Genomic DNA, 55411 nt, shown 5'->3' with positions numbered 1-55411 from the left:
GGGCCGGCACCGCGCTCAGATGTTCGGGCGCCACGGCGAAATCATGGTTGCCGAGCAGGAAATGCCTGGGATGACGCAGCGCCTCGTAGACGGGCAAAATAGCGTCGAAGCTCTTCCATTCGCGATCGATGATGTCGCCGAGCGTGACGACGAAGGCGAGATCGTGCCGATTGAACTCATCTATCGCCTCGCGAAGCTTGACGAGGCTACCCGCGGGATAGCGATTAAGGGGCAGATTGGGCTCCAGATCGGCATATTGCGGATCGGCGATGACACCGAAGCGGAAGAGCGGTGCTGATGGCATTCAGTCTCCTTGGGCGGAAGAGCGACGTGCGGATGCATCATTGACAGCTGGCGGACATGAAAACACCCGACGCCTGGGAGGCGCCGGGTGCGAAAGCCAGCCTCTGCGACAGACCTTACTTCGTAGCAGCTTCGTAACGCTCCAGGACGTAGTCCCAGTTGATCAGGCTATCGATGAAGGCTTCGAGGTACTTCGGACGCAGGTTGCGATAGTCGATGTAGTAGGAGTGTTCCCAAACGTCGACGCCGAGGATCGGGTTGGCGCCATGAACGAGCGGGTTTTCGCCGTTCGGGGTCTTGGAGATTTCGAGCTTGCCGTTCTTGACGGAAACCCATGCCCAGCCCGAGCCGAACTGGGTGGCGCCGGCAGCGGCGAAATCGGCCTTGAACTTGTCGTAGCCGCCGAGATCGGAAGCAAACGCTGCTTCGAGCTTACCCGGCAGCTTGTTGCCGCCGCCGCCCTTCTTCATCCACTTCCAGAAATGAATGTGGTTGTAGTGCTGGGCTGCATTGTTGAAGAGGCCTGCATTGGTGCCGAAGGACTTCTTCACGATCTCTTCGAGCGACAGATCGGCAAGACCTGCTTCCGCAGCGAGCTTGTTACCGTTGTCGACGTAAGCCTTGTGGTGCTTGTCGTGGTGATACTCGAGCGTCTCACGCGACATGAAGGGCGAAAGTGCATCGTAATCATAAGGAAGTTCAGGCAATTCGAAAGCCATGGTCATATCTCCTCTTGGCAAAAAATTGCGTCGGCAGGTGAACCGGAACATAGGAGCGGTCGCCTGGAAGAGCAACCGGCGACATGCCAAAAAAGTTGCGCACGCGAGCAAAAATTGCCCTATTTTTCAATCATGTATAGCATCGACTTAGAAATTTACCTCATTGCATATAATGACGCATCGATGCATGGCGAAAGGCAATGCCGAAACGTCGACAAAGCGCATGGTCGAGGCTAGGTTCGCGGATCTTCCGCCACTTGCGAGACATCCGATGACGATCGCTTGCCTGCACACCGCCGAAAGCAACATTGCCGTCTATGAGACGGCGGCAAAGGCGCTCGGATTGCCTGATGGCATGCTGCGTCATCATGTCCGCGCCGATCTTCTTCTCGCCGCCGAAAAGGTGGGGCGCCTGACCGAGGAGATTTCAGCGGAAACGGCGGCACTCCTCTGGCATCTGGCCGAGGATGCCGATGCCGTCGTGCTCAACTGCTCGACGCTCGGCCCGGCCGTGTCGAAGGTCGCGGCCGGTGCTGGAGCGCCGATCATCAGGGCGGATGCGGTGCTGGCCGAACAGGCGGCCAAGGCCGGCGGCAAGGTCATCGTTCTCTGCACGGTCGAAACGACCATCGTCCCGACGACAGCGCTCTTCAAGGCTGCGGCAAAAGCAAGGGATGCGGAGATCGAGGTTCGGCTGGTTCCGGGCGCATGGACACACTTCCGGGCGGGCGATCTGCAAGCCTATCTTGCCGCCATCGCCGATGCGGTGAAAGCGGCCCATGGCGAAGGTACCGTCACGATCGCTTTCGCACAGGCGTCCATGACGGATGCTGCCGACCTTCTTTCGGAAGACGTCGAACGACCGATGACCGGCCCGGCGACCGCCCTTGCAGCGGCGATAGCGAAAATGGCGACGGCTTGCTCGTTATAAGTTCCGCCCAAAATAGACGTTTACTTCGGCGATGCGGTCGCCGGCGAAGCGGATCATCTCGACATTGCGGAAGCTGCCGCCATCCATCTTCTCGGCGCGATAGCTGACAATGACATCATCGCCGTCGGCGACCAGATGTTCGATATGGATGTCGCGGAAGATTTTCTCCTTCGGCCAGCAATGCTCGAAATAACGCTTCCGGTCGATATGATCGTCGCGCGGGCTGGAAAAGGTGAAATTCCGGGTCAGCATCGGATCGACGATATCGGGATGCTGCGCCACATAGGCGGCAAACAGGCGTCGGACGATATCGCAGCGGACATTTTCGAGAGAGTTCATGACGTGCCTCCTCCTTTCATCAGGCCGATTTTTGCTCGTCGGACTACAAGTCGTTGATTGTAACTGATTGCAAATCGCAATCGGTTTATAACATGCGACGAGCGAACTAACAAGGCAGTTTGCGGGCTTGGCATAGTCATCCGCGTGGTCCAAACTCCGCAACACCCCAACAGCAGGAAGCCGTCGCCGTGTCCGAGGCTCATCACCCCATATTGGAAAAGTTGCGCCGCCTGGCGGCAAAGGATAACCGTCCGACGGTCGCGCCGAGCGGCACGGGCAGCTATTCGACGCTTTTTACCTTCGTCACGCGCGAACGCGAGCGCATTGCCGGCTCGGCCTTTTCTCAGGTTTCAATCGTCGCCATCCTCGAAGGTTCCAAGGAAATCGTCAGCATGGGGCGGCAGCGGCACTTTGCGGCCGGTACGGTGCTCGTGTTGCCGGCCGGCTGGAGCGGCGATGTCGTCAACGATCCCGACCCACAGACTGGCGTCTATCGGGCAATCTTCATTACCTTTCCCGAAGAGTTGACGCGACGGGCCGCAAAAGCCTTTCCACCTGCGCAAACCGCGTCGCAGATCGACCTGCCGCTCGATCCGTTGCTCGCCGCCGCCATCGGCCATGCCGGCGAAGGGATTGCCGCTGGCGGTTTGCCGACCCCGTTGATCGAACACAGGCTGCTCGAAATCCTCATGGTGCTCGGCATGCGCGGCGCGCTGCCCGGCACACCGGAAACGACAGCCGAGGCAGTGCGTGCGATGGTGCGCTGGCAGCCGGATCGCCCCTGGACCGCCGACCTCATCGCCGCCGAACTCGGCACGAGCAACGCCACGCTGCGCCGACGGTTGTCACGCGAGGGTGCTTCCCTGCGGGACGTATTGGCAAGCGAGCGCGTGGCGCTGGCAACCACCCTTCTCTCAGAAGACGGGCTTTCGCTGCGCGAAGCCGCCCTTGCCACCGGCTATCGCTCCCCGCGCCGCTTTGCCGATCGACTTCGCAGCGCGTGAGCGTTTCAGACCGCATTTTGAGCGTTTTTGTACGCCGCCGCTCGCTGCGAATTTGTTAGAGCCAACCCTCGAAAGCTCACGGGAGCGAAGCGCGAAAGGGTAACATCATGAAAACCATGCTCAAAGTTCTGAGCGCCAGCGTCATCGCAGCAGCCGTCGCCTCGCCCGCGCTATCGGCCGATCTCAAGGTGACGTTTGCCAAGAGCAACGGCCGGATGCTGCTGCCGGAAAACGCCTCCTGCATTTCGACAGAATCCGACAAGTCGGCGCCCGGACCGAACAAGAGCCTGGCCGTATCCTGGTCGAAGGGACCGAAGGGAACGCGATCCTATGCACTGACCATGGTCGATCCCGACGTGCCCACGGATTTCTCGCTGTTCAACAGGGCCGACAAGAGCATTCCAAAGGATTTCAAGCGGATGGAGTTCGTCCACTGGGTGCTGGCCGATATCCCGGCGTCACGCACCGGCCTTGCCGAAGGTACGGACGGAAACGGTCCCTCAGCCAGTGGCCTGCCACTTGAGCGCACCGCCTATGGACGGCGCGGCCAGAATGGCGCCGGCGGCGGCAACTTGAAGGACGGGCCGCATGGCGGTTATATGGGCGCCTGCCCGCCCTGGAACGACGAGCGCGTCCACAGCTACCACGTCACCGTTTATGCGCTCGATGTCGACCGACTGAACCTACCAGACCTCTTCACCCGCGCCGACCTCATCGCCGCCGCGAAAGGTCATATCCTGGCCTCGGGCAGCCGGGAACTGTTTTACACATTGAATGCAAAGGCCGAGAAATGACCGAGACGAGATGGGATGCAGCAGCACCGGCCGCGCCGGAAACCGCTCATTGGATGCGCAACCTGATCATCTGCCTCGTCGGATCGTTCACGACGATCGTGGCGATGACGCTGCTGCTTCCCTTCCTGCCGCTCTATGTCGAGGAACTCGGCATCAGCGATAAAGCCGCGATCGTGCAATGGTCCGGCATCGCCTATGGCGCCACCTTTTTTGCCGCCGCCTTCGTCGCCCCGCTCTGGGGGCGGCTCGGCGATATCTACGGCCGCAAGCTGATGCTGATCCGCGCCAGCCTCGGCATGACGATCGCCATTTCGCTGATGGGCATGGCCGGCAATGTCTGGCAGCTGGTGGCGCTGCGCCTGTTTACCGGCCTTGCCGGCGGCTATTCCTCGGGATCGATGGTGCTGGTGGCCGCGCAAACGCCGAAGCATCGCTCGGCCTGGGCACTCGGCACTCTGTCCTCCGGCATCATGGCGGGCAATCTTGTCGGACCGTTGATCGGCGGCGCGCTGCCGCCGCTGATCGGCATCCGCGGCACCTTCCTGCTTGCTGGCGGCGTGATCTTCTTCACCTTCCTTGCCACGACTTTTCTCATCAAGGAGGAGAAATCCACGGCCCGGAAGAAGGCTGCGAAGGCCAGCGGCGGCTGGGCCTCCATTCCTGACAAGCGCCCCGTCTTCGCCATGTTGTCGCTCGGCCTGCTGCTGATGCTCGCCAATATGTCGATCGAGCCGATCATAACCGTCTATGTCGCGCAGTTCGTCAGCGATGCACAGGTGACGATGGTCTCCGGCGTCGTCATGGCCGCGGCGGCACTCGGCAGCATCCTGTCGGCCTCCTGGCTCGGCAAGCTTGCCGACCGTATCGGCCACTGGAACGTCATCATGGCGGCCCTTGCCCTCGCGGCACTGCTGTTGATCCCACAGGCTTTCGTGACCTCGGCCTGGCAATTGATCGCGCTACGCTTCCTGATGGGCGTCGCGCTCGGCGGTCTCTTGCCCTGCATCACGGCCGTCATCCGGCACAACGTGCCTGACGCAGCCACCGGCAGCATTCTCGGCCTTTCCATCTCCTCGCAATATGTCGGTCAGGTGGCGGGTCCCATCATCGGCGGCTTCGTCGGCGGCCATATCGGCATGCGCGCCGTCTTCCTCGGAACCTGCGTGCTGCTGGCGATCGGCGCCGTCTATTGCTGGTGGATCAACCCGAAGAAGGAAGCGAAGCCCGAGGGCTGACAGGGTAACGGCGACATGCTTTGTCCCACGCGATCAATTCTACATGATCGATCGCGTGGAACCGCAAATTCACTCCTCGCTGGCGCTGCGGCCGTGAGCCCAATCCATGTAGAGTTCCAATGCCTTGCGAGCCACCGGCCCTTCCTGGAATTCACGATCATCGAGGCGGTTGACGCTGACGACCTTGGAATAGTTGCCGGTCGTGAAAATCTCGTCGGCTGCCATGAACTGCTCGACGGACAGGGTTTCCTCGCGAACGTCGAAACCTTCCTGGCGCAACAGGCCCATGACGCGGGCGCGCGTGATGCCGGCAAGGAAGGTGCGATTGGCAACCGGCGTATAGACGATGCCGTCCTTGACCATGAAGACGTTGGAGGATGCCGTCTCGACGACGTTGCCGTTCATGTCGCGCACCAGCGCGTTGTTGAAGCCGCGGCCCCTCGCTTCCAGGATCATACGGCCGCTGTTCGGGTAAAGCGAACCGGCCTTGGCGTCGGTCATTGCCGTTTCCGGTGACGGGCGGCGGAACGGCGAGACCGTGAGCGTGATGCCGCCGGTGCCGCCGAGCGGCGCCTCGAACAGGCAGAGTGCAAAACGCGTCGATTCCGCATCAACGGCGACGACGCTGCCCGGAGAACCGTGCTCGCCCCAATACATGGGCTTGATATAGATCGGCGTCCCGCCGTCGAACTTCTTGATGCCTTCCCAGGCAAGCGCTTCGATCTCTTCGGCCGTCTTGAGCGGCTTCAATCCCATGGCCACAGCCGAACGATTGATGCGCTGGCAATGGAGATCGAGATCCGGCGCGATGCCATCGAACCAGCGCGCGCCGTCGAACACGGTCGACCCCAGCCACATGGCGTGCGAGGTCGGCCCGATCAGCGGCGGATTGCCGGAAAGCCATTCTCCTTCGACATAGGTCCAGGTGGTGGTGCGGGGTGACGTATCGACTGCCATAACGGTTTCCTCCCTTAGAGTGGTTCAGCTTTTCACGGAATCTCTGAACCGCCCTATCTCTTTGTTGCTTCGCAATTCCGGACGGAAAATCGCTCAGCACTTTCCTGGAATTGCTCTAGGTGGCGAAGAACAAATAACCGCACAATCCTAGGGTCAAGCGGAAACTGCATGGCAAAATTCATTTGCAACAAAGCGCCCGATACCGCATTCATAGCGCAATTTTCATGCGCCGAAACAACAGCTTGACGAATGGGTCCATCAGGAAAAATGATTGATCGGACCGATGTCAGGAAACAGCGAGAACTCCCATGAAAGCCATGTATTACGAGTCCTTCGAGGCAACGCCGGAGATACGCACCGTGCCGGACCCGACGCCGGGCGAGGACGGCGTGGTCATCGCGGTCGGCGCAAGCGGGCTTTGCCGCAGCGACTGGCATGGCTGGATGGGACATGACTCGGATATCAAGCTGCCGCATGTGCCTGGCCACGAGCTCGCCGGCAAGGTTGTCGCCACCGGCCGCGGCGTCGTCCGCTTCAAGGTCGGCGATCGCGTCACCGTCCCCTTCGTATCGGGCTGCGGCCGTTGCGCCGAGTGCCATTCCGGCAACCAGCAGGTCTGCCCCAGCCAGTTCCAGCCCGGCTTCACCCATTGGGGTTCCTTCGCCGAATTTGTCGCCATCGACTATGCCGACACCAATCTCGTCCACCTGCCCGATACGGTCGACGACGCGACGGCGGCAAGCCTCGGCTGCCGTTTCGCTACCTCTTTCCGCGCTGTTGCCGACCAGGCGAAAACCCGTCCCGGTGAATGGATCGCCGTGCATGGCTGCGGCGGCGTCGGCCTGTCGGCGATCATGATCGCCAGCGCAATCGGCGCCAATGCCATCGCCATCGACATTTCCGACGAGAAGCTGGCTTTCGCTCGCGAATGCGGCGCGGTGGCAACCATCAATGCCGCTGGCGTTGCCGACGTAGCAGAGGCGGTGCGCGAGATCACCAAGGGCGGCGCCCATGTCTCGATCGATGCGCTGGGTCATCCCGTCACTTGCTTCAACTCCATCAAGAACCTGCGCCGGCGCGGCCGGCATGTGCAGGTTGGCCTCATGCTCGGCGACGATGCGACGCCGCAGATACCGATGGCGCAGGTCATCGGCCATGAGCTCGAAATCTACGGCAGTCATGGCATGCAGGCCTGGCGCTACGATGCCATGCTCGACATGCTCGCCGCCGGCAAAATCGCGCCGCAGAAGCTCATCGGCCGCAGGATCAGCCTGGAAGAGGCCGTTCCCGCGCTCATGTCGCTGGACAAGGCCGAGGGCACGGGCATCAGCGTCATTACACGCTTCTGATATATCCCGATGCTATGCGCAGCGGGGGAAACGACAATCCACGAAGAGGATATGCCCATGGCATGGTCTGCCGGCCAATATGTTAAATTCGAGGATGAACGCACGCGCCCGGCGCGAGACCTCTTGGCGCAAGTGCCGCTGGAGCGCATCGAGCGCGCCGTCGACCTCGGTTGCGGCCCGGGCAATTCAACCGAGCTGATCGCCGAACGATATGGCGCCGCCGGCGTCTCCGGCCTCGACAGCGACGACAACATGCTGGAGGCTGCCCGCAAGCGCATGCCAGGCACGAGCTTCGTCAAGGCCGATCTCGCCACATGGCGGCCGCAAGAACCCGTGGACCTGCTTTTCGCCAACGCCGTGTTTCAGTGGCTGCCCGATCATCTCGATATTCTCGATCATCTGATGGACGGCCTGAAACCCGGTGGCGTGCTTGCCGTTCAGATGCCTGATAATCTGACCGAGCAGAGCCATGTGATGATGGAAGAGACCGGCAAGCATGGCCCCTGGAGCGATTCTTTTGCGGCCAAGAGTGTCCGACGCAATCCGCTGCCAGAACCTTCGGTCTACTACAACAGGCTGATCGGCAAATCGGCCCGGGTCGATATCTGGCACACCAACTACAATCACGTGCTGGAGAATGCAGCCGCCATCGTCGAATGGGTGAAGGGCACGGGCCTGCGCCCTTACCTCGACCATGCCGGCGCAGAGCATCGCGATGCCTTCACCGCCGAATATCTGAAGCACATCGAGAGGGCCTATCCGCCGCTTGTCGACGGCAAGGTGCTGTTGCGATTCCCGCGGCTCTTCCTGATTGCCGTGAAAAGCTAGGCAACCGATCCATATCGAAAACAGGCTGGCGGCGGCGCGTCGATCACATCGACAACCGGCGCCGGCCCGCGCTGCAGCGCCGCGCGCCACATGTGGCGCGCAAAGGTCGCTGTAACACTTTAAATCTGCTGCATAATTTTATCCTTAAATCGATTCCGATTTAAGGAATTATGCAGTAGAACACCAGCTGCCAGAGCTGAAACAGCAACCGGCCCGAGGAGATAGCCGATGCCGCCCAGAGGCCTGGTCTATGTCCGCCAGAAGGAGATGCGCTTATGACCACACCCGACGTCGCACCCGCCCCGCCCCTGACATTCGTGATTTTCGGCGCTGCCGGCGATCTCACCCGGCGCCTGCTGATCCCGACGCTGATCAACATGACCCGTAGCGGGCTTGTGGGAGAGGATTTGCACATTCTCGGCATCGGCATAGAGACCGGTGGCGTCGACATGCTTCTGGACCGCCTGGAATCGTTCCTGAAGACTTCCGGAGAGATGGATGATGCGGAACGGCAGGCGGCCTGGCAAAGCCTGCGCAAGCGCATCAGCTACATCTCCGGCGACTTCACCCAGAATGGCGTCTACAAGGAGATCACGGATCATCTCTCGCATTCGCCGAGCGCCAATGCGGCCTTCTATTTTGCCGTGCCGCCGCGCTTCTTCGGCGACATCGCCGAAAAGCTCTCCGAAAACGGGCTGATGAACGAGGCGACCGGCGCCTTCCGCCGCATCGCGATCGAGAAGCCCTTCGGCAACGATCTTGCCTCCGCACAGGCGCTGAATGCGCGGCTTCTCAATCATGTCGCGGAAAGCCAGATCTATCGCATCGACCATTTCCTCGGCAAGGAAACCGTGCAGAACATCATGACGACGCGCTTCGCCAACATGATGATCGAGGCCTTGTGGAACAACAACTATATCGACCACGTGCAGATCACGGCGGCCGAGCTGGTCGATGTCGGCACGCGCGGCAAGTTCTACGATGCGACCGGCGCCCTGCGCGACATGGTGCCCAACCATCTCTTCCAGCTTCTCGCGATGGTGGCGATGGAACCACCCAACAGCTTCGACGCCGAATCGATCCGCAACGAAAAGGGCAAGGTGCTGAAAGCGCTGCGTCTCTACTCGCGCGAGGAAGCGGCCAAGAACGGCGTGCGCGGCGCCTATGCCGCCGGCCCTATTGCCGGCAGGGATTTGCCTGCCTTTACCGAGACCGCGGATGTCGCACCGGACAGCAATACCGAAACCTTTGTGGCGCTGAAGCTATTCGTCGACACCTGGCGCTGGGCCGGCGTGCCCTTCTATCTGCGCACCGGCAAGGCGATGAAGGCACGCGATACGGAAGTGGTCATCACCTTCCGGCAGGTGCCCTTCGCGCAATTCCCGCGCCACGGCTCCCGGCCCGAGCTGCCGCCGAACAGGCTCATCATCCAGGTGCAGCCCGACGAGGGGCTCGACATGGAAATCTCCATCAAGTCGCCAGGGCTGGTGCTGAAAACGGCGCCGGTCTCGCTCGACTTCCGCTATGCCGATAGTTTCGACATCGGCAAGCAGACCGGCTACGAAAGCCTGTTCTACGAACTCTTCGTCGGCGACCAGACCCTGTTCCAGCGCGCCGACGGCATCGAAGCCGGCTGGGCGGCCGTGCAGCCCTTCCTCGATCTCTGGGCGGAAGGCGGCAAGCCCGACCTCTATGCCCCCGGCAGCACAGGTCCTGCCTGCGCCGACGAACTCATCGAACGCGACGGCCGCAAATGGCATCAGATCGACGGGGCGACGCCAAGCGGCAGAAGGGTTTGAAACGGAAAAACTTCGGCGGCAGCAGGAGCGATCACGCCGATACTGCAAGTTGGATAGCCAAATCCTTGCCTGTGAAGGGGCGGTCCGGAGCGCCGCCCTGACCATGGCCGACACTCCATTGTTTCGGCCAGACGGTGCGCTCAAGACCGGTTGCAGAGGCGCCCTTGAGCGAACTCCATCCACGGTCGCTGGGCGTGCGATAGAGCATACCGCCTGGCCCCATGCCCGCATGCAGAGCGACATCGATATCGAACGGACGACCGGGTGCAAGATCCGGCCCGAACCAATAATGCGGGCTGCGGCCGGGGTCGCGACCGAGGATCAAGGTCAGCGTTTGGCACGGGCCACGCAAACCAAGCCACACCGGGGCGATGCTTGCGGGATCGAAGGCGGAGAATAGGGTTTGCGCAGGCGCAGACGCTTCGTCCGCCGTGTGCCCCGTGATCTTGAGGTGAACGATGGAGTTGGCGCCCTTGAGACCGCCAAACTCGGCATCATGCAATCCGGGCGACAGCTCCCGCCAAGTTTCAGCCGATTTGAAAGGCCATTGCAGCTTTTCACGGACGGCACCATCGGTATCCAGTACCTGGTAGCGAAATCCCTCGGCATCCAGCGCCGCCTGGATGCAGTGGAGGTATTCCACGCCTTCAGGCATCCTATGGGCGGTCCCCGCCCCGGCCGTACAAAGCTGCAGCACGCCGCGATGAACCTGCACGTCGAAGGCCAGCATATGGCTGCAGACATAGGCGAGAACATCGGCCTCAACGAGGAGGTCCCAGAACGGCTTGGCATATTCGTGGCCGATTTCGCGCTGGTATGCGCCGGAATAGCCATTGACCGGAAAAACCGGATGATGGCCGAGAACGATCTTGTACCTGGCATCGGAGTGCGCCCTCAACGTCGCCTCCAGCCACTCCGTTTCGACATGCCCTTCGCCGCCGAGACCGGTCCAAAGCGTATGCACGAAGACCAGCAGCAGATCGCCGCGGCGAACCCAGTAGGACAGCCCCTCTTGCCCCGGCGGCCCATTTTCCGGCAGCTGCAGCACCTCGCGGAAGATCCGCTCGCTCATTTCGCTGTAGGTCGTGTGATTGCCGGTCGTATGCCAGAGCGGCGTATTGCTTCGATCGAGCCATGCCATTTCCTGATCGAGCCAATGCCGCCATTGCGCCCGCAATGCTTCCGGATCCGCCGTTAACCCGATAATCTCGTCTCCCGGAAACAGAATGAATTCCGGCGGTGGATCGAGGCGGCGCACGACCGCATTCACCGCCGCAAACGTCCCTTCATGCAGCGCGCCGGGGATGCCTGAACAGGAATCGCCATAGAGAACGAATTGATGGCCTTGTCCCATGGGCACAAGCGAAGAGATGGAACCAACCGGCATGAAGCGATTTCCCCAAAAAAGCGACGGCCCTCGCCCATGTCAGGGCGAAGGCCGGAAGATTGAAGGAACGAGCGCCGATGCGGCAGGCTCCGTCCGCACATTTTCGGGGCCGAAACTCGATCGAACCGTTGGCGGCTCTCAGCTCCCGAAAGAACGTTTCCCAGACCTCAGATAAACTGGTGCAGGCCTGGGACGGAATTGACGACCTGGTCGACCACCTCGTCGCCGGCATGCTGGCGCGCGGTTGCGATCGTCTCCTTGGCAAGCGAGCTGATTTCGCCCATGCTGAGACCGCTGCTCATCAGCTGCTGGCCGAGCGCCATCAAGCCGCCGCCACCACCGACGGCGCTGAGCAGGCCACCCAGCAGGCCGCCGCCGGTTTCCTCGCCGTTATATTGCGCGACGAGATCGGTGGCACCGGGAATGGATTCGATCATCTTGGTGACGGGACCATCCGGAGCTTCGCGCTGCAGGAAGCCGAGAATCATGCCGACGGCCTTTTCCGCGAGGTCGGGAGCGATGCCGGCTTTGGTCGCGATCTGATCAATAACTTCGTTCACTGTGGCCTCCTGCCTTTTACGACGTTAACGTCAACGTAACTGAATGGCGCAACCGGCACAAGCCGCGCCAGAGGTCATTACGCTACCAGAAGCATAACCACGACGCGAATGGTTGTCCCCATTCAAGTCAGTTCTTATAACGGTGTCAGGACAAATCGATGAATGGCCCTGGCAGCCCGAAAAAGGCTGCTGTGCCGCCGCCCTAGTACCGGATGATTTTGGATCGAATCGATCCAAAATCATCCGGTACTAGAATCAGATAGGTAGAGCATGATGTCGTCCGAAAACCGGTGACACTTTTCGGCATCATGCTCTAAGGGAGACGACACCATGCCGCAGCAGGATGGACAGATTTTCGTCGGCGCGAGCCGCAATCCGGATGACAGCATCAACAAGGACGAGTTCCTGACGCTGAAATTCGGCAACCGCCACGGCCTCGTCACCGGCGCGACCGGCACGGGCAAGACGGTGACATTGCAGGTGCTGGCGGAAGGGTTTTCCAAGGCCGGCGTGCCTGTATTCTGCGCCGATATCAAGGGCGACCTCTCCGGCATCGCCGCCAAGGGCGAGGCCAAGGATTTCCTGATGAAGCGGGCCGAAGAGATCGGCCTGTCGCCCTATGAGTTCGATCGGTTTCCGGTCATCTTCTGGGATCTTTACGGCGAAAAGGGCCATCGCGTGCGCACGACCATCGCCGAGATGGGACCGCTGCTGCTGGCCCGATTGATGGATGCCTCCGAGCCGCAGGAAGGCGTGCTCAACATTGCCTTCAAGATCGCCGATGAAAACGGGCTGGCGCTGCTCGATCTCAAGGACCTGCAGGCGCTGCTGAACTATATGGGCGAGAATGCCACCGAGCTTTCCAGCAAGTTCGGCCTGATCTCGAAATCCTCCGTCGGCTCGATCCAGCGGGCCTTGCTGGTGCTGGAGCAGCAGGGTGCCGAAAACTTCTTCGGCGAGCCGGCGCTGAAAATCTCCGACATCATGCGGGTCAGCAACGACGGCTACGGCCAGGTTTCGGTGCTGGCAGCCGACAAGCTGATGATGAACCCGCGCCTCTATGCCACCTTCCTGCTATGGCTGCTCTCCGAATTGTTCGAGGAACTGCCCGAGGTGGGCGATCCGGAAAAGCCGAAGCTGGTCTTCTTCTTCGATGAGGCGCACCTGCTCTTCAACGACGCGCCGAAGGTGCTGATCGAGCGCGTCGAGCAGGTGGTGCGCCTCATCCGCTCCAAGGGCGTCGGCGTCTATTTCGTCACGCAGAACCCGCTCGATGTGCCCGAGACGGTGCTGGCGCAGCTCGGCAACCGCGTGCAGCACGCCCTGCGCGCCTATTCGCCGCGCGAGCAGAAGGCCGTGCAGACGGCCGCCTCGACATTCCGGCCCAATCCCGCTTTCGATTGCGCCACGGTCATTACCACGCTCGGCACCGGCGAAGCGCTCGTGTCGATGCTGGAGGGCAAGGGTGCGCCGTCGATCGTCGAGCGCACGCTGATCCGTCCGCCGTCCGGCCGTATCGGGCCGGTCAGCGACGCCGAGCGCCAGGCCATCATCAATGCCAGCCCGGTCGCCGGCGTCTACGACCAGACGATCGACCGCGAATCCGCCTATGAAATCCTGGCGGAACGTGCGAGCAAGGCAGCCGCGCCCCAGAACGAGAGCGCGGGCGATGGCTGGACGCTGCCCGGATTCGGCGGAGACAGCAACAAGCCCGCGGGTCGCGGCCGTTCCGGCTATCAGCGCGAAACCATCATGGAAGCGGCGTTGAAGAGCGTGGCGCGCACGGTCGCCACGCAGGTCGGGCGTGCCCTGGTTCGAGGCATCCTCGGCAGCCTCAAGCGGTAGAAGCTTACCCTCCCCCTCAAGGGAGGGTAAAGATCAGCGCGCCGGAGCGACCAGAGAGAAGAACGCGCCTTGCGGGTCGGTGGCCTGGACGATCCAGCTGCCGCCGGGAACCTCCATCGGGCCGTTGGCGATCTTGCCGCCGCCTTCGGTGATGCGGGTGATCGCCGCATCGATCGCCGGGACGTTGATGTAGAAATTCCAGGTCGGCATCGGCATTTCCGCCGGCTTTGTCATGATGCCGCCGAAGTCCCGGTCGCCGATCTTGAAGATCTTGTATTTGCCCATCGGCCCCATGTCGAAATCGGAACTCAATTCCCAGCCGAACATCTCGCTGTAGAAATCGAATGCCTTCGGGCCGTCGCCGGCATAGAGCTCGTGCCAGCCAAAATAACCCGGGGTAGCGGGCGCCGCGGGCTCCCAATCCTGGCCCGGCAGCGGCGTGAAGAGGCAGAAGGCGGCGCCGTAGGGATCTGAGACGACGGCGAACCGGCCGACGCTTGGAATATCCGTCGGCTCGCGATAGATCTTGCCACCCTTGGCAGCGACCGTCTTTGCCGCCTCATCGACATTGGGAACGCCAATATAGCCGGTCCAGCAAGGCGGCGTGCCCATGGCCTTTGCCCCCTCCGGCAAGATCATCAAACCGGCGACAGGGCCTGCGCCGGCACTGAACAGCGTATAATCCATGCCGACTTCCGGCATGCCGGCATCCGCGGCATCCCAGCCGACAACCTTGGTATAGAAAGCTTCGGCCGCCTTCATATCGGTGGTCATCAGCTCGTACCAGACAAAATATCCCTTCTCAGCCATGGTATCGCTCTCCCTATTGTGATTGTTGCGGTCATCCGTCTCGTCCTGAGCCCGATGTCGGCACAAGCGCATCATGGCCGATGAAAATGACGACCGCACGATGGTCAATCGGTCGATCCGTCGTTCCTCGGCAAGCGGGCTCCAGATGTTAACTAGGCACCAAGCGCAATAATTCGACCCCTGGCGCCGCACGGCATGAATTCGGCAGCCTCACACGCCTCAATCGCAGCAGGAATCCGCCTTCGCCACATCCTCATATTCGTCATGGCGACGAACGAAGTTCATCGTGCTGTCCTCGTTGCGTCCCTTGGGAGCGCGGTCGAGGATCATCAGCGTGCCGATCAGCTCCTCGGGGCCGCGGGCATAGCTCGAATAGGTGTGGAAGACATTGCCGGCTTCATCCTTGTAAAAGGCACTGAGGCCAGGAAGCTCATCAAAGCCTTCAGCCGAATCCATCGGCGTAAAATTATAGAAGACCTTCTCGCCGGCGAGCTGCTCCTTCGTGAAGGAGACGTGGTAGTCGAAATTGAAGTCGTTGGCGAAGGACGACACCCAGGGGAAATTCCAGCCCATGCGCTTCTTGTAGGCTTCCACCTTCTCCAGCGGCGCACGCGACACGGCGACCAGCGTGACGTCATGATGATTGAGATGCGGAAGCGCTCCATCGAAATGATCGGCGAGAAAGGAGCAACCCGGGCAGCCGGCATCCCAATCCGGGCCGAGCATGAAGTGATAGATGATCAGCTGGCTGCGGCCATCGAAGAGATCCGCAAGCGTCCTCTTGCCTGCCGACGTGTCAAAAACATAATCTTTATCGACCTTTACCCAAGGCAAGGCCATGCGCTCCGCATTGATGCGGTCGCGAAGATGCGTGGCCTCCTTCTCCCTGGCGAGCAGCTGTCGGCGGGCTTCGAGCCATACTTCCCTGGAAACGACCTGGTTCATTGTCAGCGCCCTCCTCCGGCGTTTTTATCCCCAAATCTTGACAAATATATTGATATCAATATTATTTAATCATGTCAAACGCAGTCGAAATCCCCTTTGAAACCACACTGTTAGTGCGCGATACCTGCCTTTGCCTGCATGTGCAGCGGGCGGCGCGCGCTCTTGCCCGTCGTTTTGACGAAGCGCTGAGGCCTTTTGGGCTGACCAACGGCCAATTCTCTCTGATGATGTCCCTGAACCGGCCGGCGCCGGCATCCATGGGATCGGTCACAGCATTGCTCGCAATAGATCAGACGACGCTGACGGCGGCCTTAAAGCCGCTGGAACGGCGCGGATGGATCAACATCGTGCCCAATCCCCAAGACCGAAGAGCCCGTCTTCTCAGCCTCACGCCGTCCGGAAAGGCAGCGCTTGCCGCCGCCGTGCCGGTCTGGAAGACAACGCATGCGGCCCTCGAAGAGCGGCTGCCCGACGGCAATGGCGACCGTTTGCGCCGCGACCTTGCTAGTCTGCTCTGAACGGCAGCGCCGGCAGCCGGGGATCGCGATCGAAATCCTGCCTTTCGAAGCCGATGCGACGCCGGGGGAATTCGCAGAGCGCTTGCACGCCGACGCGCGACAGCCGGATGCGCCAGGTCTGACGCTCCACCGGCTCACGCACAGAGAAGGCCCTGGCGGTCAGGAGTGCGATATTCCTGCCGCCCCCAGGATCCCTAACGGATCGATAGAGGATCGCTTCGATGCCCCCGGCGCGCGCCGCCTCGCCGAGCGACTGGCATGCCTCGTAGTTGACCGGATCGGCCCAGTGCTGCCGGTCGCGATCCAGGGGAGGCATGGTCAGGTCGATCGCTGTCTTCGTGGCGATCACCGCGGCAAAAGCAGTGTATTCCGCGGCATTGGCCGGCAGCGGCGTGTCGGGGGAGTCCCGGAAAAACAGCAGCCTGTAGAAACTCATTTCCGCCAAGGCCGTCTCCACCCGCTCAGAGGCGTAAAAAACGCCGAGCGTGCGGCCGGCGCGACGGAAACGAGAGCCGTGCGGATAGACCGCGCCATAGCGAAAGGGTGTGGCGAGCAGATAGTCGAGACCGGCGCATTCCGGCGGCAAGACCGGCTTGCTCTCCTCCAACAGACTTTCGAGAAGCACCTGCTCCTCAAGCGTATCCACCAGCTTCAGCGTCGAGACCTGATGCTGCGCTTCCACCAGCCGCCAATAACGGCCGGAAATGGCCCTTGCCTCAGATGAGAGCGCGGCGGGCGTCCAGATAGGCAAGGACATCGGTCAAACCAGAAATCGAAATGATCTTGTCGATGGGCGCTGCGCCGAAGGCGAGATTGCCGTTGCGCAGCCATTGGCGGGCCACAGCCTCGTCGCCCCCCACGATGGCGTCAAGCGAACGGAAGAGACGAACGAAAAGCACGGCGAGCTCGAACGGCTTGCTGTTGCGCTCCAGCAAATGATCCTGCCGCTTCATCCGTGACACCGTCGCTTCCGAGACGCCGATGACGGCGGCCAATATGCGGGCATTCAGTCCCAGCCGCTCGGCAGCATTGACAACCGCCTTGGTGATGACGAGTGCTTCGCCGGGCTTTGCCTGGCCTATTGCCTGTGCCATTGTCATAGCCACATCCTTTCCTAGGAAAAAATATAGCATATTTCTTGCAAAAGAAAAGGAGCAAAGACAAAGTCCCTGCTCCTGAAGCTTTCAATGGCGTAAGCGGTGATCCGCCTCAGACAACCGCAACCGGCACTTCGGTCGAGGTACGCATGGCGTGGCTGTAGGGGCATACGATATGCGCTGCGGCAGCAAGCTTTTCAGCCTCGGCCTTATCCATGCCGGGGATATGGACCGCCAGGGACACTTCGATGCCGAAGCCGCCGCCATCCTCGCGCGGGCCGATGCCGACAGTCGCGGTCACCTTTGCGTCTTCCGGAATCTTGACCTTCTGCTGGCCCGCGACAAATTTCAGTGCGCCGAGGAAGCAGGCGGAATAGCCGGCTGCAAAGAGCTGCTCCGGATTGGTGCCCGTTGCGCCGTCACCGCCGAGTTCCTTCGGCACGGTTAGCGTGACGTCGAGGACGCCGTTTTCGGAAACTGCATGGCCGGCGCGGCCACCAGTGGCGGAAGCTTTGGTGGTGTAAAGAATTGGCATGTCATGTGTCCTTTTCGTGTTGGATGGCAATTATATACATCACGATTTAATCGTGCACAATATGTATTTTTTGCAATTTGATTTTGCAAGGTGAATTTGTGACAATGCCTGCAACAAGAAAAACGGCGGGAGCAGCAATGACGGACAAGGCGGATGGGCAGACCATGATATCTGACGAGGAAAAGCGGCTGGAAAGTCAGCTTTGTTTTGCCGTCTACAGCGCCGCACACGCCTTTAACCGGGCCTACAAGCCAATTCTCGATCGCGTCGGCCTCACCTATCCGCAATATCTCGTCATGCTCGTGCTATGGGAAAAGGGTTGCCTGTCGGTCAAGACCATCGGCGAGAAGCTGGATCTCGATTCCGGAACGCTGTCGCCACTGCTGAAGCGGCTCGAGCAGGCCGGCCTGATCGGCCGAGCACGCGATCCGAAGGACGAGCGGCAGGTGATTATTTCGCTCACGGAAAAGGGTGCGGGCATGAAGTGCCAGGTTGGCGTGATCATGGACGCCATCGGCCAGGCGACCGGCTGCGATATGGCTGAAATGGCCAATCTGCGCGATCAGTTGCAAAAGCTGAAGGTCAATCTGGCGGCGGAATGACGCCTGCGACGCAGGGAGCCGCCTCATTCTTCAGAAGTCGGGCTTCAGAAGTCGGGGAAATCAAAAGGGCGCCGAATGGGCGCCCTTTTCAATGATATTCGATCAGCTCGTAACGAGGATCGGCGCCCGCTCCGGCACGCGATCATAAAGATCGATGACATCCTGATTCAGCAAACGGACACAGCCGGAGGACACGGCCTTGCCGATGGAGCGCCAGTCGGGATTGCCGTGCAGACGGTAAAGCGAATCCTGCTTGTCTTCGAAAATATAGAGCGCACGCGCGCCGAGCGGATTCTTCAGGCCCGGATCCATGCCGCCATTGGCAATGGAAAACTTCACAAGCTCCGGCTGACGGGCGACCATTTCGTCCGGCGGGTTCCAGCGCGGCCACTTCTTGCGCCACTGAATGACGCCGCGGCCCTGCCAGGCAAAGCCCTCGCGGCCGACACCGATACCATAGCGCATTGCCGTGCCACCTTGTTCGGTGACGTAAAGCATGCGCTCCGTCGTGTTGACGATCACGCTGCCCGGCGCCTCGCCGGTCGGATCCACGACACGCTGACGATAAAACCGCCGGTCGATCTGCTGGTAGGGAACCGGGGGGATATGGAAACCGCCGTCGTCCATGGCCGCATAGATGACGGCCGGATCCGGCTGCTCACCATCATAGCTGGAGAACCAAGTGCGGAACGGCCTTGGCGAGCCGGTATATTGTACCGGGCTGACAACGGGGCCGTTGTCGATGGTGGAAGCGCAGCCGGCAAGCGTCGAAACGGCGCCGATGCCTGCAAAGGCGAGAAAATTACGTCGGGATAAGGATGAAGGAATGCTCATGTCGACAGCATAGTTCCTTTTGAGGGGGAAGCGAGAATCCGCAACATATAAGCTGATTCGGCTCCCCGAGAGGTTTGCAGAGACAGGAGCAAAATTAAAGAGCCTAGACCACCCCGGCTATCGCACTTATGCAACATCACGAAAATTTGTGGTAAAATACCACTACAAAACGACAATTTCCGTTTTATCGGGTACCCGATTATAGAGATCGATCACGTCCTGGTTAAGCATGCGCACGCAGCCGGAGGATGCCGCCTTGCCGATCGACTGCCAATCCGGCGTGCCGTGGACGCGATAAAGCGTATCGCGGCCATTCTGATAGATATAGAGCGCCCGCGCTCCAAGCGGGTTGGTCGGCCCGGGATTCATGCCGCCACGCTCGGCTGACAGCGACTTCATCTGCGGGTCGCGCGCAACCATCTCGGCGGGCGGCGTCCAGCGCGGCCACTTCTGCTTCCACTGGATCATCCCCCTGCCGTGCCAGGCATATCCCGCGGCGCCGAGGCCGACGCCATAGCGCATCGCCTTGCCGCCCGGCTCGACGAAATAGAGGAAGTGGTCGCGTGTATCGACGACGATGGTGCCGGGGCGCTCCTTGGTCTGGTAATCCACCTCCTGCCGCAGGAAGCGCGGATCGATGCGCTTGTAAGGAATGGCCGGCAAAGTGAAGTCGTCTTCGCTTCGCTGCGCATACATTGCCTGATGCACTGGATTAAAGGTCGGCAAACCATAGGTTTGATGGAATTGCGTCTGGAAGAGATCGCGCGCCTGCGGCACGGGCTGAACCGGTAGGCGCTTTACCCTATTCGGATCGATGCCCTCCGGCCGATAGAAGACCGGCGTGGTCTCCTGCACGAACCGATCCGGGTCCGTGGCGCCCGTATCGGGAATGATGCTGCAGGCGGACAATGCCATCAGAGCGGCAGCGGCGAGCAGGTGACGGGAAACGGGCAGAAGATCGGCCATCATCGGAAACCAGTTGGGACATATCGGGTCAGCCGCATGATGACCGTCGCGGCTGGAGCGAGGCTGGCGTCATCGGCGAGATATTGCACCGATTGACCAAACTCCTGTTTTCCCTCGCGGCATCATGAGCTAGACCATTGCGGGACGGAGGATCGCATGAATATCGACAGTCTCGACCCGGCCATCTTCGACCAAACCGACCGCAAGGGCTGGCTGAAACTGGTGGAACGGGCGCTGAAGGGCCAGGATTTCCAAAAGACGCTGGTGTCGCAGACCGATGACGGCATTGCCATCGAGCCGCTTTACGAGCGTCGGCCCGATTGCACGCCGCTTTCGCGCCAGCGAGCCGATATGCCCTGGACGGTGGCCCAGCGCATGGACGATCCGAATATAGAGCGGGCGCTGGTGCAACTCGGCGACGATCTTGCCAATGGCGCAAGCGGCATTCATCTCATCTCCAAAACCTCCGTCTCCGCCTTTGGCACCGGTACCGACGCGCAGGCCACGCCCCTTTCCGACAGGCTGGCGGCTGCAATCTCCGGCAGAATTGTTGCAATCCGCCTCGACGGCTTTGCACCCCGCTTCCTGGACGCCCTGATCGCATCGATCGCGGATAAGGCTGCCCAGACATTGCATCTCGGCCTCGATGCTTTTTCGACGGGGGGAGAACAGGCTGCGACCGCAAACGATATCAAGCACTTCGCCGAACGCGGATTCACGGGCACGATCGTCAATGCAGACGGTCGGGCCGCGCATAATGCCGGCGGAACGGAGGCGCAGGAACTTGCTGTCATAGCCGCAAGCCTCGTGGGTCATTTGCGATTACTGGATAAGGCCGGCCTTTCGCCGGAAGCAGCGCTTCGGGCAACCAGCCTCTGCCTTTCGGCCGATCAGAACCAGTTCACGGCGATGGCAAAGACGCGCGCGGCGCGGCTGATCTTCACCCGGATCGCCGAGGCTTGCGGCGTGCCCGATCCAGAGCCGCCGCATCTCCTGGCGGAAACAAGCTATCGGATGCTCACCCACCGCGATCCCGAGACGAATATTCTGCGCAATACGATCGCGGTTTTTTCAGCCGGCGTCGGCGGCGCCGGCGAGATTTCCGTCCTGCCGCACAGCCTGACGCACGGCATTCCCGATCCGCTGGCGCGGCGCCTGGCGCGCAACACGCAGACGATCCTAATCGCTGAGAGCCATCTCGATCATGTCGTCGACCCAGCCGCCGGAGCCGGCGGCATCGAGGCGCTGACCGACGCACTGGCCGAGCGGGCATGGGATATTTTCACCGAGATCGAAGGCAAAGGCGGATTGGCAAAAGTAATCGCGGGCGGTCGGCTTGCGGCGATGATTGCCGAGGCACGTGCAGGTCGTGCCTCCAGGCCAATCGTGGGGACGACGCTGTTTGCGATGAAGACGGAGCGGCCTGTGGCTGTTTTGGGGGCTTTGGGGCCGGTTGCTGACGGCATGGGGTTGATGCCGGTGCGGCTGGATGAGGGGGTGGAGGGATGAAAATGAGTATCGCGTTCGAGGCAAGTGCGCACCCCCCTTTGTCACTTCGTGACATCTCCCCCACAAGGGGGGAGATCGTTCCGAAACAGCTGCTTCATGCCACAGGAGCATCAAACTTAGCTCCCGCGGATTCGATATCGATTTGGTGCGAAAAGGGTTCGCGAGTCTCCAATCTCCCCCCTTGTGGGGGAGATGTCGCGACAGCGACAGAGGGGGGTACTGTACACTCCGCATCCACGGAGGCTTCCGCTCCATGACCAAAATCCCCAACTTCACAAACGTCCCCTGGGCGAAACCGCAAGCAACCGCGCTAACAACCGCCGCCCCAACCTGGGAGACCCCCGAAGGCATCGCCGTCAAGCGCGCCTATGGCGAACGCGAACTCTCCGGACTGAACTTCCTTGAGACCCATCCCGGCGCAGCACCTTTCGTGCGCGGCCCTTATCCGACAATGTATGTCCAGCAACCCTGGACCATCCGGCAATATGCGGGGTTCTCGACAGCCGAGGAATCCAATGCCTTCTATCGCCGCAATCTTGCGGCCGGGCAGAAGGGCCTTTCCGTCGCCTTCGATCTGGCCACCCATCGCGGCTATGACAGCGATCATCCGCGCGTCGCCGGCGATGTCGGCATGGCGGGCGTGGCGATCGATTCCATCCTCGACATGCGCCAGCTCTTCGACGGCATTCCGCTCGACAAGATGAGCGTATCGATGACCATGAATGGCGCGGTGTTGCCAATCATGGCGCTCTACATCGTCGCGGCGGAGGAACAGGGGGTCTCCGAGGACAAGCTTTCCGGCACGATCCAGAACGACATCCTCAAGGAGTTCATGGTCCGCAACACCTATATCTATCCGCCGCAACCCTCGATGCGGATCGTTTCGGATATTTTCAGCTATACCAGCGAGCGGATGCCGAAGTTCAACTCCATCTCGATCTCCGGCTACCACATGCAGGAGGCCGGCGCGACGGCAGACCTGGAGCTGGCCTATACGATCGCCGACGGCATCGAATATGCCCGCGCCGGGGTTGCCGCAGGGCTCGATATCGACAGCTTCGCCCCTCGCCTCTCCTTCTTCTGGGCCGTCGGCATGAACTTCTTCATGGAGGTCGCCAAGATGCGCGCCGGACGGCTGATCTGGGCCGCGCTGATGCAGAAGAATTTCGCGCCGAAGGACCAGAAATCCCTGGCGCTCAGGACCCATAGCCAAACCTCCGGCTGGTCGCTGACGGCGCAGGACCCGATGAACAACATCATCCGCACCATGGTCGAGGCGATGGCGGCCACACAGGGACATACGCAATCGCTCCATACCAACTCCTTCGACGAGGCCCTGGCCCTGCCGACGGATCATTCCGCCCGCATTGCCCGCAACACGCAGATCCTCTTGCAGAAGGAATCGGGCACGACAGGGATCATCGACCCCTGGGGAGGCTCGGCCTATGTCGAACGGCTGACCCATGATCTTGCCGCGCGCGCCCTTGCCCATATCGAAGAAGTGGAAGCGCTCGGCGGCATGGCGAAGGCGATCGAGAAGGGCATCCCCAAACTTCGGATCGAGGAAGCGGCGGCCCGCACACAGGCGCGCATCGACAGCGGCCATCAGACCGTCGTCGGCGTCAATTTTTCCAAGCCGGAAAAGGATATCGAAGTCGATGTCCTGAAGGTCGAAAATTCCGAGGTGCGGGCACGCCAGCTTTCCAAGCTGCAGCAGCTGAAGGGCACGCGCGAGACCGCTGCGGTGGAAAGCGCATTGGATGCGCTGACGGAGGCCGCTCGAAAAGGCACGGGCAATCTGCTCGATTTTGCCGTCAAGGCAGCAAGGGCGAGAGCCACCGTCGGCGAAATCTCGCTGGCGCTCGAAAAAGCCTATGGCCGCCATGTCGCGGAGATCAGAACCATCTCCGGCGTCTACCGCAAGGAAGTCGGCGCCGAAAATCCGCTCTTCAATGCGGCGGTGGCCAAGGTCGAGGCGTTCCGCAGGGCGCGGGGCGAGAAGCCGCGCATCCTCATCGCCAAGATGGGCCAGGATGGGCACGATCGCGGCCAGAAGGTGATCGCCACGGCCTTTGCCGATCTCGGTTTCGATGTCGTCGTCGGCGCCATGTTCCAGACCCCGGAGGAAGTGGCCGACGTCGCCGTGCGCGAAGGCGTCGACATCGTCGGCGCATCGTCGCTTGCCGCCGGCCATCTGACACTGGTGCCGGAATTGAAGGCTGCGCTCGCGCGCCGCCATGCGGGTAAGGTGCTGATCGCCGTCGGCGGCGTCATTCCGCCACAGGATTTCGCGGCCCTCGAAGCGGCGGGCGCGGACTCGATCTTTCCACCCGGAACCGTGATCGCGGAGGCGGCGGCAGCGCTGATAGATCGGTTGACACCGTAAATAGCCGGTATTTAGACAGCGACGCTCCTGAAGAACTCGATGCTCTGCTCGATCTCGCCCGGCAGGGCTGAATTATGGCTACCCGGAACCGTCGCCATCTCCATCTTCACGCCGGCGGCCATCGCCCGCTTCGAGAGCAGCGTCAGGCGCGAGTCGAAGTGGGCTTCTTCGGTGCCATGGAACAGCTTTACCGGGCTCTTGAAGCTGTGCGCATAGCAGAGCGGCGAGCGCATCTGGAATTCGCGCGGGTTCTTGGTGTTGAAGCGGATGTCCTGCGGATAGCGGCCGAAGAAGGCATAGGCATCCGGATTGCCTGATATCGGCGCGACCGCGCGGAACCGTTTCGTCGACATGGCAGTCAGCATGGCCAGCGTGCCGCCGATGCTGTGGCCCGCCAGGAACAGGCGATGCGGATCGACACCCGGCAGGTGCCGCAGCCGGTTGGAAGCGGCCAGCACATCGGCAACTTCGTCGTAAAAGCCCGAGAAATTGCCCCTCTGCCCGTTCTCGCCGCGCATCGAAGGGATCATGACGACATAGCCGGCATCGATATACGGCTTCATCAGCTGCCAGTGCCCCTGGCCGATGGCATTGCCGCCATGCAGGAAAAGCACGGCCGGCTTCGGCTTCGCCGAGCGCGTGTAGCGGGAAACCCAGGCGACGAGCTCCAACTCGTCGCCAACGCCGCTGCGATAGAAAAGCCGATCGGCCGTCGATGGCGTGACCAGAGGCTCATAGATGTCGGGAGCCGCGCCTTTGCTCAGGAGGTCGGTCCGGAACAGATGGCGCTCCTTGGCGTAATCGCCCGCGAGCTGCGGCGGCGCATCCGAAGCCTTTTCGTCGCTCCGGGCAATCTCACCCTTGTTCTCGGTGGGCTTGCTTCCGATCGTACTGTCATCGGCCGCTCTGACAATACTGGGCGTGAAAAGGGTGGAAGCGATGCCGGCCAGAATGGCGCGACGATTGAGACGGAATAGGTGGTCGTCAGACGTGGTCATGGCTCTGTCCAAATATCCCGGCGCAGCGCAAATCTGCACGGGTTGAAAGGCAAGGCCAACTCACATTGTGGTGAGGAATCGCCCCAGCCTATTCATCGACAACAGGAGCCTTGGCGTCAATCATCGCGATCAAAGTTTCCAGTCTGTCCGCCTCGTAGGGCGGCTTGTCCGGCCGAAGCCGGGCAATGCGCGGAAAACGCATCGCAACACCCGATTTATGACGGGTGGAGCGGTTGATGCCTTCAAAGGCCACCTCGAGCACGAAGCCGAAATCGTGATCGGCGCGCACCGCTCGCACCGGGCCGAAGCGATCGACCGTATTGTTGCGCACGAACTTGTCAAGCACCTCCAGCTCCGCATCGGTGAAGCCGAAATAGGCCTTGCCGACGGGCACGAGCTGTTCGCCCTCCGGCGTCGTCGCCCAGACGCCGAAGGTGAAATCGGAATAGTAGCTGGATCGCTTGCCATGGCCGCGCTGCGCATACATCAGCACGGCATCGACATTGTAGGGATCGCGCTTCCATTTGAACCACGGCCCCTTGGCGCGGCCGGCGAGATAAGAACTGTCTTTGCGCTTGATCATCACGCCTTCGATCACCGGATCGGGCGGTGCGGCGCGCAGTCGGTCGAGCTCCTCCCAGGAGGTGAAATCGACGAGCGGCGAAAGGTCGAAACGATCGTGAGGCGCGGCATCGATGATCTCAGTGAGCCGCTCGCGCCGATCAAGGAAGCCGCGGGCGCGCACGTCCTCCGCCCCATCGAACAGAAGATCGTAGGCACGAATGAAGGCCGGGAACTCCTCCAGCATCTTCGTGGTGACGGTCTTGCGGTTGAGGCGCTGCTGCAGATCGGAAAAGCTGCGCGTCGGGCTGTTGGAGCGAACGGTGCCGCCGACCAGCAACTCGCCATCCATCACGCCTTCGAAACTTATCGCATCGACGATGTCGGGAAAGGTGCCGGATATATCGTCGCCCGAGCGCGAGTAGAGCTTGCTCGTGTCCCCGGAGCGCGAAAGCTGGACGCGAATGCCATCCCATTTCCATTCGGCGGCGAAATCCCGCGGGTCGAGGCCGTCGAGATCGCCGGTTTCAACCGGATTGGCGAGCATGACGGAATGGAAAATCGCCGGCGTCGCCAGGATCGGCTTCTCAGCCTCCCCCGCAAGCCAGCGGAACAGGCTTTCATAGGGCGGCTGCAGGCCATGCCAAAGCGTTTCGATCTCGGTCACGTCCTTGCCGCCAAGCTCCGCGAGCGCCTGCTTGGCGAGGCGCGCCGAGACGCCGATGCGCAGCGCACCGGTCGCAAGTTTCAGGAAGGCGAAACGGCCTGACGTATCCAGCCGGTCCAGCAGGTCGCGGACGAAACTGCGCACCTCGGTCCGCCCGAGCGCATTCATGCGGCGGACGATATCGCCGAGCTTCGGCTGCTCGCCGGCAGGGCGCTCGATGTCGCTTTCCTTGTCCCATACCAGGGAGATCGTCTCAGCTAGATCGCCGACATAATCATAGGAATAGCGGAACAGCACGTCATCCATGCGCTCGAGAACAAGCTCGCGCAGCATGGCGGGCTTGACGTTGCGCACCTCGAGCGTGCCGGCGATGGCGGCCAGACCATAGCCGCGGTCAGGATCGGGCGTATCGCGGAAATAATCGGTCAGCAGCTTCAGCTTGCCGTTGCGGCTCGGCGTCAGCACCAGGCGGTCGAGAAGGTCGGCAAAGGCTTTCATCTGAGCGCCTCCTTCTCCCCTCGGGGAGAAGGTGCCCGGAGGGCGGATGAGGGGGAGCAGGGGTAATCCCGCGCGCCACGCATACGCTGCAGCGTTGCAATATCGCGTAAATCCCCCTCATCCGACCCTTCGGGCCACCTTCTCCCCGCCGGGGAGAAGGCGAGACAAACGACGACCCTCATCATCTAGTCTCCTTCGTCTTCATAGCCGATGAGATGCAGCGGCTTGGCGGCGATGCCCTGCAGCTCGCACCAGCGCACCAAGGCCTCCTCGCGGCCGTGGGTGACCCAGACCTCGCTCGGCTTCAAATCGGAGATCGTCTCGGTCAGCTCAGGCCAATCGCAATGGTCTGATATGACGAGCGGCAGCTCGACACCGAGCTGCTTGGCACGCTGGCGGACCATCATCCAGCCGGAAGCGAAGGCCGGAAGCGGATCGTGAAAGCGCCTCGCCCAGCGGTCCTGGAAAGCGGAGGGCGGACCGACAACAACGGCGCCGTGGAAGATCGACTGATCCCGGCTTTCGATGGTGGCCGGCTTGAGTTCGCCGAGCGCGATGCCTTGGCTGATATAATAATCGCACAGGCTTTCCAGCGCGCCGTGAATATAGATCGGCTTGTCATAGCCGGCATCGCGCAAAAGACGGATGACGCGCTGTGCCTTGCCGAGCGCATAGGCGCCGATCAAATGCGTTCGCTCGGGGAACTGGTGAAGCGAGGCTAGGAGCTTGCGTGTCTCGGCCATGGGGTCGGGATGGTGGAAGACCGGCAGCCCGAACGTCGCCTCCGTGATGAAGACATCGCAGGGAACCGGCACATAGGCCTCACAAGTCGGGTCCGGCCGACGCTTGTAATCTCCTGAAACGACGATACGCAGCCCGTCCTTCTCCACCGCGATCTGCGCCGAGCCGAGCACATGGCCTGCAGGATGGAACTGCACCTTGACACCGTTGATCGTCACTTCCTCGCCGAAAGCAACTGCCTGCTCGGATCCTGCAAAGCCGTCGCCATAACGGATGCGCATGATATCAAGGGTCTGGCGCGTGGCGAGCACATGGGCATGGCCGGAGCGGGCATGGTCGGAATGGCCATGCGTGACGAGTGCTCGACCGACCGGCTGCACGGGGTCGATGTAGAAGCCGCCGATCGGACAGAACAAGCCCTCGGGCGCCGGATAAAGCAGTTGATCGGGTCTCATGACTTATGAGGATAGCGCGATTTGCACGATTAGGTAGCGATAACAGCAGCTTTTTGATCGAATCCGCGTGTCGGTTGCCGATCGGGCAGGTCGAAAACCAGGACATCCTCGCAATAGGGCTTCGCCTTCGCCACGACGACGCCGCTCGGATCGACGATCGCGCTGCTGCCATAGCTCACCCAGCCGTCCTCGTTGCCACCGACCACATCTGACGCCATGACCCAGCAGCCCGTATGCCTGGCGCATATCTGCAGGCTCGAAATGCCCGGCTTGTGCCATAGCTCGGCTTTGTGAGGCCGGAGCATAAGATTGATAGGGTTGCAGATGAGGCCGGCTCCCTTTCCGGCCAGGCGGCGTGCGGCGTAGGGATATCTGAGATCGGCGCAGATATTGATGCCGAAGCGCCAATGCCCCTCCTCCCAGACGGGAAAATCCTTTCCGGGCGTGCAGCCCTTTTCGAGCGGATGCGCCTTGGCATAGACCCCGACTATCCGGCCCGACTTGGCGACGATGGCGCTGTTGTGGATCGCATCGCCCCTGCGCTCGAAAAGGCCGACGATCGCTGTCGTTTTCCCCGCCGCGAAGCGAGCGACAAGGGTGTTTAGATGCGGATCATCCAGAGAAAGCGCGCGGCGTTCGGCAATGGCTTTATCGTAGCTGTGCCCCTGCAGATAGCATTCGGGGAAAAGGGCGAGATCGATGCCTTGCGCTTCGGCCCATGCGAGATCGCGCGCCAAAACCTCGGCCGCCTGCTCGACGGCGTCGAAAAGTGCCAGACGTTGAAAGGCCGCGATCCGCATGTGGCAGGGTTAACATGTGCGGCGAGTCGCCCCTAGAGCCAATGGATCGGACGTAGGGCATCGTCTGTGCCGGACTGGTAAACGAAATAGAAAGAACTTGGTTATTATGGCCGATCAAGCGCGTTTGAACGGCTGCCGCCGTATCAAAACGGCACAGATAGGCCTGGCATGATTTCTGCTTTGCCGGTGTCATCTCCGGAGTTCGCAATGATCCAACGCCGCACCTTCATCGCTTCCCTCACCGCCTCGGCAGCCGCTGGCCTGCTAGCGCCTCGCGTTTTCGCCGCGCCGCTTGCCAGGATGACGGGCACCGAATTGCGGGGACCGATCGATGCTATTGCACTGAAGACGACGCCGGGAGCGAGCGACATCAGGAGCGGCAAGCTGCAAGCGATGATCGACAATGCGGCGCGCACCAACATGCCGCTGTTCCTGCCGCCCGGCACATACAACATCTCCAACCTGACACTGCCCAACAATACGCGCATCGCCGGCGTTCCCGGCGCATCGCGGCTCGTCTATAGCGGTGACGGCCATCTGATGAATGCGGACAAGGCCAGGCGCATCGAGCTTTCGGGCCTCGTGCTTGACGGCGGCAATCGCTGGCTCGCCGATTATGCCGGGGGGCTGCTGCAATTTACCGGCGTTGAAGAGGTGCTGATCGACAATTGCGAGATATCAGGCAGCCGCAAGCATGCGCTACAGCTGGAGCGCTGCGGCGGCCGGATCGAGCGCAGCCGCATCTCCGGTGCCGCCGAGGCCGGCATCTACTCCGTCCAGTCAGTCGGATTGACGATGAACGGCAATCGCGTCGAGGATTGCGGCAATGGCGGCATCCTGGTCCATCGCTGGGACAAGGCGGAGGATGGCAGCAGCGTCACCAACAACCGCATTGCCCGCATCCGCGCCAATGGCGGCGGCACCGGCCAGAACGGCAACGGCATCAATGTCTTCCGCGCCGATGGCGTAACGGTTTCGGGCAACCAAATTGCCGATTGCGCCTTCACGGCGATCCGCGCCAACTCGGCATCGAATGTGCAGATCTCGAACAATCAATGCCTGCGTTCGGGCGAAACCGCCATCTATTGCGAATTCGAGTTTGTCGGTGCCGTGATCAGCAACAACTTGGTCGATGGCGCCGCCAACGGCATCTCGGTCACCAATTTCGACAAGGGTGGAAGGCTCGCCTCGGTGACGGGCAATGTCATCCGCAACCTGTCGCTTACAGCACCTTACACGCAGGATGGCGGCTTTGGCATCGGTATCTCGGCCGAGGCGGATACGCTTGTTGCCGATAATGTCATCGAGAATGCGCCGCTCTGGGGAATGCGGCTCGGCTGGGGTCAATATCTCCGCAATGTCGTCGCAACCGGCAACATCGTCAGACAGGCCGGCATCGGCTGCGTCGTCTCGGTCGCCGACGGCGCCGGCGCGGCTGTGATTTCACGCAATCTCTTTCAGGAGATGCAGCAAGGCGCGATCATGGGCTTTCGCTGGGACAAGCCGGCATCGGGTGAGTTGGCCAAGGGAAACTCGCAGTTCCAGCAATTGACCATCGAAAACAACAGGCTGCTTTAGGCCGATCGCCAATTCGGCTGCCGCTTTTCGAAGAAGGCCGTGACGCCCTCCTTCGCCTCTTCGGTCTCCCACGCATCCGCCAATTGCTCGACGACATGATCGATCATGCCGTCGGTGATCGGTCTGCCGACGGAACGCGCCAAGGCCTTGGCGCGTGCGGCCGCTTGCGGAGAGGCGGCCAGGAAATGGCGGACCTCCGCTTCCACGGCTTCATCCAACGCCTCCTCGGCAACGACTCGCGACAGCAGGCCGGCGGCATGCGCCTGCCAGGCGTCGATGATCTTGCCGGAGAGGAAGAGCGGGCGGGCATTCGTCTCGCCGATGCGGGCGATGACATAGGGGCTGATGGTGGCGGGAATGATGCCGAGGCGCACCTCCGTCAGGCCAAAGCGGGCCGTCGATGCCGATATCACCATGTCGCAGACACTGAGGATGCCAATGCCGCCGCCGAAGGCATTGCCATGCACACGGGCAATCAACGGCTTCGGCAGCTCGTTCAGCGCCTTGAACAGCATGGCAAGCCGGCGCGCCTCGACCATGCGCCCGTCCCGCGTTGCGTCGAACTGGGCGCGCATCCAGCCGAGATCTCCGCCGGCGCAGAAGCTCGCACCCTCCCCGGTGAGCACGACGACCCGAACCGTCTTGTCATGGGCAAGATCGCGAACCGCCGCGGTTAGGGCATCGATCATCTCAGCCGATAGGGCATTGTGCTTCTCGGCGCGCGCCAGCGTGAGGTGGGCAACGCCTCGTCCATCGGTGTCGATGCGGATCGTTTGCGATGTCATGGGGCACTCCTGAGGCTACGGGCAAAGGCGGCGGCGCGGGCAAGCTTCTCATCATCGAGACCGGTCTCGAAGCCGTGGAGTGCCAGATAGTGGTGAACCGCCACGGTATCGAGATTGCCCTTGGCGCCGGGAGCAAAGGGACAGCCGCCGAGACCGCCGGCGGCGGCGTCGAATACTCGCAGGCCCCGATCGAGAGCTACCCCGATATTGTCCAATGCCCGGCCTGACGTATCGTGAAAATGGCCTGCCAGCACGGAAGCAGGGAGTTCGGCAAGAACGGCTTCCAGCATTCTGTCCACCGCCTCCCGTTCGCCTCTGCCGATCGTGTCGCCAAGGCTGATCTCATAGCAGCCGAGCGCTCGCAATTGCCGGGCAACGCTCACGACGTTTTGCGGCGGCACGGCACCCTCGTAGGGGCATTCGACGACGCAGCTGACATAGCCGCGCAACGGAACCCCGCGATCCCTGCTGGCTACGGCAACCGGCCGGAAACGTTCGATACTTTCGGCGATGGAGCAATTGATGTTGCGCATGGAGAAGGTTTCGGACGCCGAGGCGAAGATCGCCACTTCATCGGCGCCCGCCGCAAGTGCCGCCTCGAAGCCCTGCATGTTGGGCGCCAGCGCCGCATAACGAATGCCGGAACGCCGCTCTATTCCGGCCATGACCGCGGCGGCGTCGGCAAGCTGCGGCACCCATTTCGGACTGACGAAGCTGGTGACTTCGATGCGCTCGAAACCGCAATCGGAGAGCAGATCCACCAATTCGATCTTCCGCGCTGTATCGACCGGCTCTTTCTCATTCTGCAGTCCGTCGCGCGGCGCCATCTCGACGATGGTAACGTGGTTGGGAGGTTTGTCGGTCATACCGCGTCCTCCGGCCGAAGCGACAGAAGCACGGCGCTTTCGCTGGTCTGATCGCCCTCGCCGACATGCAGGCTTTCGACGATGCCGTCGCGCGTCGCCGTCAGTGTCAGCTCCATCTTCATGGCCTCCATGACGACCAGCGCCTGGCCCTTCGCCACCGCGTCGCCCTCCCGCACGCGGACGATCTTGACGAGGCCCGGCATCGGCGCAATCACACGGTCGCCACCGGCGGCGGCCTCCTCCGCGCCATCGAGCAGATCGAGGCGATGGAAATGATGGGTGTGCCCGTCAAAGAACAGCGTCACGCCTGACGACGTCTCAAAGATATCGACATGGGACTGCCGGCCGTCGATCTCGACGCGTCGGGAAACAGTATCACTTTCGAAGAGATGGACAGGAATGGTGCGATCATCGAAGGCAACGTTGAAAATCGTCTCAGCCTTTGCGATCACCCAGCAATTCCTATGGCCGCCGGCAAAATGCAGCGTGACAGGTCGGCTTGTTTCGCCCCAGAGCTGCCAGGCACCGAGCGAGAGCCAGGGGTCGCTACCAGCGGCGCGCCTGAAGCCGCCCGCCTCGACGATGGCGGCAATGGCAAGGGCCGCATCGTCTGGCTGTTGCGTCGCGGTCAGCGCCTCCACATCCCGGTCGATCAACCCGGTATCCGGATGACCTGCGACGAAATCCGGCTGGCGGCTGAGACGGATGAGGAAATCGAGATTGGTGGTTGTTCCGGCGACCTGCGTCTGCTTCAGCCCTTGCGTGAGCCTGGCAAGGGCGGCCGCGCGATCCGGCGCATGCACCGTCAGCTTGGCGATCAGCGGATCGTAATGCGGCGTGATGCTGTCGCCCTCGCGCACGCCCGCATCGATGCGGGCATCATCTTCGGGAAAGCGTAAGTGCGAGAGCGTGCCGGTTGCCGGCAGGAAACCGCGCGAGGGGTCTTCTGCGTAGATGCGGGCTTCGAAGGCCCAGCCGTTTATGGTGAGTTCGTCTTGCGTCTTCGGCAGCGGCTCACCGCTCGCTACGCGCAATTGCCATTCCACCAGGTCGACACCGGCGATCGCCTCGGTAACGGGGTGCTCGACCTGCAGGCGAGTATTCATTTCCATGAAGAAGAAGCGGTCCGGCGACAGGCCATCCGAGATGTCGGCGATGAATTCGACCGTGCCGGCGCCGCGATAATCGATGGCGCGGGCGGCGCGAACCGCCGCTTCGCCCATGGCACTGCGCATCTCCTCAGTCATGCCGGGGGCCGGAGCCTCCTCGATCACCTTCTGGTGCCGGCGCTGCAGCGAGCAATCGCGCTCGAAGAGATGCACGGCATTGCCATAGCTGTCGCCGAAGACCTGGATTTCGATGTGGCGCGGCTTGATCAGGTATTTCTCGATCAACACGGCGTCGTCACCGAAGGCGGATTTCGCCTCGCGCTTCGCCGCCTCCAGCGAGGCCTCTAAATCCTCCGGCCGGTCGACGCGGCGCATGCCCTTGCCGCCGCCGCCCGCCCGCGCCTTGATGAGAACGGGAAAGCCGATGCCATCAGCCTGCTCGGCGAGGAAGCCGGGCTCCTGCCCATCGCCATGATAGCCGGGAACAACGGGCACGCCGGCCCGCTCCATCAGCGCCTTGGCGGCATCCTTGAGCCCCATGGCCCGGATCGAGGCCGGCGACGGGCCGACGAAGACGAGACCCGCGGCCTCGACCGCTTCGGCGAATTCGGCATTTTCCGAGAGAAAGCCATAGCCGGGGTGAATGGCTTCCGCCCGGGTTCGCTGAGCCGCCGCAATGATCTTCTCTTTCGAAAGATAGCTCTCGCCCGCCGCCGCCGGGCCGATATGAATGGCCTCGCCGGCCAGCGCCACATGCAACGCATCCCGATCGGCGTCGGAATAGACGGCGACCGTGCGGATGCCCAGGCGCCTTGCCGTCCGGATGACCCGGCAGGCGATTTCCCCGCGGTTGGCGATCAGTATCTTCGAAAACATCGGCTGACCCTATTGCGCGGCAATGACTTCGACTTCGAGCAGCCAGGCCTTATCGAAAATGCCAGCGATCACGACAGTCATCGCCGGCGCGAGCGAGCCCAGATATTCGCTGCGGATCTCGCGGTTCTCCATGGTGTGATGACGGTCGGCGAGAAAGGTGGTGACCTTGACGATATCGTCCTTCGTCATGCCGGCTGCCTTCAGTTGAGCGTCGATATTGTGCCAGACCTGGCGAGCCTGCGCTTGAAAGCCTTCCGGCAGGGTATCGTCGACATCGGTCGGAATCTGGCCGCTGACAAAAAGCAATCGCTCGAAATTCTCAAGTTTTACGGCCTGCGTATAACCACCGCGAGGCTGCGGCGCATTCTTGGCATTCACGGCATCGCGTTTCATCTCCATCTCCTCACATTCTGAAAAGACCGAAGCGCGTGTCTTCGATCGGCGCGTTGAGTGCTGCTGAAAGCGACAGAGCCAGCACGTCGCGGCTCTTGCGCGGGTCGATGATACCATCGTCCCAGAGGCGCGCCGAGGCGTAGAGCGGGTGGCTCTGGGTTTCGAACATCTTGAGCGTCGGTGCCTTGAAGGCGGCCTCTTCCTCCTTCGTCCATGGCTTGCCGGCGCGCGTCAGCGCCTCGCCGCGCACAGTGGCGAGCACGCCAGCCGCCTGCTCCCCACCCATGACCGAGATGCGGCTGTTCGGCCAGGTCCAGAGGAAACGCGGCGAATAGGCACGGCCGGCCATGCCGTAATTGCCGGCGCCGAAGGAGCCGCCGATCAGCATGGTGATCTTCGGGACTTTGGTCGTGGCCACGGCCGTCACCAGCTTGGCGCCGTTCTTGGCGATGCCTTCCGTCTCGTATTTGCGGCCGACCATGAAGCCCGTGATGTTCTGCAGGAAGACCAGCGGGATCTTGCGCTGTGAGCAAAGCTCGACGAAATGCGCGCCCTTCAGCGCCGACTCCGAAAAGAGGACGCCATTATTGGCGATGATCCCCACGGGAATACCGTGGATATGGGCAAAGCCGCAAACCAGCGTCGTGCCGTAGCGTGCCTTGAATTCATCGAGGCGGGAGCCATCCACCATGCGCACTATCACCTCGCGCACGTCATAGGGCGTGCGCAGATCGGAAGGGACGATGCCAAGGATCTCTTCGGGATCGTAGAGCGGCGCCTCTGGCGCGCGAAGCTCGACGCTCTCCGGCTTGCGGCGATTGAGGTTGGCAACCGCTTGGCGGGCAAGCGCAAGGGCATGGGCATCGTCACGCGCCAGATGATCGGCAACGCCGGAGAGACGTGTGTGCACATCGCCGCCACCCAGATCCTCGGCCGAGACCACTTCCCCCGTCGCCGCCTTGACGAGCGGCGGGCCGGCGAGAAAGATCGTCCCCTGCTTCTCGACAATGATGGTTTCGTCGGACATGGCGGGCACATAGGCGCCGCCTGCCGTGCAGGACCCCATGACGACGGCGATCTGCGGGATGCCCGCTGCCGACATATTGGCCTGATTGTAGAAGATGCGGCCGAAATGATCGCGGTCCGGAAAGACCTCGTCCTGGTTCGGCAGGTTGGCGCCACCGGAATCGACAAGATAGATGCAGGGAAGATTGTTCTCCGCCGCAATCTCCTGCGCGCGAAGATGCTTCTTCACCGTGATCGGATAGTAGGTGCCGCCTTTGACCGTGGCGTCGTTGCAGACGATCATGCAGTCGCGGCCGGAAACGCGGCCGATGCCGGCGATCAGGCCGGCACCCGGCGCCTCACCGCCATAGAGACCATGAGCGGCTGTCGTCCCGATCTCCAGAAACGGCGTGGCGGGATCGATTAGGCTGGCAACGCGGTCGCGCGGCAGCATCTTGCCACGGCTGACATGACGCTCGCGCGCCTGGGCGCCTCCGCCTTCCGCCGCCTGCAACGCAGCAGCCTCGGCGACACCGATCGCCTCCAGCATGGCGGCGCGGTTGTCGCGGAAGCGATCCGTATGCGTCGATATCTCTGATTTCAGGACGGTCATGCGGCCTCGCGGATCGAGTAAAATGAAATTCGAAATCAGGTCGTTTCGCCGAACAACTCGCGGCCGATCAGCATGCGCCGGATTTCGGAAGTGCCGGCGCCGATCTCATAGAGTTTGGCGTCGCGCAGCAGCCGTCCGGCGGGATAATCATTGGTGTAGCCATTGCCGCCCAGCGCCTGGATGCACTCGAGCGCCAGCGCCGTCGCCTTCTCGGCGGAGTAGAGAATGCAGCCGGCGGCATCCTTGCGAGTGGTCTCGCCGCGATCGCAGGCGGCGGCCACCGCATAGACATAGGCACGCGCGGCATTCATGGTGACATACATGTCGGCCAGCTTGCCCTGCATCAGCTGGAACTCGCCGATCGACTGGCCGAACTGCTTGCGCTCATGCATGTAGGGCAGCACCACATCCATGCAGGCGGCCATGATGCCGATGGGGCCACCGGAGAGCACGACGCGCTCATAGTCGAGGCCGGACATCAACACGCCGACGCCGCCGTCGAGCTGACCCAGAACATTTTCCTCCGGAACTTCGCAATCGAGGAAGATCAGCTCCGACGTGTTCGAGCCGCGCATGCCGAGCTTGTCGAGCTTCTGGCCGACGGAGAAGCCGGGGAAGCCTTTTTCGACGAGGAAGGCGGTGATGCCGCGCGGGCCGGCATCCGGCGAGGTCTTGGCGTAGACGACGAGGACATCGGCATCGGGGCCGTTGGTGATCCACATCTTGCTGCCGTTCAGCACATAGCGGCCGCCGCGCCTTTCGGCATGCAGCTTCATGGAGACGACATCGGAACCCGCGCCGGGCTCCGACATCGCCAACGCACCGACATGCTCGCCTGAAATCAGCTTCGGCAGATAGCGCTCCTTCTGCGCCGTCGTGCCGTTGCGGTGGATCTGGTTGACGCAGAGGTTGGAATGGGCGCCGTAGCTCAGGCCGATGGAGGCCGAGGCGCGGCTGATTTCCTCCATCGCCACCGTATGGGCGAGATAACCGAGGCCGGCGCCACCGAAGGCTTCGTCGACGGTGATCCCAAGCAGGCCGAGATCGCCCATCTCCCGCCACAGATGCATCGGGAAACTGTTGTTGCGGTCGATTTCGTCGGCAAACGGTGCGATACGGTTGGCGGCAAAACGGCGCACCTGTTCGCGGAGTGCCTCGATGTCCTCGCCAAGCGCGAAATTCAATCCCCCTGCAAACATCCGGCTTCTCCTCCCGATTGTCCCGAACGCGCGATCCTTACGAACCTATATCTCTTCATGCCCGCTTCAAGTTTTGGCCTTTGCGGTCATGCGGCGTCAGCAGGCACATGCTGCTTGCCTTGCTTCTCCCCAGGCATCTCATAGACCTTCAGCTTGTCTGATATCTTCGCCATGATCTTGCGGGCGGCCTCCTCCTTGATCGGTCCGAAGCCTCTTATCTCATCAAACAGCGAGAGGATGGCAAGGGCCTCGGCTTCGTTGTCATGACGCAGGCCGGCAAGCACCCGCTCCGCAATCTTTTCGTAGCCGGCAATCAAGCGGCGCTCGAGCCGGCGTTCCGCCATGTAGCCAAAGGGATCGAGCAGCGTGCCGCGCAGTCGCTTCATCGGCGCGATCGCCCGCAGCACCGGCAGTATCCAGGCGCCGAACTCGCGCTTCTTCGGCCGGCCATTCGGGTCCTTGCCGCCGAGGATGGGCGGGGCAAGGTTGAGCGCCAGCTTGAAATCGCCTTCCATCTCCTCGTGCAGATGCGCCTCGAAAGCGGGATCGGTCAGCAGGCGGGCGACCTCGTATTCGTCCTTGTAGGCTAGAACGCGCGCATAGGTGACGGCGACGGCAAAGGGCACCTTGTCCGAAAGCCGTTCCCTCGCAGCCAGCGCATTGGCGCGGGCGACGAAACCGGCATAGCGTTCGGCAAGCGCCGCATTCTGATAGGCCGTCAGATGCGCCTTGCGATGCTTGATGAGCTCATCGAGGCTCATCTCCGCCAGTGTCTTGCCGGCATCGCGCTCGGCCATCATGGCATGCACGGCCTGCGGGTCATGCGCCAGAAGCCGGCCCCACTGGAATGCGGAAAGGCTCGCCTTGACCGCGACACCGTTGAGCTCGATCGCCTTTTCGATTGCTTCCAGCGACAGCGGCAGCAGGCCGCGCTGCCAGGCAAAGCCGGTCAGCAGAATATTGGTCGATATGGCATCGCCGGTCACCTCGGTCGCAACGTGGTTGAAATCGAGAAAGACGGACTTGTCGCTGACGGTCTTGGCGATGGTGTGCTGCAGCGAGCCGACCTTGAAATCGAAATCGCGGTTGCGGACGAAATCGGCGACCGGCATCAGGCCGGTGTTGACGATGGCGGTCGTGCGGTTCGAGGAACAGAGCGTAATCGCATCCTTCGAGGCGCCGACCACTTCATCCGCGGCAAACAGCAGATCGGCGCCGCCATTGACGATGCGCGACGAGGTAACGTCGGCCTGATTGTGACCGATGCGCAAATGGCTCATGACCGCGCCGCCTTTTTGGGCAAGGCCGGCCATGTCGAGGATCATCGGCACCTTGCCGTCCAGATGCGCGGCCATGCCGAGGATCGCGCCGATCGTCAGGATGCCGGTGCCGCCGACGCCGGCAATCGCAATGTTCCAGGGCCGATCGCCGATGACGGGGATTTCGGGCATCGGCACGTCGACATCGGCATGTTCAAGCGCTTTGCGCTTGCGGCGCTTGCCGCCATGAACGGTGACAAAGGACGGGCAGAAGCCCTTGACGCAGGAGAAATCCTTGTTGCAGCTCGATTGGTTGATCTGCCGTTTGCGGCCGAACTCCGTTTCCAGCGGCTCGACGGAGATGCAGTTGGATTGCACGGAGCAATCGCCGCAGCCCTCGCAGACAGCCGGGTTGATGAAGACACGCTTGGCCGGATCTTCCATCAGACCGCGGCTGCGGCGGCGGCGCTTCTCTGCCGCACAGGTCTGGACATAGACGATCGCCGAACAACCCTCGGTCTCGCGCAGCGTCAGCATCACCTGATCAATATGGTCGCGATGCAGCACCTTGACGCCGGGCGCAAGCTCCGAGGCGCGATAGGCATCGGGATTATCAGACAGCAGGTAGATCGGCTTGACACCCTCGTCATGCAGCTGCTTCGTCACCAGCTCCGGTGTCAGATAGCCATCGATCGGCTGGCCGCCGGTCATGGCGACGGCGTCGTTATAGAGCAGCTTGTAGGTGACGTTGACCTTGGAGGCGACGGACTGGCGGATGGCGAGAATGCCGGAGTGAAAATAGGTGCCGTCGCCGAGATTGACGAACATGTGCTTTTCGTCGGTGTAGCGGGCGATTGCCGTCCACGGTACGCCTTCGCCGCCCATCTGCGTGAAGGTCTCGGTGTTGCGGTCCATCCAGGTGACCATGTAGTGGCAGCCGATGCCGGCGATGGCGCGGCTGCCCTCGGGAACTCTGGTGGACGTATTGTGTGGACAGCCGGAGCAGAAGAAGGGCGTGCGGTTCAGCGGTGCAACGTGAGTGCGGCTGATCTGGCCGCGCTCGGCAAGATAAGCGAGCTTGGCGGCGATGCGGTCATGCAGGCCCTGATCGAGATCGAGCTTGACGATGCGTCCGGCGATGGCTCTCGCGACCGCGCCGACGGTCAATGCCGCCGACAGGCTGAGATAGGGTTTATCGTGCTCGTCGAACTTGCCGACGATGCGCGGACGGACATCGGCCCGCCAGTTGAAGAGCTGCTGCTTGATCTGGTTTTCGATGATCTCGCGCCGCTCCTCGACGACGAGAACCTCGTCCAGTCCTTCCGAGAAATGCCTGACAGCCTCGGGCTCCAGCGGCCAGGGCATGCGTATCTTGAGGATACGCAGGCCGATCGCGGCCATTTCCTGCGGGCCGATCTCGAGTTCGCGCAGGGCCTGCAGCACATCCTCATAGGCCTTGCCGGACGAGATGATGCCGAGGCGGGCGTTCGGCACGTCGTGCGTGATTTCGTCGACGCGATTGGCACGGGCAAAGGCGATGGCCGCATAGGCCTTGTAGGTCTGCAGACGATCATCCTGCACCAGCGGCGGATCTGGCCAGCGCAGATTGAGGCCGCCGGGCGGCATTTCGAAATCGGTCGGCAGGACGAATTGCCGCCTCTCGCCCGAGAGATCGACGGCGGCCGTCGTTTCTATGGTGTCGGCGATGAACTTCATGCCGACCCAGCAGCCGGAATAGCGCGACATGGCGATGCCGAGCAGGCCGTATTCGAGAAATTCGTGGATGGACGAGGGATAGATGACCGGGATGACGGCAGACATGAAATCATGGTCGGTCTGGTGCGGCATGGTCGAAGATTTGGCGGAATGGTCGTCGCCTGCAAAACAGAGAACGCCGCCATGCTTGGAGGTGCCGGCGGCATTGGCGTGCTTCAGCACATCACCGGAGCGGTCGACGCCAGGACCTTTGCCATACCAGATGCCGAGCACGCCATCCTTGCGGGCGCCGGGGGAAAGGCCAACCTGCTGCGAGCCCCATACGGCCGTCGCAGCAAGATCCTCGTTGATCCCAGGCTGGAAGGTGACGTCATATGCGTCTAGGTAAGTCTTGGCTTTCAAGAGCTGTTGGTCGTAGCCGCCGAGCGGCGAGCCGCGATAACCTGAAATGAAGGCGGCCGTATTGAGGCCGGCAGCGCGGTCGCGGCGCATCTGCGTCATGGGCAGCCGCACCAGCGTCTGCAAGCCGGTCATGAAAACGCGGCCTTCCTCTGCGGTATATTTGTCGTCTAGCGATACACTGGTCGCAAGCATCTGCTCTCCTCCCGAGATCGCAGTCACCAAATGCGCTTATGCATTTCACCGGCTGCCCCCTACCGCATCCGATGAAATCACGATTCGAATCTAACATGCGCGGGCGCTAATTTCCGAACGAAGGCTGGGCATCGGCAGCATGATTTGCAAATAATTCGGGAGGCGGCTGATATTTTCGTGCTTGCTCTGTGCCTACCCACCCGCCCTCGCGGTCCGAGGCTCCGGCCTCATGGCCTGCGCACCTCAGGAAATGGTCCCAGTATACGCTATTCCATCACAAGCTTTCATCGAGATATCAACCGCAAGGCCTTCCGCTCGTCCCAAGCGATCAATAATGTCCCGCCTACTCGAATCTGGGAGACCCATATGCTGACGATCTACGGTGTCTATCGCTCGCGCGCTTCGCGCAACTATTGGATGGCTCACGAGCTCGGCGTCGAGTTCAAATCCGTTCCTGTCATTCAGGCCAGCCGGCTGCCCAACCCGCTTGCCGCCGATGCGCCGATCAACACCATGTCGCCGGAGTTTCTGGCCATCAATCCGATGGGCATGATCCCCTGCATCAAGGACGGCGATCTCGTCATGCACGAGTCGCTCGCCATCAATCTTTATCTCGCGCGCAAATATGGCGGCCCGCTGGCCGGCAAGACGGTGGAGGAAGAAGGGCTGATGTCGATGTGGACCATGTGGGCCGCGACCGAAGTCGAGCCCTACAGCGTCGCGCTCGTCCGCATCTATGACAATGCCCAGGAAAACAGTGAGGTCGGCAAAGCGGGAATCGCTGTTGCCTGCCGCTCGCTGAAGAAGCCGCTCGATGTCCTGGAGAAGCACCTGCAAAATCAGGATTATCTCGTCGGTAATCGCTTTACCGCCGCCGATCTCAACCTGGCGGAAGTGATGCGCTACGCCCAGACTGAACAGGAATTGTTCGATGCGCGTCCGAAGATGAAAGCCTGGATCGCGCGCTGCCAGTCGCGCGATGCCTACAAGGCCATGCAGGCGACGCGCGGCAAGGAGCCGGTCTGATAGATCCTACAGGAAGAGACGGATGCTCTCTTCCATCTCTTCGCGAATCCAGGCCTTGAAGGCAGTCACTTTCTTCGGCTCCCGCACGCCCGCAGCCGTAACGAAATAATGGCCGAAGCCCGTTTTGGCGCGGATGCCAAAGGGATCGACGAGGCATTTCTGCTGCAGCGCATAGGCAGCCAGCGTCTGCCAGGCGAGCATCACCCCCTGCCCCGCTATGGCCGCATCCAGACAGAGCGACGCGTCGTTGAAGATGTGCCGCTCTTCCATGCAATGGCCTGAAAGTCCGGCCTTGCGCAGCCACACTTCCCAGCCGAACATGGCATGTCCGTCGATGACGGCGGGAACTTTCAGGAGATCGGTGGGCTCGCGGAGCGTGGCGGCAATCTGCGGCGTGACGACCGGGAACACTTCCTGCGCCAGCAGCAGCTCGGCCTTGACGCCCGGCCATTGCCCGCTGCCGACCCGAATGCCGATATCGACATCCGAGGTCGCCGGACTGATGAGCCGCGTGGTGGCATCGATGCGCAAGCGGATATCCGGATGGCGGTTGGCAAATCGATCGAGCCGGTACACCAGCCAGCGCGCCGCGAAAACCGGCGCGACCGAAATGGTAAGAATATTCTCGTCCTTGTGCTGCGCCAGCGCGACTGCGGCCGTGAGCGCCTGAAAGCCTTCGCCAAGCCTTGCCAGCACCGCCAGTCCCGAAGCTGTGACCGCCATGCCCTTGGGCGTGCGCTCGAAAAGCGGGCGACCGAGCTGCGCCTCGGCCTTGATGACCTGCTGACTGACAGCACCGACCGTCACGCCGAGTTCGTCGGCAGCGGCCTGCAGCGAGCCGAGCCGCCCGACCGCTTCCAGGGCACGCAGGCCATTCAGATGAACGTTGTTGAGGTTTCTCATTATAGAATAACTATAGTAGCGTCACGTCATTCTCAATTGCATGAAGCGACAATTCGCGCGATTATTGCAGCATGGAATTAAAAACTGCCGCCGCCCGCCCGGCTGATGCCCTTCTGGTTGCATCCACGCGGAGATCCAAGGAGGCATGCGATGTCGATCTTGAAGCTTTTCTTCAGTCACTTATTGGATGAGGATTATAAACCGGAAGACGACCCGCTGCAGCATCCCATGCTTGCGGCGATGTCGCTGGAGGAGCTCGCCGACCTGCCGCTGATGCCGGAAAATCTCGGGCGGCCTATGGACAAGCGAAACGTTCAGCCGGAAGAATGCGCGTGAGAAAGCCTGTTTCCGTAGCGCAAGCATGACTTCGAACGTCAATATGGATACCATCGCGGAACGACTGGAGCGGCTTGTGGCGGAAGCCGGTCTGCCGGCGGTCGAGCCCGGCCTGCATTACGGCCTGCCGGCCTTCAAAGTCGGCGGCAAGGCATTCGCGACTGTCAAGAATAACGAGACCATCGTGCTGTCGCTGCCGATCGACCGCAAGGAACAGCTGATGGAAATGGCGCCGGAGATCTATTTCCAGACCGATCACTATATCGGCTGGCCTTCCCTGCCCTTGCGCATCAGCGCGATCGGCGACGAGGAACTGCAACAGCGCCTGGTCGAGGCGTGGCAGTACCGCGCCCCGAAAAAGCTTCAGGCAACATTCGACGGGGTATGATCAACCCTTTTCGACAGCAAGCGCCTTCTGGACTGCCGAACGCTCAAGCATGCGTGCATAATGGGCGCTGACCTTCGCAAACTGGCTACGATCGACACCGTCTCCCGGTAGCCACGTCTCCATGGTGAAGAGATAGCCGTCGGCAACGGTATATTGTTCGCCCATCACCCAAGGGCCTTTCAGCATCTTGTCTTCGATCAGGGTGAAGGCCTCCGTCATCGTCTGCGGCACCTTGGCCTTCATTGTCTCGATGGCCACCGCATCGTCGGTCCAGCGATAACCACGGCCCTTATGCGCATGGTTCACATGAACAGTGGAGGCGATATAGCCGTTGAATGATTGCATCTGCGCAAATTCGAAGGGGTCATCGAGCGGCGCGAGCTTTGCGGCCGGCGCGATCTGGGCGATATAGGCCAGGATCGCAACATTCTCGGTGATGACGCCGCGATCGGTTACCAGCGCCGGCACCCGGCCCTTGGGGTTGATGGCCAGATACTCCGGCTGGCGCTGATCGCCATTGGCGAGGTTGATGCGACGGTGCTCATAGGCGAGACCGGATTCTTCCAGGGCGATGAGGCTGGCGAGCGCGCAGCTTCCGGGCGCAGAATAGAATGTCAGCATGTTCCGTTCCTCGATTGGCTTCCACGAGAAGCTAATGGCAAGCCGGCCAATACGGAAGTGGCTAAGGCTGATGGGTGCGACAAAAGGTTTTGATCGATCGGATCGAAGCCCATCCCCACGGCATCGAGCCGCAGGAATGGGCAGCAGTGCTTATGCGCAGCCGGGCACGTCTTCAAGACTATACCAGACGGGAATGCCGCGCTCGCGAGCGATGCGGACATCATTGTCGGCGCCCTTGGAGTCGCCGGGCAATCTGAGCACACCCTCGCAAAGCTGCAGCAGGCGGCCCGCGGTCGGATGGAATATCTCTTCATAGAGATCGTCGCCGATGCTCTTGCCGCCGGCCGCATGCCAGACCGGCAGGGCAACCCATTCGCCAATCATCGGCAGATGCCCGGCCTTGAACAGGGCGTAGGATGGCTCCTCCAGGTGCTTGAGGTTCTCGGCCATCTTCTTCGGATCGTCTCCGGTGCCGGAGCGATAAGGCCCGGCAATCAAGATCAACATGTCATGTCTCCATTTCTAGCTCCTGCTTCCCGCAGGAATTTGCACGAATATGCGCATATTTTCTTGAATGTCGAATCGTTTCTGATAAATTCACGATTATTCGTGAAGTAACGTGCAGGGGACGATATGCTGACCAGCCAACGCAAAGCCCTCATCCTCGATCGATTGCGCCGGGATGGCCAAGTGATCGCCAAGGTTCTGGCGGACGATCTCGGCCTTTCCGAAGACACGATCCGCAGGGATCTTAGGGACATGGCGGCGGAGAAGCTGCTGAAGCGGGTGCATGGCGGCGCGCTGCCGCTTTCGCCTGATTTGCCGGATTTTACGACCCGGCAGGCAGTTTCATCGGAGGCAAAGCGCCGGCTTGGCGCCTATGCCGCGAACATGATCCAGCCAGGACAGACCGTGTTCCTCGATGGCGGCACCACGAATGCCGAGATCGCCCGTCAGCTCCCGAAGGATCTCGCCGTCACCATCGTCACCCACAGCCCGACGATAGCAGGCGAGCTGGAGCATCATGCCGCCGCCGAGGTAATCCTGATCGGCGGCAAGCTCTACAAACATTCGATGGTGGCGACGGGTGCTGCCGCCATGGCGGCGATCGCATCCATCAGGGCGGATATCTTCTTTCTCGGCGTCACTGCCATCCATCCCGCCCGCGGCTTTTCGACCGGTGATTTCGAGGAAGCGGCCATCAAGCGGCATATCGCCCAATGCTCGGCCGAAACCTATGTGCTGGCGACGAGTGAAAAGCTCGATGCGGCCTCACCATGCCAGATTCTGCCGATAAGGGATGTGTCCGGCCTGATTGTGCCGTCGGATGTTGCGGAGGAGAGCCTGGCGCCCTACCGGGAGACCGAGGTTCCGCTCTTGCTGGCCTGACGCCGGTTGCGCATCCGCCCGGCGGAATCGAGACGCCACGCCGGGATTTGCGTTATCGTCATCATGATGCGGTCGAAGATTGATCCTATGCCGGCTGGACATTGGCTTGCCTTGCCGTCGTCGCCATTCAAGCCTGCATCACCATGCCCAAGAGATCGCCCGTGAACGAACGCCGCATTCATCAGCTCTTCGAAATCAGCGTCCTCTTGAAGGGTGCGCATGCCCTGATCGAATGCAGCGGTGGCATTGCGCTCGCGCTCGTCAGCACCGAGTCCATCCTTCGCCTGGCAAACAGGATCACGCAGCCCGAGCTGCTCAACGACCCCAGGGACTTTATCGCGACACACCTGCTGACCTGGGCGCAGGATTTCTCGGTCGGCACCAAGAACTTCTACGCCTATTATCTGCTGAGCCACGGGTTGGTGAAGGTGCTGCTTGTCATCGGGCTGCTCAGGGGCAAGATGTGGGCCTATCCGGCTTCGCTGGTCGCCCTGGGGCTTTTCATCGTCTACCAGCTGTACCGTTTTGCCAACACGCACGGCATCGGCCTCATCATCCTCACCGTCTTCGACTTTGTCGTCATGGTCCTGATCTGGAAAGAATACAGGATCGTCCGGCAGCATGTGACGGCGCGGCGGACGATCGGCTGAACCGGAGATCGGCGGCTAGGCAGTGAGTATGGCCGCCGGCATGATATCGCCGACATGGATGCCGTTCCAGTTCCTGAACGATCTGTCCGCCATCGCCATGAGGCCGGCATGAACCGCGCTCTCCTTTTCGAAGAAGCGAGCCAGCGTGGCCGCAACCATGACCTCCGCCGCGCGAGTGGTACCATCGTCGCATTTGAGCGCGATGGCGATGCCCTGTTCGGGGATTGCGGCGCAGAACACGCCTTCGGCGCCGGTCTTGGCGAAGATACGGCCGGGAGCGATCTGCATGAGCTTGGTGCAGGCTCGATCGGTGCCGGCGACATAGAAGGGCTCGGCCATGCAGGCCTCGAACAGCCGGCGTGATGCCTTGGCGCGCAGCGGCTCCAGGCCGACGCCGGTCGCCATCCTGGCAAAACCATGGGCCAATCCCTTGAGCGGCACCGCATAGGTCGGGATCGAGCAGCCATCCGTGCCGCAATTATCGTGGGCAAGGACGGCGCCGGTCAGGCTCTGCATGGTGTCGCGAATCTGCTGCTGCAGCGGGTGATCGTAGCCGACATAACCTTTGGGATCGATATCCTGATGGCAGCAGGCGCAGATGAAGCCGGCATGCTTGCCGGAGCAATTATTATGCAGCGCGGTCGGCTTCTCGATGGTGCGTGCCTGATGGATTGTTGTCTTCGGGTCGAAGGACCAATGCGCACCGCATTCGAGCGCATCGACATCGCGGCCGGCGCGCGCCAGCATCGAGGCGGCGAGCGCAACATGCTCATCCTCGCCATTGTGGGAGGAGCAGGCGAGCGCCAATTCCTTGTCGCCGAAGCCATAGGCATCCGCGGCACCGCTTTCGACCAGCGGCAGGGCCTGCATCGCCTTGCAGGCCGAGCGCGGAAAGGCGCCGCTCTCAATATCGCCGACCGAGAATACCAGCTTTCCATCGCCATCGACTACAACAACCGAGCCGCGATGATGGCTTTCGACCTGGTTGCCACGGGTGACTTCGACGCAAACGGGATTGGACATGGTGGTATCTGGCCTTTGATTTGCTGGATGCCAGTGATAGCCGTTGCACCCTGGCTTGCCAATCGCCGACGACACCTGCCGGTGTCGAAAACCCCGCTGCTCAGACGGTCGGCCAAATCCGGTAGGCGCAACGTCTGGCGCCGAGGAGAATATGTTCCTCTCGCTCCACCTGCGCGCCAAGAACTATGCGGAAGGTTTCGAGCTCAGAGCGGCAAAAGCCGGAGCAGGCACACGCGGCGGCGCAGATGGGACAATGATTTTCCACCAGCATGAGCGAGCCATCCTCGTCCTGCCAGTGATCGGCCATGTAGCCTTCCTGCGTGCGGATGGCGGCGAGGCTTGCGACGCGTGACGGCAGATCGGCCGCGAGGTCGATTTCGCTGCGATAGCGCCGAAGCGTTTCCGTTTCACGGGCGGAGATGACGGTGTCGACGGCGCCCTGCCCCAGCTGGCTGACCATGGTCGCAAGCAAGGTAGCGGTCAGATCCGCATGGCCGTCGGGAAATTGCTTGTTACCGGCCGCCGTCAGGTGCCAGAACTGTCGCGGCCTGCCCCTGCCAGCCGCAGCCTCCGCCACCGGCTCGACCAGCCCCTCCTCCGCCATCTTCGTCAGCTGCTGACGCGCCGCCTCGGACGATATGCCGAGCGCGTCGCCGACGGCTGCCGCCAGTTGCGGCCCCTCGGTTTTCAACAGGATTAGGATTCGATTGACGGGCGATTGACGCATTTTTCCAAGTTTTCTCTTGTTTTAATCCGATGGCCATGTAATTTTCCAAATTATAACTTGGAAAATAATCAACCGCTAGGGAAAATACCGAGGATCGTTTGATGTCCAGCATCGAAAATACCGCTTCCACTCCATCCTCTTCCGTCTTCACCTTATTCTCATCGAAACTCCTGCCCGCGACGCTGATGCTCGGCGGCGGCGTGACGCTCTATGCCGTCGAGTCCTATATTACCGCCACGATCGCGCCCTCGATCGTCCGGGATATCGGCGGCCTCGAATTATTCTCATGGATGACGACGCTCTTCGTCGCCGCCGGCGTGCTCGGTTCGATCACGGTCGCAACCCGGCCGAAGGGCATGGGCTTGCGCGCCGTCTATATTTCAGCGGCGATCATATTCGGCGCCGGAAGCCTGGTTTGCGCGATCGCGCCGGCGATGCCCGTATTGCTCATCGGTCGCGCCGTCCAGGGTTATGGCGCGGGCATGTTGTCCGGCCTTGCCTATGCTTTCATTCGTTTCGTTTATCCGGAGATACTCTGGCGCAAGGCGTCCACGCTCTATGCCGCCATATGGGGTGTGGCGACGGTGCTCGGCCCGACGCTCGGCGGCCTCTTCGCCGCGGGGGGCGCCTGGCGCGAGGCCTTCATCATCCTTGTGCCGCTGACCGTGATCATGGCGCTTTCCGCACGCTGGCTACTGCCTGACGTCGCGGATGATCGGGCTGACACGAGGACGCCGCTCATTCAGATTGCGCTGCTGCTGACGGCCGTCCTGTTCGTCAACATCGCCAGCACGATGGAGCATGGATCGTACAAGGTCGTGCTGATCGCAGCTTCGATCGCATTCGTCGCGATGATGGTGGCAATCGAGAGAAAGAGCGAAACACGCCTGTTTCCCCATGGCGCCGTGATGCTCACCAATCCCATCTCGGGACTCTATCTCACGATGTTCACGCTTATGATGGTGCTGACGAGCGACATCTACATCCCCTATTTCCTGCAGACCCTGCATGGCGTCACGCCGCTGGTCTCAGGCTATCTCGTCGCGCTCGTCGCATTGGGGTGGACGATCGCAGCCTTCTTCAGCGCCACGTTTTCGGGCAGGCAGGCCGCCATCGCCATCATTGCCGGCTGTATCCTGGAAACTGCCGCAACCGCATCGCTCATTCCCTTCCTGGCCACGACCACTCCTTTCGACGACGTCGCCAAGTTTGCGCCCGCCGCGATCGCCATGTTCCTGATGGGGTTCGGCGTCGGGTTAGGCTGGGCGCATCTCGTGACCAAAGTCATCAGCATTGCCAGCAGAACCGACCAGGACAAGGCTTCCGCGGCGATTTCGATGACGCAATCGCTGGGCGGCGCGTTCGGCGCCGCCCTTGCCGGCGTCATCGTCAACGGCGCGGGCCTGACCCATCCGGGCGGCATCGCCGGCGGCCTCTCCGCCGCGACCTGGCTTTACGCCCTGATGGCGATACCCGGCCTGATCGCCATCGCGCTGTCCTTCACGATCAGGCCAGCTTCAGCATGATCTTGCCGATGTGGTCGCTGGTCTCCATCAGCCGATGAGCCTCGACCACATCATCAAACGAGAAGGTCCTGTAAATGACGGGGGCAACCGTGCCCTCGTCCAGCAGCGGCCAGACCTGGGAGAAGAGGTCGTCGCGAATGGCGCGTTTTTCCTCGGCGGTGCGTGGACGCATGGTCGAACCGGTCACGGTCAGTCGCTTCACCATCACCGGCGCCAGATTGACCTTGTCGGCAACTGCACCGCCTAGGAAGGCGATGATCGAAAGGCAGCCATCGCGCGCGAGCGAGGCGAGATTCTTTTCCAGATAGGCCGCACCGATCATGTCGAGGATGACATCGACGCCATGACCCGTCTCCGCCGCGATGACCTCGGCGAAATCCTCTTCTCTATAATTGATCGCCCGCTTTGCGCCGAGCTTCTCGCAAGCCTCGCACTTTTCTTTCGAGCCGGCCGTGGTGTAGACCGTTGCCCCGAAGGCCTGGGCGAGCTGGATAGCCGTCGTGCCGATGCCGCTGGAACCACCATGGATCAGCACGCTTTCGCCTTCGGTAATGCCGGCCATCTGGAAGAGATTGGCCCAGACGGTGAAGAATGTCTCGGGGACTGCAGCGGCGCGCACGGCATCGTAACCGTTCGGGAAACGAAGCGCCTGGCCGGCGGGAAGCACGCAATATTCGGCGTAGCCTCCGCCGTTGGCGAGACCACAGACCTTGTTGCCGATGGCAAACTCCGTCACGCCGGGCGCGACATCGACGACTTCGCCGGCGATTTCGAGACCCAGGATGGGGCTCGCATCCTTCGGCGGCGGATAGGTGCCTTGCCGTTGCGCCACATCCGGGCGGTTGACACCGGCAGCCTCGACCCGGACGAGGATCTCGCCCGGTTTCAGGACCGGCAAAGGCCGGCGGGCGATGGTCATGACCTCCGGCCCGCCAAAGGATGGCAAATCCACGAAACGCATTTCAGATGGCAAGGGCATGGCGCAATCTCCTCTCCCAGCAAAGCAGTGGAGATAGTTTAGCGCAGACCACTTGAAAAGGAGCGGGGACGGGAGGGCGTCAATTCGTCTCGGTCAGGCACAGGAATGCGACGCCGGTATCGCTTTCCTTTGCCTTCGTCTTGATACCCGCAATGGAGGTGCTGACGCGGTTGATATTGTCGATCACCAGTCCCTCGGACAATTGCAGAATACCGATGGAGCAACGCATCAGCGGGAATTCCGCCTCGGCGCCGCTGCGATCGTGGCCGCGAATGCGGCCGGCCGCCCGATCCTCGGCCGAGTAAAGATCGAGGACGTCGGCATGAAAATCGGCAAGAAGCCGGTCCAGAACCTCGCGCAGCTCCTGCGTGCTCCAGCCGGTGACGCCGATGAAGAAATCGTCGCCGCCGACATGGCCGAGGAAATGGCCCTCGGCAAAGAAATAGCGGCGCATCAGCGCTGCGAACAAGGAAATGGCATGATCGCCGAGATGGAAGCCATAGGCATCGTTGAACGGCTTGAAATTGTCGAAGTCGCAATAGCAGAAATGCCTGATCTCGTCGCCGTCCCGGCCGGCATGCTGCATGAAATCGTGGATCGCCCTGTTGCCCGGCAGGCCGGTCAGCGGATTCTGATCCTGGGCGATCTTCAGCTGCTTCTCGTTGATGACCTTGATGAGCGAGGCGGCCGAAACGATGCCGGCATAATGCGTGCCCTCGGTGACGATCAGGCAATCGCTGCTTTCCATGTTGGCGAAGATCGCCATCAGCGTATCAGCATCGGAATCGAGGCCGACGATCGGCGCCATTTCGACGAAATGAGAGATCGAGCGCTCATAGACCTTGTTTTTCAGAAGGTCGCGGCCGAAGGGCTGGTAGATGTATTCCTTGAGCTGGTATTCGTGGATGATGCCGCGCGGCTCGTCATTGGCGTTGACGACTGGGAAATAGGCCCGGCGCGGATTGCGGCGAAAGAGCTCGAAGACGCTGTCGATGCTGTCGCTTTCACGGATGGTCGGCAGCACCTCGATCTGCTTGCGGATGAGAATTTCATCCAGCGACTGGCTGTTGCGCGTCGTCTTGCCTAGATGCAGGAGGTGCGGAAAGCCCGGCTTGAGCTCGTTGACGAGCACTGTCGGCCGGGCAATGAACCAGCCCTGGACGAGATCGACGCCGAATTCGCGGCAGGTCAGGAATTCCGCCTCGGTCTCGATACCTTCGGCGATGACGCGCGTGCCGAGGACATGGGCGATATTGACGAGGTTCCTGAGGATATGGCGCTTGCGGGCGCTGCGGTCGATATCGACGATGAAGTGCCGATCGATCTTCAGATAATCGACGGGGTAATCGGACAAGAGCTTCATCTCGCCATGACCGACGCCGAAATCGTCGATCGCCAGCTTGAAGCCGGCGTTTCGCATCCTGGCGACCAGATCGTGAAACCCAGGCACGATGGTATTGTCGAAGCGCTCGGAGAATTCGAAGCAGACGGATGAAGGCGCGATACCGGCCTTTCGCATGTGCTGCAGCAGGCCATCCAGCAATGCCGCGCCTTGCGGGATCAACCGGACATCCAGATTGAGGAAAAGGGTTGCGGCAGCGATATTGGGCAAGGTGGCGAATTTCGCCAGCGCCCGGCTGGTGATCATCTGTTCCAAACCGAGAAGCTGGCCGGTGCGCTCGGCCTCGTCGAGGATATCGACCGGGCTGCTGAAACCGATGCGCTCCTGCCCTCGCATGAGGGACTCGTAGCCGAAAACGGCGCCGGTGCCGGCCTCGACGATTGGCTGAAATGCATTCTCGATGACGAGTTTGGCGAGAGTGACAATCTGGTCGCTGGCATATCGGCGCAATACGCCTGGCTCGACCGCGGCAGTCAGTGACATGCCCATCTCCACTTTGCGGATTCTGTTCTAATTTATTTGAGTAAAACTTTGGATTTACCGCGTTTTCGCCCCAAGATGCGCCATAAGCGTCAACGAAACCTTTCCCGTATGTGAAAGTTTCATGAATGGTAAAGCAATATTAACCATTCGTCAGGACGGAAGGCAGCCGCGCCGGCATGCGCCGCTGCTGTCGCCGGCAGCTTGTGAATTAGTTATGCGTATGCCGTTCCGCGTCGTAATCGGCAAACATGTCGGCGACGCAACGGCTGCCTTTTGCCGTGTCTCCGCCATCGTTAGCCGCACGCGGCACGTCGCAAACGTCATCGCGTTTGCGAGCCGCATCCCACATGCGCAAGGCCTCCCGCACGACTTCGCTGCTTGAGGCATAAGTGCCGGTATCGACCGCCGCACGGATGCCAGCAGCCTGAAGCGGGGAGATGGAAACCGTTACCATTGGCATGATATTCCTCCCTTGATGTTGTTACGCGGAAATTTGGCTGGAAGCATGCTCCGCGGCCTCGACCAGTGCCTTCAGGGCGTGTTCTCGAACATGCCTGCTTCCAGATGAAGGTACCGTCGTCACATCAGCTCAACATCGCTCCGCCTAACTGGGCAGAGGGGCAGAGAGTAGCGCCGCTCACGCTCCTTGTCAAAAAGTAGCAGTCCGTTACCCCTTTTGGAGAGCCGTTACCGCCTGAGCACAAGGCCGAAGGCCACCAATGTCCAGCCCTGGAAGATCAGATCGAACGCCAGGAAAAGGCCAAGGATCCAGAGGCTGTTGACCGGCCAGCCGACCGCGATGGCGATACCGGCCGCTGCGGTCGCAAGGCCGCTGATGACGATCCAGACCCAGCCGCGCTCCGGCTTCAGCTTGCGGCCGACCCAGACACGAAACGTGCCGGCAATGAGCAGAGCGATGGCAAGGAACAGCGTCAATGCCTCCGAAGCCAGCAGCGGGTTGGCGAAGGCAAGCACGCCGGCAATCGTATAAAGCAGGCCGCTGAGAACCCAGAACAGGATATGCTCCCAGCCCCTCACTTGAACGGCGTGGGCCAGATGCACAATACCGCCGATCAGCATCAGCATGCCAACATAAAAGACCGAAGCGACGGTGGCGATGAACAGATTGCCAAGGGCGATGCCACCGCAGATCAATAGCAATATGCCGAGCCCGACAAACCAACCCCATTTGCCGCGCATTGCGGATGGCGGGACCTCATCAAGAATATCGATCATGACTGCACCTCCTCCTCTTACGAAGTATGGCACAGAAATGCTCCTCGGAAAGAGGTTGCGGATTTTTTGGCATGGATCGCCGCTGCGTGATTTTTTTATTGATTGATCAGTCAATCAAAAATACACTTGGCTCCAGCCTTGGGGATTGACGCATGCCGAAAGTTGGAATGGAGCCGGTGCGCCGCAAGGCGCTGGTGGATGCCGCGATGCGCGTGATCGGCGATCACGGCTCGCTGACCGTCACCATGTCCGAAATCGCCAAGCAGGCTGGTGTTTCGGCCGCGCTTGCGCATCATTATTTCGGCAGCAAGGAACAGCTGCTGATCGAAACCGTCCGTGTTCATCTACAGCGGTTGCGCAACAGCGTCGTGATGGCGCTTCGGGCTGCGAAGACACCCCGTGAAAAGCTTTCCGCCATCATCCGCGTCAGTTTCCAGGCCGATCAGTTCGCGCCGGAAACGATCGCTGCCTGGCTCGCCTTCTATGCCGAAGCGCAGCGCTCGGAGGAGACGCGCCGCTTTCTCGTCATCTATGCACGCCGGCTGCATTCGAACCTCGTCGCCAATCTCAAGGCTTTGTGCCCGGCCGGCGATGCCGCGCGCATCGCCGAGGGTGCGGCCGCCATGATCGACGGGCTCTATATCCGCCAAGGCCTCAGATCCGCGCCGATCAGCACCGAGGCGTCGATCGCGCTGACCGAAGGCTATCTGACGACTCACCTCAACGCGTTGAAAGGCTGAAGACCATGCTGACCGTATGGGGCCGCAAATCGTCATCCAATGTGCAGGCGCTGATGTGGTGCATCGGCGAGCTCGGCATTGCCTATGAGCGCATCGATGCAGGCTTCAAATATGGGGTCAACGACACGCCCGAATTTCTGGCAATGAACCCGAATGGCACTGTTCCGGTGCTGCGGGACGGCGATGGCGAGCCGCTATGGGAAACGGGCGCTATCCTGCGCTATCTCGCCACGCAATATGGCGACGATGCCTTCTGGCCGAAGGACGAGCGGCGCCGCGCGCAGATCGACAAATGGGCCGAATGGGCCAAGATCAACATCGCCTTGAATTTCACCGGCCCGGTGTTCTGGCGCGTGGTGCGGACCGCTCCTGCCCTGCGCGATGAGAAGGCGATCGTTGCGGCTGTCGCAGCACTCGGTGCGAAGCTTGACATCGCCGAGTCGCAGTTCGAACGGCATCGCTTCCTTGCAGGCGATAATCTGACGCTGGCCGACATACAGTTCGGGCACGTTCTCTATCGCTATTTCGACATCGATATCCAGCGCCCTGCCCATCCGCGGCTGCAGCGCTACTATGAAAACCTGACCGAGCGACCTGCTTTTCAAGAGCATGTCATGGTGTCCTACGAAGAATTGAGGGTTCTATAATGCGCGCACAACCGAAAGCCTCGCATTTCATCGACGGGGAATATGTCGAGGACACCGACGGCACCCTTATCGAAAGCATCTATCCCGCGACCGGCGAGGTGATCGCCCGCCTGCATGCGGCAACGCCTGCCATCGTCGAAAAGGCGATCGCCAGTGCCAAGAGGGCGCAGCCGGAATGGGCTGCCATGAGCCCGACGGCGCGCGGCCGCATCCTGAAGCGGGCAGCTGACATCATGCGCGAGCGTAACCGCGAGCTTTCCGAGCTGGAGACGCTGGATACGGGCAAGCCGATCCAGGAAACCATCGTTGCCGACCCGACCTCCGGCGCCGACAGCTTCGAATTCTTCGGCGGAATCGCGGCTGCCGGCCT

At 61.4% G+C, this 55411-nt stretch carries 55 protein-coding genes (2 of these 55 only partly in view); 22 read left to right on the top strand and 33 right to left on the bottom strand.

Annotated elements, in window-relative coordinates:
* Positions 1-304: the beginning of a metallophosphoesterase gene (locus HGP16_RS24690; protein ID WP_168842630.1), read on the bottom strand. It extends 536 nt beyond the left edge of the window; 304 of the gene's 840 nt are visible here — the first part of the coding sequence; it begins with the start codon at positions 302-304; the stop codon falls past the left edge of the window.
* Positions 305-419: 115 nt separating this feature from the next.
* Positions 420-1022: a superoxide dismutase gene (locus tag HGP16_RS24685; protein WP_112340320.1), complete on the bottom strand. Its 603-nt coding sequence runs from the start codon at positions 1020-1022 to the stop codon at positions 420-422.
* A gap of 271 nt (positions 1023-1293) precedes the next feature.
* Between HGP16_RS24685 and HGP16_RS24680 the strand changes: the two genes are divergently transcribed.
* Complete coding sequence (locus HGP16_RS24680) at positions 1294-1953, top strand: aspartate/glutamate racemase family protein (protein ID WP_168842629.1); 660 nt, start codon at positions 1294-1296, stop codon at positions 1951-1953.
* Here HGP16_RS24680 and HGP16_RS24675 read toward each other — a convergent pair.
* Positions 1948-2292, bottom strand: a complete 345-nt coding sequence (locus HGP16_RS24675) for a nuclear transport factor 2 family protein (RefSeq protein WP_168842628.1) — start codon at positions 2290-2292, stop codon at positions 1948-1950. The two genes, HGP16_RS24680 and HGP16_RS24675, sit on opposite strands and share 6 nt — an antisense overlap.
* A 188-nt stretch (positions 2293-2480) precedes the next feature.
* Here HGP16_RS24675 and HGP16_RS24670 point away from each other — a divergent pair, with 188 nt between their 5' ends.
* From HGP16_RS24670 to HGP16_RS24660, 3 genes are all read left to right on the top strand, one after another.
* Positions 2481-3296 carry a helix-turn-helix domain-containing protein gene (locus HGP16_RS24670; RefSeq protein ID WP_168842627.1) on the top strand — a complete coding sequence of 272 codons (816 nt, stop codon included), beginning with the start codon at positions 2481-2483 and terminating at the stop codon, positions 3294-3296.
* 107 nt (positions 3297-3403) lie between these two features.
* The gene (locus HGP16_RS24665) at positions 3404-4090 is read left to right on the top strand and encodes a YbhB/YbcL family Raf kinase inhibitor-like protein (protein WP_168842626.1); all 687 of its coding nucleotides are present in this window, start codon (positions 3404-3406) and stop codon (positions 4088-4090) included.
* Positions 4087-5325, top strand: a complete 1239-nt coding sequence (locus tag HGP16_RS24660; protein ID WP_168842625.1) for an MFS transporter — start codon at positions 4087-4089, stop codon at positions 5323-5325. The genes HGP16_RS24665 and HGP16_RS24660 overlap by 4 nt, the downstream gene beginning before the upstream one ends.
* A 69-nt stretch (positions 5326-5394) precedes the next feature.
* Here HGP16_RS24660 and HGP16_RS24655 read toward each other — a convergent pair whose 3' ends face one another.
* Positions 5395-6282, bottom strand: a complete 888-nt coding sequence (locus tag HGP16_RS24655) for a branched-chain amino acid aminotransferase (protein ID WP_168842624.1) — start codon at positions 6280-6282, stop codon at positions 5395-5397.
* Positions 6283-6590: 308 nt separating this feature from the next.
* Between HGP16_RS24655 and HGP16_RS24650 the strand changes: the two genes are divergently transcribed.
* The 3 genes from HGP16_RS24650 to zwf all read left to right on the top strand — a co-directional run bounded on the left by HGP16_RS24650 (position 6591) and on the right by zwf (position 10258).
* Entirely contained in the window at positions 6591-7631 is a 1041-nt protein-coding gene (locus HGP16_RS24650) for a zinc-dependent alcohol dehydrogenase family protein (protein WP_168842623.1), read from the top strand.
* A gap of 57 nt (positions 7632-7688) precedes the next feature.
* Positions 7689-8459, top strand: a complete 771-nt coding sequence (tam, locus tag HGP16_RS24645; protein WP_168842622.1) for a trans-aconitate 2-methyltransferase — start codon at positions 7689-7691, stop codon at positions 8457-8459.
* A gap of 275 nt (positions 8460-8734) precedes the next feature.
* Positions 8735-10258: a glucose-6-phosphate dehydrogenase gene (zwf, locus tag HGP16_RS24640; protein WP_168842621.1), complete on the top strand. Its 1524-nt coding sequence runs from the start codon at positions 8735-8737 to the stop codon at positions 10256-10258.
* 31 nt (positions 10259-10289) lie between these two features.
* On the opposite strand, the gene HGP16_RS24635 is transcribed toward zwf, so the two are convergent.
* Positions 10290-11645, bottom strand: a complete 1356-nt coding sequence (locus HGP16_RS24635; protein ID WP_168842620.1) for a metallophosphoesterase — start codon at positions 11643-11645, stop codon at positions 10290-10292.
* A 167-nt stretch (positions 11646-11812) separates the two neighbouring features.
* Positions 11813-12205 (bottom strand): hypothetical protein, encoded by a 393-nt coding sequence (locus tag HGP16_RS24630; protein WP_168842619.1) that lies wholly within the window; start codon positions 12203-12205, stop codon positions 11813-11815.
* 330 nt (positions 12206-12535) lie between these two features.
* Between HGP16_RS24630 and HGP16_RS24625 the strand changes: the two genes are divergently transcribed.
* A complete protein-coding gene (locus tag HGP16_RS24625; RefSeq protein WP_168842618.1) occupies positions 12536-14050 on the top strand; it encodes a helicase HerA-like C-terminal domain-containing protein in 1515 nt (504 codons plus the stop codon).
* Between the two features lie 33 nt (positions 14051-14083).
* Here the strand turns inward: HGP16_RS24625 and HGP16_RS24620 are convergent, their stop codons facing one another.
* Both HGP16_RS24620 and HGP16_RS24615 read right to left on the bottom strand, forming a co-directional pair.
* Complete coding sequence (locus tag HGP16_RS24620; protein WP_168842617.1) at positions 14084-14860, bottom strand: VOC family protein; 777 nt, start codon at positions 14858-14860, stop codon at positions 14084-14086.
* 219 nt (positions 14861-15079) lie between these two features.
* Complete coding sequence (locus tag HGP16_RS24615; RefSeq protein WP_168842616.1) at positions 15080-15805, bottom strand: thioredoxin family protein; 726 nt, start codon at positions 15803-15805, stop codon at positions 15080-15082.
* Between the two features lie 71 nt (positions 15806-15876).
* Here HGP16_RS24615 and HGP16_RS24610 point away from each other — a divergent pair, with 71 nt between their 5' ends.
* Positions 15877-16323, top strand: a complete 447-nt coding sequence (locus HGP16_RS24610; RefSeq protein WP_168842615.1) for a MarR family winged helix-turn-helix transcriptional regulator — start codon at positions 15877-15879, stop codon at positions 16321-16323.
* On the opposite strand, the gene HGP16_RS24605 is transcribed toward HGP16_RS24610, so the two are convergent.
* The 3 genes from HGP16_RS24605 to HGP16_RS24595 all read right to left on the bottom strand — a co-directional run bounded on the left by HGP16_RS24605 (position 16310) and on the right by HGP16_RS24595 (position 17955).
* Positions 16310-17080, bottom strand: a complete 771-nt coding sequence (locus HGP16_RS24605) for an RES family NAD+ phosphorylase (RefSeq protein WP_168842614.1) — start codon at positions 17078-17080, stop codon at positions 16310-16312. The two genes, HGP16_RS24610 and HGP16_RS24605, sit on opposite strands and share 14 nt — an antisense overlap.
* On the bottom strand, positions 17040-17423 hold the full coding sequence (locus HGP16_RS24600) for an MbcA/ParS/Xre antitoxin family protein (protein ID WP_168842613.1): 384 nt from the start codon (positions 17421-17423) through the stop codon (positions 17040-17042). Before HGP16_RS24600 ends, HGP16_RS24605 begins: the two co-directional genes overlap by 41 nt.
* Before the next feature lie 109 nt (positions 17424-17532).
* Entirely contained in the window at positions 17533-17955 is a 423-nt protein-coding gene (locus tag HGP16_RS24595) for an organic hydroperoxide resistance protein (protein ID WP_168842612.1), read from the bottom strand.
* A 137-nt stretch (positions 17956-18092) separates the two neighbouring features.
* Between HGP16_RS24595 and HGP16_RS24590 the strand changes: the two genes are divergently transcribed.
* On the top strand, positions 18093-18557 hold the full coding sequence (locus HGP16_RS24590) for a MarR family winged helix-turn-helix transcriptional regulator (RefSeq protein ID WP_168842611.1): 465 nt from the start codon (positions 18093-18095) through the stop codon (positions 18555-18557).
* 102 nt (positions 18558-18659) lie between these two features.
* On the opposite strand, the gene HGP16_RS24585 is transcribed toward HGP16_RS24590, so the two are convergent.
* Entirely contained in the window at positions 18660-19391 is a 732-nt protein-coding gene (locus HGP16_RS24585; RefSeq protein ID WP_168842610.1) for a L,D-transpeptidase, read from the bottom strand.
* A 162-nt stretch (positions 19392-19553) separates the two neighbouring features.
* Positions 19554-20357: a L,D-transpeptidase gene (locus HGP16_RS24580; RefSeq protein ID WP_409526861.1), complete on the bottom strand. Its 804-nt coding sequence runs from the start codon at positions 20355-20357 to the stop codon at positions 19554-19556.
* A 156-nt stretch (positions 20358-20513) separates the two neighbouring features.
* Here HGP16_RS24580 and HGP16_RS24575 point away from each other — a divergent pair, with 156 nt between their 5' ends.
* Complete coding sequence (locus tag HGP16_RS24575; protein WP_168842608.1) at positions 20514-21866, top strand: methylmalonyl-CoA mutase family protein; 1353 nt, start codon at positions 20514-20516, stop codon at positions 21864-21866.
* 253 nt (positions 21867-22119) lie between these two features.
* Positions 22120-24252, top strand: coding sequence for a methylmalonyl-CoA mutase (gene scpA, locus HGP16_RS24570; RefSeq protein WP_168842607.1), 2133 nt, complete (start codon positions 22120-22122; stop codon positions 24250-24252).
* A gap of 11 nt (positions 24253-24263) precedes the next feature.
* On the opposite strand, the gene HGP16_RS24565 is transcribed toward scpA, so the two are convergent.
* The 4 genes from HGP16_RS24565 to HGP16_RS24550 all read right to left on the bottom strand — a co-directional run bounded on the left by HGP16_RS24565 (position 24264) and on the right by HGP16_RS24550 (position 28972).
* Positions 24264-25250, bottom strand: a complete 987-nt coding sequence (locus HGP16_RS24565) for an alpha/beta hydrolase family protein (RefSeq protein ID WP_168842606.1) — start codon at positions 25248-25250, stop codon at positions 24264-24266.
* An 88-nt stretch (positions 25251-25338) separates the two neighbouring features.
* Entirely contained in the window at positions 25339-26976 is a 1638-nt protein-coding gene (locus HGP16_RS24560) for a cisplatin damage response ATP-dependent DNA ligase (RefSeq protein WP_168842605.1), read from the bottom strand.
* Positions 26977-27161: 185 nt separating this feature from the next.
* Positions 27162-28172 carry a ligase-associated DNA damage response exonuclease gene (locus tag HGP16_RS24555; RefSeq protein WP_168842604.1) on the bottom strand — a complete coding sequence of 337 codons (1011 nt, stop codon included), beginning with the start codon at positions 28170-28172 and terminating at the stop codon, positions 27162-27164.
* 29 nt (positions 28173-28201) lie between these two features.
* Complete coding sequence (locus HGP16_RS24550) at positions 28202-28972, bottom strand: carbon-nitrogen hydrolase family protein (protein ID WP_168842603.1); 771 nt, start codon at positions 28970-28972, stop codon at positions 28202-28204.
* Positions 28973-29179: 207 nt separating this feature from the next.
* Between HGP16_RS24550 and HGP16_RS24545 the strand changes: the two genes are divergently transcribed.
* Positions 29180-30550: a TIGR03808 family TAT-translocated repetitive protein gene (locus tag HGP16_RS24545; RefSeq protein ID WP_168842602.1), complete on the top strand. Its 1371-nt coding sequence runs from the start codon at positions 29180-29182 to the stop codon at positions 30548-30550.
* Here HGP16_RS24545 and HGP16_RS24540 read toward each other — a convergent pair.
* From HGP16_RS24540 to HGP16_RS24510, 7 genes are all read right to left on the bottom strand, one after another.
* A complete protein-coding gene (locus HGP16_RS24540) occupies positions 30547-31335 on the bottom strand; it encodes a crotonase/enoyl-CoA hydratase family protein (protein WP_168842601.1) in 789 nt (262 codons plus the stop codon). The genes HGP16_RS24545 and HGP16_RS24540 overlap by 4 nt on opposite strands.
* Complete coding sequence (locus tag HGP16_RS24535) at positions 31332-32201, bottom strand: hydroxymethylglutaryl-CoA lyase (RefSeq protein WP_168842600.1); 870 nt, start codon at positions 32199-32201, stop codon at positions 31332-31334. Before HGP16_RS24535 ends, HGP16_RS24540 begins: the two co-directional genes overlap by 4 nt.
* Positions 32198-34186 (bottom strand): acetyl/propionyl/methylcrotonyl-CoA carboxylase subunit alpha, encoded by a 1989-nt coding sequence (locus HGP16_RS24530; RefSeq protein WP_168842599.1) that lies wholly within the window; start codon positions 34184-34186, stop codon positions 32198-32200. Before HGP16_RS24530 ends, HGP16_RS24535 begins: the two co-directional genes overlap by 4 nt.
* A 9-nt stretch (positions 34187-34195) precedes the next feature.
* Complete coding sequence (locus HGP16_RS24525; RefSeq protein ID WP_168842598.1) at positions 34196-34579, bottom strand: RidA family protein; 384 nt, start codon at positions 34577-34579, stop codon at positions 34196-34198.
* Between the two features lie 10 nt (positions 34580-34589).
* Complete coding sequence (locus HGP16_RS24520) at positions 34590-36197, bottom strand: carboxyl transferase domain-containing protein (RefSeq protein ID WP_168842597.1); 1608 nt, start codon at positions 36195-36197, stop codon at positions 34590-34592.
* Positions 36198-36232: 35 nt separating this feature from the next.
* A complete protein-coding gene (locus HGP16_RS24515; protein ID WP_168842596.1) occupies positions 36233-37396 on the bottom strand; it encodes an isovaleryl-CoA dehydrogenase in 1164 nt (387 codons plus the stop codon).
* Between the two features lie 86 nt (positions 37397-37482).
* Positions 37483-40965, bottom strand: coding sequence for an indolepyruvate ferredoxin oxidoreductase family protein (locus tag HGP16_RS24510; protein WP_168842595.1), 3483 nt, complete (start codon positions 40963-40965; stop codon positions 37483-37485).
* Between the two features lie 366 nt (positions 40966-41331).
* Between HGP16_RS24510 and HGP16_RS24505 the strand changes: the two genes are divergently transcribed.
* Complete coding sequence (locus tag HGP16_RS24505) at positions 41332-41991, top strand: glutathione S-transferase family protein (protein ID WP_168842594.1); 660 nt, start codon at positions 41332-41334, stop codon at positions 41989-41991.
* Positions 41992-41997: 6 nt separating this feature from the next.
* Here HGP16_RS24505 and HGP16_RS24500 read toward each other — a convergent pair whose 3' ends face one another.
* A complete protein-coding gene (locus tag HGP16_RS24500; protein ID WP_168842593.1) occupies positions 41998-42894 on the bottom strand; it encodes a LysR substrate-binding domain-containing protein in 897 nt (298 codons plus the stop codon).
* A 150-nt stretch (positions 42895-43044) separates the two neighbouring features.
* On the opposite strand from HGP16_RS24500, the gene HGP16_RS24495 reads away from it, so the two are divergent.
* On the top strand, positions 43045-43230 hold the full coding sequence (locus HGP16_RS24495) for a hypothetical protein (protein WP_168842592.1): 186 nt from the start codon (positions 43045-43047) through the stop codon (positions 43228-43230).
* Positions 43231-43255: 25 nt separating this feature from the next.
* Positions 43256-43618: an MmcQ/YjbR family DNA-binding protein gene (locus HGP16_RS24490; protein WP_168842591.1), complete on the top strand. Its 363-nt coding sequence runs from the start codon at positions 43256-43258 to the stop codon at positions 43616-43618.
* Here the strand turns inward: HGP16_RS24490 and HGP16_RS24485 are convergent, their stop codons facing one another.
* Both HGP16_RS24485 and HGP16_RS24480 read right to left on the bottom strand, forming a co-directional pair.
* Positions 43619-44239 carry a glutathione S-transferase family protein gene (locus HGP16_RS24485; RefSeq protein ID WP_168842590.1) on the bottom strand — a complete coding sequence of 207 codons (621 nt, stop codon included), beginning with the start codon at positions 44237-44239 and terminating at the stop codon, positions 43619-43621. It abuts the gene before it with no gap.
* A 150-nt stretch (positions 44240-44389) separates the two neighbouring features.
* The gene (locus HGP16_RS24480; RefSeq protein WP_168842589.1) at positions 44390-44746 is read right to left on the bottom strand and encodes a DUF4406 domain-containing protein; all 357 of its coding nucleotides are present in this window, start codon (positions 44744-44746) and stop codon (positions 44390-44392) included.
* 126 nt (positions 44747-44872) lie between these two features.
* Here HGP16_RS24480 and HGP16_RS24475 point away from each other — a divergent pair, with 126 nt between their 5' ends.
* Positions 44873-45628, top strand: a complete 756-nt coding sequence (locus HGP16_RS24475) for a DeoR/GlpR family DNA-binding transcription regulator (RefSeq protein WP_168842588.1) — start codon at positions 44873-44875, stop codon at positions 45626-45628.
* Positions 45629-45789: 161 nt separating this feature from the next.
* On the top strand, positions 45790-46278 hold the full coding sequence (locus HGP16_RS24470; RefSeq protein ID WP_168842587.1) for a DUF2127 domain-containing protein: 489 nt from the start codon (positions 45790-45792) through the stop codon (positions 46276-46278).
* Between the two features lie 15 nt (positions 46279-46293).
* Here the strand turns inward: HGP16_RS24470 and HGP16_RS24465 are convergent, their stop codons facing one another.
* Together HGP16_RS24465 and HGP16_RS24460 are read right to left on the bottom strand one after the other, a co-directional pair.
* On the bottom strand, positions 46294-47301 hold the full coding sequence (locus HGP16_RS24465; protein ID WP_168842586.1) for an asparaginase: 1008 nt from the start codon (positions 47299-47301) through the stop codon (positions 46294-46296).
* Between the two features lie 100 nt (positions 47302-47401).
* Positions 47402-48028, bottom strand: a complete 627-nt coding sequence (locus tag HGP16_RS24460; protein WP_168842585.1) for a metalloregulator ArsR/SmtB family transcription factor — start codon at positions 48026-48028, stop codon at positions 47402-47404.
* A gap of 101 nt (positions 48029-48129) precedes the next feature.
* On the opposite strand from HGP16_RS24460, the gene HGP16_RS24455 reads away from it, so the two are divergent.
* Complete coding sequence (locus HGP16_RS24455) at positions 48130-49554, top strand: MFS transporter (protein ID WP_168842584.1); 1425 nt, start codon at positions 48130-48132, stop codon at positions 49552-49554.
* Here the strand turns inward: HGP16_RS24455 and HGP16_RS24450 are convergent.
* The 4 genes from HGP16_RS24450 to HGP16_RS24435 all read right to left on the bottom strand — a co-directional run bounded on the left by HGP16_RS24450 (position 49535) and on the right by HGP16_RS24435 (position 53654).
* The gene (locus HGP16_RS24450) at positions 49535-50533 is read right to left on the bottom strand and encodes an NAD(P)H-quinone oxidoreductase (RefSeq protein ID WP_168842583.1); all 999 of its coding nucleotides are present in this window, start codon (positions 50531-50533) and stop codon (positions 49535-49537) included. The two genes, HGP16_RS24455 and HGP16_RS24450, sit on opposite strands and share 20 nt — an antisense overlap.
* A 79-nt stretch (positions 50534-50612) precedes the next feature.
* Positions 50613-52418, bottom strand: coding sequence for a GGDEF domain-containing protein (locus tag HGP16_RS24445; RefSeq protein ID WP_168842582.1), 1806 nt, complete (start codon positions 52416-52418; stop codon positions 50613-50615).
* Positions 52419-52626: 208 nt separating this feature from the next.
* Positions 52627-52878, bottom strand: coding sequence for a type II toxin-antitoxin system ParD family antitoxin (locus tag HGP16_RS24440; protein WP_168842581.1), 252 nt, complete (start codon positions 52876-52878; stop codon positions 52627-52629).
* Positions 52879-53105: 227 nt separating this feature from the next.
* Positions 53106-53654 carry an HdeD family acid-resistance protein gene (locus HGP16_RS24435; protein WP_168842580.1) on the bottom strand — a complete coding sequence of 183 codons (549 nt, stop codon included), beginning with the start codon at positions 53652-53654 and terminating at the stop codon, positions 53106-53108.
* 152 nt (positions 53655-53806) lie between these two features.
* Here HGP16_RS24435 and betI point away from each other — a divergent pair, with 152 nt between their 5' ends.
* The 3 genes in view from betI to betB are tightly spaced (at most 5 nt apart) and all read left to right on the top strand, a layout consistent with a single transcriptional unit that may run on beyond the window.
* On the top strand, positions 53807-54394 hold the full coding sequence (betI, locus tag HGP16_RS24430; RefSeq protein WP_168842579.1) for a transcriptional regulator BetI: 588 nt from the start codon (positions 53807-53809) through the stop codon (positions 54392-54394).
* A 5-nt stretch (positions 54395-54399) separates the two neighbouring features.
* Positions 54400-55041, top strand: coding sequence for a glutathione S-transferase family protein (locus tag HGP16_RS24425; protein ID WP_168842578.1), 642 nt, complete (start codon positions 54400-54402; stop codon positions 55039-55041).
* Positions 55041-55411, top strand: the beginning of a protein-coding gene (gene betB, locus HGP16_RS24420; protein ID WP_168842577.1) for a betaine-aldehyde dehydrogenase. Its footprint extends 1093 nt past the window's final position; only the first 371 of its 1464 coding nucleotides appear in the window; it begins with the start codon at positions 55041-55043; the stop codon falls past the right edge of the window. The genes HGP16_RS24425 and betB overlap by 1 nt, the downstream gene beginning before the upstream one ends.

Source organism: Rhizobium sp. P40RR-XXII (assembly GCF_012641405.1).
Taxonomy (GTDB): domain Bacteria; phylum Pseudomonadota; class Alphaproteobacteria; order Rhizobiales; family Rhizobiaceae; genus Rhizobium.
The sequence above is the reverse complement of the archived record's forward strand: the minus strand, read 5'-3'. Positions and strand labels throughout refer to the sequence as shown.

Excerpts from the sequence above, each read along its gene's own strand:
- HGP16_RS24440 (WP_168842581.1), bottom strand. The coding sequence starts at position 52,878 with ATGCCAATGGTAACGGTTTCCATCTCCCCGCTTCAGGCTGCTGGCATC.
- HGP16_RS24580 (WP_409526861.1), bottom strand. The coding sequence starts at position 20,357 with ATGGCCGATCTTCTGCCCGTTTCCCGTCACCTGCTCGCCGCTGCCGCT.
- zwf (WP_168842621.1), top strand. The coding sequence starts at position 8,735 with ATGACCACACCCGACGTCGCACCCGCCCCGCCCCTGACATTCGTGATT.
- HGP16_RS24505 (WP_168842594.1), top strand. The coding sequence starts at position 41,332 with ATGCTGACGATCTACGGTGTCTATCGCTCGCGCGCTTCGCGCAACTAT.
- betI (WP_168842579.1), top strand. The coding sequence starts at position 53,807 with ATGCCGAAAGTTGGAATGGAGCCGGTGCGCCGCAAGGCGCTGGTGGAT.
- HGP16_RS24665 (WP_168842626.1), top strand. The coding sequence starts at position 3,404 with ATGAAAACCATGCTCAAAGTTCTGAGCGCCAGCGTCATCGCAGCAGCC.
- HGP16_RS24610 (WP_168842615.1), top strand. The coding sequence starts at position 15,877 with ATGTCAAACGCAGTCGAAATCCCCTTTGAAACCACACTGTTAGTGCGC.
- HGP16_RS24450 (WP_168842583.1), bottom strand. The coding sequence starts at position 50,533 with ATGCCCTTGCCATCTGAAATGCGTTTCGTGGATTTGCCATCCTTTGGC.
- HGP16_RS24595 (WP_168842612.1), bottom strand. The coding sequence starts at position 17,955 with ATGCCAATTCTTTACACCACCAAAGCTTCCGCCACTGGTGGCCGCGCC.
- HGP16_RS24585 (WP_168842610.1), bottom strand. The coding sequence starts at position 19,391 with ATGAGCATTCCTTCATCCTTATCCCGACGTAATTTTCTCGCCTTTGCA.
- HGP16_RS24680 (WP_168842629.1), top strand. The coding sequence starts at position 1,294 with ATGACGATCGCTTGCCTGCACACCGCCGAAAGCAACATTGCCGTCTAT.
- HGP16_RS24560 (WP_168842605.1), bottom strand. The coding sequence starts at position 26,976 with ATGAAAGCCTTTGCCGACCTTCTCGACCGCCTGGTGCTGACGCCGAGC.
- HGP16_RS24545 (WP_168842602.1), top strand. The coding sequence starts at position 29,180 with ATGATCCAACGCCGCACCTTCATCGCTTCCCTCACCGCCTCGGCAGCC.
- HGP16_RS24675 (WP_168842628.1), bottom strand. The coding sequence starts at position 2,292 with ATGAACTCTCTCGAAAATGTCCGCTGCGATATCGTCCGACGCCTGTTT.
- HGP16_RS24550 (WP_168842603.1), bottom strand. The coding sequence starts at position 28,972 with ATGCGGATCGCGGCCTTTCAACGTCTGGCACTTTTCGACGCCGTCGAG.
- HGP16_RS24475 (WP_168842588.1), top strand. The coding sequence starts at position 44,873 with ATGCTGACCAGCCAACGCAAAGCCCTCATCCTCGATCGATTGCGCCGG.
- HGP16_RS24480 (WP_168842589.1), bottom strand. The coding sequence starts at position 44,746 with ATGTTGATCTTGATTGCCGGGCCTTATCGCTCCGGCACCGGAGACGAT.
- HGP16_RS24535 (WP_168842600.1), bottom strand. The coding sequence starts at position 32,201 with ATGACCGACAAACCTCCCAACCACGTTACCATCGTCGAGATGGCGCCG.
- HGP16_RS24455 (WP_168842584.1), top strand. The coding sequence starts at position 48,130 with ATGTCCAGCATCGAAAATACCGCTTCCACTCCATCCTCTTCCGTCTTC.
- HGP16_RS24485 (WP_168842590.1), bottom strand. The coding sequence starts at position 44,239 with ATGCTGACATTCTATTCTGCGCCCGGAAGCTGCGCGCTCGCCAGCCTC.
- HGP16_RS24600 (WP_168842613.1), bottom strand. The coding sequence starts at position 17,423 with ATGACAATGGCACAGGCAATAGGCCAGGCAAAGCCCGGCGAAGCACTC.
- HGP16_RS24425 (WP_168842578.1), top strand. The coding sequence starts at position 54,400 with ATGCTGACCGTATGGGGCCGCAAATCGTCATCCAATGTGCAGGCGCTG.
- HGP16_RS24495 (WP_168842592.1), top strand. The coding sequence starts at position 43,045 with ATGTCGATCTTGAAGCTTTTCTTCAGTCACTTATTGGATGAGGATTAT.
- HGP16_RS24685 (WP_112340320.1), bottom strand. The coding sequence starts at position 1,022 with ATGGCTTTCGAATTGCCTGAACTTCCTTATGATTACGATGCACTTTCG.
- scpA (WP_168842607.1), top strand. The coding sequence starts at position 22,120 with ATGACCAAAATCCCCAACTTCACAAACGTCCCCTGGGCGAAACCGCAA.
- HGP16_RS24620 (WP_168842617.1), bottom strand. The coding sequence starts at position 14,860 with ATGGCTGAGAAGGGATATTTTGTCTGGTACGAGCTGATGACCACCGAT.
- HGP16_RS24540 (WP_168842601.1), bottom strand. The coding sequence starts at position 31,335 with ATGACATCGCAAACGATCCGCATCGACACCGATGGACGAGGCGTTGCC.
- HGP16_RS24465 (WP_168842586.1), bottom strand. The coding sequence starts at position 47,301 with ATGTCCAATCCCGTTTGCGTCGAAGTCACCCGTGGCAACCAGGTCGAA.
- HGP16_RS24490 (WP_168842591.1), top strand. The coding sequence starts at position 43,256 with ATGACTTCGAACGTCAATATGGATACCATCGCGGAACGACTGGAGCGG.
- HGP16_RS24660 (WP_168842625.1), top strand. The coding sequence starts at position 4,087 with ATGACCGAGACGAGATGGGATGCAGCAGCACCGGCCGCGCCGGAAACC.
- HGP16_RS24445 (WP_168842582.1), bottom strand. The coding sequence starts at position 52,418 with ATGTCACTGACTGCCGCGGTCGAGCCAGGCGTATTGCGCCGATATGCC.
- HGP16_RS24650 (WP_168842623.1), top strand. The coding sequence starts at position 6,591 with ATGAAAGCCATGTATTACGAGTCCTTCGAGGCAACGCCGGAGATACGC.
- HGP16_RS24500 (WP_168842593.1), bottom strand. The coding sequence starts at position 42,894 with ATGAGAAACCTCAACAACGTTCATCTGAATGGCCTGCGTGCCCTGGAA.
- HGP16_RS24575 (WP_168842608.1), top strand. The coding sequence starts at position 20,514 with ATGAATATCGACAGTCTCGACCCGGCCATCTTCGACCAAACCGACCGC.
- HGP16_RS24565 (WP_168842606.1), bottom strand. The coding sequence starts at position 25,250 with ATGACCACGTCTGACGACCACCTATTCCGTCTCAATCGTCGCGCCATT.
- HGP16_RS24590 (WP_168842611.1), top strand. The coding sequence starts at position 18,093 with ATGACGGACAAGGCGGATGGGCAGACCATGATATCTGACGAGGAAAAG.
- tam (WP_168842622.1), top strand. The coding sequence starts at position 7,689 with ATGGCATGGTCTGCCGGCCAATATGTTAAATTCGAGGATGAACGCACG.
- HGP16_RS24520 (WP_168842597.1), bottom strand. The coding sequence starts at position 36,197 with ATGACCGTCCTGAAATCAGAGATATCGACGCATACGGATCGCTTCCGC.
- HGP16_RS24510 (WP_168842595.1), bottom strand. The coding sequence starts at position 40,965 with ATGCTTGCGACCAGTGTATCGCTAGACGACAAATATACCGCAGAGGAA.
- HGP16_RS24460 (WP_168842585.1), bottom strand. The coding sequence starts at position 48,028 with ATGCGTCAATCGCCCGTCAATCGAATCCTAATCCTGTTGAAAACCGAG.
- HGP16_RS24530 (WP_168842599.1), bottom strand. The coding sequence starts at position 34,186 with ATGTTTTCGAAGATACTGATCGCCAACCGCGGGGAAATCGCCTGCCGG.
- HGP16_RS24615 (WP_168842616.1), bottom strand. The coding sequence starts at position 15,805 with ATGAACCAGGTCGTTTCCAGGGAAGTATGGCTCGAAGCCCGCCGACAG.
- HGP16_RS24435 (WP_168842580.1), bottom strand. The coding sequence starts at position 53,654 with ATGATCGATATTCTTGATGAGGTCCCGCCATCCGCAATGCGCGGCAAA.
- HGP16_RS24555 (WP_168842604.1), bottom strand. The coding sequence starts at position 28,172 with ATGAGACCCGATCAACTGCTTTATCCGGCGCCCGAGGGCTTGTTCTGT.
- HGP16_RS24525 (WP_168842598.1), bottom strand. The coding sequence starts at position 34,579 with ATGAAACGCGATGCCGTGAATGCCAAGAATGCGCCGCAGCCTCGCGGT.
- HGP16_RS24655 (WP_168842624.1), bottom strand. The coding sequence starts at position 6,282 with ATGGCAGTCGATACGTCACCCCGCACCACCACCTGGACCTATGTCGAA.
- HGP16_RS24605 (WP_168842614.1), bottom strand. The coding sequence starts at position 17,080 with ATGTCCTTGCCTATCTGGACGCCCGCCGCGCTCTCATCTGAGGCAAGG.
- HGP16_RS24515 (WP_168842596.1), bottom strand. The coding sequence starts at position 37,396 with ATGTTTGCAGGGGGATTGAATTTCGCGCTTGGCGAGGACATCGAGGCA.
- HGP16_RS24635 (WP_168842620.1), bottom strand. The coding sequence starts at position 11,645 with ATGCCGGTTGGTTCCATCTCTTCGCTTGTGCCCATGGGACAAGGCCAT.
- HGP16_RS24625 (WP_168842618.1), top strand. The coding sequence starts at position 12,536 with ATGCCGCAGCAGGATGGACAGATTTTCGTCGGCGCGAGCCGCAATCCG.